Source organism: Aeromicrobium sp. MLTX1 (assembly GCF_046452335.1).
Lineage (GTDB): Bacteria > Actinomycetota > Actinomycetes > Propionibacteriales > Nocardioidaceae > Aeromicrobium.
Window position 1 is genome coordinate 961,374 of the sequence record NZ_JBKFDN010000001.1, and the last position, 53,763, is coordinate 1,015,136.

Annotated in this window: 60 protein-coding genes and 1 tRNA gene (2 of these 61 running past the window's edge); 34 read left to right on the top strand and 27 right to left on the bottom strand. The window is 71.4% G+C overall.

The window, feature by feature from the left end; genetic code table 11:
* Positions 1–234, top strand: partial view of a DUF3817 domain-containing protein gene (locus tag ACK99Q_RS04425; RefSeq protein ID WP_410185019.1) — the 3' portion only. It extends 108 nt beyond the left edge of the window; only the last 234 of its 342 coding nucleotides appear in the window; its start codon lies off the left edge, out of view; its stop codon occupies positions 232–234.
* A 1-nt stretch (position 235) separates the two neighbouring features.
* On the opposite strand, the gene ACK99Q_RS04430 is transcribed toward ACK99Q_RS04425, so the two are convergent.
* Together ACK99Q_RS04430 and ACK99Q_RS04435 are read right to left on the bottom strand one after the other, a co-directional pair.
* Positions 236–439 (bottom strand): helix-turn-helix transcriptional regulator, encoded by a 204-nt coding sequence (locus ACK99Q_RS04430; protein ID WP_410185020.1) that lies wholly within the window; start codon positions 437–439, stop codon positions 236–238.
* The gene (locus tag ACK99Q_RS04435) at positions 439–900 is read right to left on the bottom strand and encodes a hypothetical protein (protein ID WP_410185021.1); all 462 of its coding nucleotides are present in this window, start codon (positions 898–900) and stop codon (positions 439–441) included. Before ACK99Q_RS04435 ends, ACK99Q_RS04430 begins: the two co-directional genes overlap by 1 nt.
* 225 nt (positions 901–1,125) lie before the next feature.
* Between ACK99Q_RS04435 and ACK99Q_RS04440 the strand changes: the two genes are divergently transcribed.
* On the top strand, positions 1,126–2,103 hold the full coding sequence (locus ACK99Q_RS04440) for a type IV toxin-antitoxin system AbiEi family antitoxin domain-containing protein (RefSeq protein ID WP_179427438.1): 978 nt from the start codon (positions 1,126–1,128) through the stop codon (positions 2,101–2,103).
* A gap of 84 nt (positions 2,104–2,187) precedes the next feature.
* Here the strand turns inward: ACK99Q_RS04440 and ACK99Q_RS04445 are convergent, their stop codons facing one another.
* Entirely contained in the window at positions 2,188–2,961 is a 774-nt protein-coding gene (locus ACK99Q_RS04445) for an enoyl-CoA hydratase/isomerase family protein (RefSeq protein ID WP_410185022.1), read from the bottom strand.
* Positions 2,962–3,134: 173 nt separating this feature from the next.
* Here ACK99Q_RS04445 and ACK99Q_RS04450 point away from each other — a divergent pair, with 173 nt between their 5' ends.
* Positions 3,135–3,665, top strand: coding sequence for a peptidylprolyl isomerase (locus ACK99Q_RS04450; RefSeq protein WP_410185023.1), 531 nt, complete (start codon positions 3,135–3,137; stop codon positions 3,663–3,665).
* Positions 3,662–4,534, top strand: coding sequence for a rhomboid family intramembrane serine protease (locus ACK99Q_RS04455; protein WP_410185024.1), 873 nt, complete (start codon positions 3,662–3,664; stop codon positions 4,532–4,534). Before ACK99Q_RS04450 ends, ACK99Q_RS04455 begins: the two co-directional genes overlap by 4 nt.
* A 66-nt stretch (positions 4,535–4,600) precedes the next feature.
* Here the strand turns inward: ACK99Q_RS04455 and ACK99Q_RS04460 are convergent, their stop codons facing one another.
* Complete coding sequence (locus ACK99Q_RS04460; RefSeq protein WP_410185025.1) at positions 4,601–4,849, bottom strand: cell division protein CrgA; 249 nt, start codon at positions 4,847–4,849, stop codon at positions 4,601–4,603.
* 64 nt (positions 4,850–4,913) lie between these two features.
* Between ACK99Q_RS04460 and ACK99Q_RS04465 the strand changes: the two genes are divergently transcribed.
* A complete protein-coding gene (locus tag ACK99Q_RS04465; protein WP_410185026.1) occupies positions 4,914–5,657 on the top strand; it encodes a DUF881 domain-containing protein in 744 nt (247 codons plus the stop codon).
* Positions 5,658–5,663: 6 nt separating this feature from the next.
* Here the strand turns inward: ACK99Q_RS04465 and pknB are convergent, their stop codons facing one another.
* From pknB to ACK99Q_RS04495, 6 genes are read right to left on the bottom strand one after another with little or no spacing between them, the layout of a single operon-like run.
* Positions 5,664–7,406 (bottom strand): Stk1 family PASTA domain-containing Ser/Thr kinase, encoded by a 1,743-nt coding sequence (pknB, locus tag ACK99Q_RS04470; RefSeq protein ID WP_410185027.1) that lies wholly within the window; start codon positions 7,404–7,406, stop codon positions 5,664–5,666.
* Positions 7,407–7,437: 31 nt separating this feature from the next.
* Positions 7,438–8,904 carry a peptidoglycan D,D-transpeptidase FtsI family protein gene (locus ACK99Q_RS04475; protein WP_410185028.1) on the bottom strand — a complete coding sequence of 489 codons (1,467 nt, stop codon included), beginning with the start codon at positions 8,902–8,904 and terminating at the stop codon, positions 7,438–7,440.
* The gene (locus ACK99Q_RS04480; protein WP_410185029.1) at positions 8,901–10,286 is read right to left on the bottom strand and encodes an FtsW/RodA/SpoVE family cell cycle protein; all 1,386 of its coding nucleotides are present in this window, start codon (positions 10,284–10,286) and stop codon (positions 8,901–8,903) included. The genes ACK99Q_RS04475 and ACK99Q_RS04480 overlap by 4 nt, the downstream gene beginning before the upstream one ends.
* A complete protein-coding gene (locus ACK99Q_RS04485; protein ID WP_410185030.1) occupies positions 10,283–11,602 on the bottom strand; it encodes a protein phosphatase 2C domain-containing protein in 1,320 nt (439 codons plus the stop codon). Before ACK99Q_RS04485 ends, ACK99Q_RS04480 begins: the two co-directional genes overlap by 4 nt.
* Positions 11,603–12,088 (bottom strand): FHA domain-containing protein, encoded by a 486-nt coding sequence (locus ACK99Q_RS04490; RefSeq protein WP_410185031.1) that lies wholly within the window; start codon positions 12,086–12,088, stop codon positions 11,603–11,605.
* A complete protein-coding gene (locus ACK99Q_RS04495) occupies positions 12,085–12,795 on the bottom strand; it encodes an FhaA domain-containing protein (protein ID WP_179427456.1) in 711 nt (236 codons plus the stop codon). Before ACK99Q_RS04495 ends, ACK99Q_RS04490 begins: the two co-directional genes overlap by 4 nt.
* A 195-nt stretch (positions 12,796–12,990) precedes the next feature.
* On the opposite strand from ACK99Q_RS04495, the gene ACK99Q_RS04500 reads away from it, so the two are divergent.
* Positions 12,991–13,073, top strand: a tRNA-Leu gene (locus ACK99Q_RS04500).
* 57 nt (positions 13,074–13,130) lie between these two features.
* Here the strand turns inward: ACK99Q_RS04500 and ACK99Q_RS04505 are convergent.
* From ACK99Q_RS04505 to ACK99Q_RS04515, 3 genes are all read right to left on the bottom strand, one after another.
* Positions 13,131–14,174, bottom strand: a complete 1,044-nt coding sequence (locus tag ACK99Q_RS04505; RefSeq protein WP_410185032.1) for a zinc-dependent alcohol dehydrogenase — start codon at positions 14,172–14,174, stop codon at positions 13,131–13,133.
* A gap of 144 nt (positions 14,175–14,318) precedes the next feature.
* Positions 14,319–14,621: a DUF4235 domain-containing protein gene (locus tag ACK99Q_RS04510; protein WP_410185033.1), complete on the bottom strand. Its 303-nt coding sequence runs from the start codon at positions 14,619–14,621 to the stop codon at positions 14,319–14,321.
* The gene (locus ACK99Q_RS04515) at positions 14,621–14,911 is read right to left on the bottom strand and encodes a WhiB family transcriptional regulator (protein ID WP_410185034.1); all 291 of its coding nucleotides are present in this window, start codon (positions 14,909–14,911) and stop codon (positions 14,621–14,623) included. Before ACK99Q_RS04515 ends, ACK99Q_RS04510 begins: the two co-directional genes overlap by 1 nt.
* 127 nt (positions 14,912–15,038) lie before the next feature.
* On the opposite strand from ACK99Q_RS04515, the gene ACK99Q_RS04520 reads away from it, so the two are divergent.
* Genes ACK99Q_RS04520 through ACK99Q_RS04535 form a run of 4 tightly spaced genes read left to right on the top strand, consistent with a single transcriptional unit; the run spans position 15,039 to position 18,151 of the window.
* Positions 15,039–15,920, top strand: coding sequence for a MerR family transcriptional regulator (locus ACK99Q_RS04520; RefSeq protein WP_410185035.1), 882 nt, complete (start codon positions 15,039–15,041; stop codon positions 15,918–15,920).
* A gap of 5 nt (positions 15,921–15,925) precedes the next feature.
* On the top strand, positions 15,926–16,732 hold the full coding sequence (locus ACK99Q_RS04525) for a crotonase/enoyl-CoA hydratase family protein (RefSeq protein ID WP_410185036.1): 807 nt from the start codon (positions 15,926–15,928) through the stop codon (positions 16,730–16,732).
* Between the two features lie 50 nt (positions 16,733–16,782).
* Positions 16,783–17,550 (top strand): class I SAM-dependent methyltransferase, encoded by a 768-nt coding sequence (locus ACK99Q_RS04530; RefSeq protein ID WP_410185037.1) that lies wholly within the window; start codon positions 16,783–16,785, stop codon positions 17,548–17,550.
* Between the two features lies 1 nt (position 17,551).
* Positions 17,552–18,151 carry an IMPACT family protein gene (locus ACK99Q_RS04535; protein ID WP_410185038.1) on the top strand — a complete coding sequence of 200 codons (600 nt, stop codon included), beginning with the start codon at positions 17,552–17,554 and terminating at the stop codon, positions 18,149–18,151.
* An 82-nt stretch (positions 18,152–18,233) separates the two neighbouring features.
* On the opposite strand, the gene ACK99Q_RS04540 is transcribed toward ACK99Q_RS04535, so the two are convergent.
* Positions 18,234–18,755, bottom strand: a complete 522-nt coding sequence (locus ACK99Q_RS04540) for a TetR/AcrR family transcriptional regulator (protein ID WP_410185039.1) — start codon at positions 18,753–18,755, stop codon at positions 18,234–18,236.
* Between the two features lie 128 nt (positions 18,756–18,883).
* On the opposite strand from ACK99Q_RS04540, the gene ACK99Q_RS04545 reads away from it, so the two are divergent.
* The 4 genes from ACK99Q_RS04545 (at position 18,884) to ACK99Q_RS04560 (ending at position 22,714) form a co-directional block, all read left to right on the top strand.
* Positions 18,884–20,389 (top strand): MFS transporter, encoded by a 1,506-nt coding sequence (locus ACK99Q_RS04545; protein ID WP_410185040.1) that lies wholly within the window; start codon positions 18,884–18,886, stop codon positions 20,387–20,389.
* 19 nt (positions 20,390–20,408) lie between these two features.
* On the top strand, positions 20,409–21,215 hold the full coding sequence (locus ACK99Q_RS04550) for a hypothetical protein (protein ID WP_410185041.1): 807 nt from the start codon (positions 20,409–20,411) through the stop codon (positions 21,213–21,215).
* A gap of 16 nt (positions 21,216–21,231) precedes the next feature.
* Positions 21,232–21,717 (top strand): NUDIX domain-containing protein, encoded by a 486-nt coding sequence (locus tag ACK99Q_RS04555; protein WP_410185042.1) that lies wholly within the window; start codon positions 21,232–21,234, stop codon positions 21,715–21,717.
* Between the two features lie 85 nt (positions 21,718–21,802).
* Positions 21,803–22,714, top strand: a complete 912-nt coding sequence (locus ACK99Q_RS04560) for an EamA family transporter (protein WP_410185043.1) — start codon at positions 21,803–21,805, stop codon at positions 22,712–22,714.
* On the opposite strand, the gene ACK99Q_RS04565 is transcribed toward ACK99Q_RS04560, so the two are convergent.
* A complete protein-coding gene (locus ACK99Q_RS04565; RefSeq protein WP_410185044.1) occupies positions 22,644–23,198 on the bottom strand; it encodes a TetR/AcrR family transcriptional regulator in 555 nt (184 codons plus the stop codon). The genes ACK99Q_RS04560 and ACK99Q_RS04565 overlap by 71 nt on opposite strands.
* Before the next feature lie 52 nt (positions 23,199–23,250).
* Here ACK99Q_RS04565 and ACK99Q_RS04570 point away from each other — a divergent pair, with 52 nt between their 5' ends.
* The 3 genes from ACK99Q_RS04570 to ACK99Q_RS04580 are packed head-to-tail and all read left to right on the top strand — an operon-like array spanning position 23,251 to position 27,502.
* A complete protein-coding gene (locus ACK99Q_RS04570) occupies positions 23,251–24,783 on the top strand; it encodes a carboxyl transferase domain-containing protein (RefSeq protein ID WP_410186060.1) in 1,533 nt (510 codons plus the stop codon).
* A 5-nt stretch (positions 24,784–24,788) separates the two neighbouring features.
* Positions 24,789–26,579 (top strand): biotin carboxylase N-terminal domain-containing protein, encoded by a 1,791-nt coding sequence (locus ACK99Q_RS04575; protein WP_410185045.1) that lies wholly within the window; start codon positions 24,789–24,791, stop codon positions 26,577–26,579.
* Positions 26,579–27,502, top strand: a complete 924-nt coding sequence (locus tag ACK99Q_RS04580) for a hydroxymethylglutaryl-CoA lyase (protein WP_410185046.1) — start codon at positions 26,579–26,581, stop codon at positions 27,500–27,502. The genes ACK99Q_RS04575 and ACK99Q_RS04580 overlap by 1 nt, the downstream gene beginning before the upstream one ends.
* A gap of 89 nt (positions 27,503–27,591) precedes the next feature.
* Here the strand turns inward: ACK99Q_RS04580 and ACK99Q_RS04585 are convergent, their stop codons facing one another.
* A complete protein-coding gene (locus tag ACK99Q_RS04585) occupies positions 27,592–28,269 on the bottom strand; it encodes an EcsC family protein (RefSeq protein ID WP_410185047.1) in 678 nt (225 codons plus the stop codon).
* A gap of 78 nt (positions 28,270–28,347) precedes the next feature.
* Here ACK99Q_RS04585 and ACK99Q_RS04590 point away from each other — a divergent pair, with 78 nt between their 5' ends.
* The 4 genes from ACK99Q_RS04590 (at position 28,348) to ACK99Q_RS04605 (ending at position 31,500) form a co-directional block, all read left to right on the top strand.
* On the top strand, positions 28,348–29,313 hold the full coding sequence (locus tag ACK99Q_RS04590; protein WP_410185048.1) for a phosphotransferase: 966 nt from the start codon (positions 28,348–28,350) through the stop codon (positions 29,311–29,313).
* On the top strand, positions 29,310–29,966 hold the full coding sequence (gene aat / locus ACK99Q_RS04595; RefSeq protein ID WP_410185049.1) for a leucyl/phenylalanyl-tRNA--protein transferase: 657 nt from the start codon (positions 29,310–29,312) through the stop codon (positions 29,964–29,966). Before ACK99Q_RS04590 ends, aat begins: the two co-directional genes overlap by 4 nt.
* Positions 29,967–30,063: 97 nt before the next feature.
* The gene (locus tag ACK99Q_RS04600) at positions 30,064–30,351 is read left to right on the top strand and encodes an HU family DNA-binding protein (protein WP_179427488.1); all 288 of its coding nucleotides are present in this window, start codon (positions 30,064–30,066) and stop codon (positions 30,349–30,351) included.
* Between the two features lie 78 nt (positions 30,352–30,429).
* Complete coding sequence (locus ACK99Q_RS04605; protein WP_410185050.1) at positions 30,430–31,500, top strand: CPBP family intramembrane glutamic endopeptidase; 1,071 nt, start codon at positions 30,430–30,432, stop codon at positions 31,498–31,500.
* Positions 31,501–31,504: 4 nt separating this feature from the next.
* Here the strand turns inward: ACK99Q_RS04605 and ACK99Q_RS04610 are convergent, their stop codons facing one another.
* Entirely contained in the window at positions 31,505–31,822 is a 318-nt protein-coding gene (locus tag ACK99Q_RS04610; RefSeq protein ID WP_410185051.1) for a rhodanese-like domain-containing protein, read from the bottom strand.
* A 139-nt stretch (positions 31,823–31,961) separates the two neighbouring features.
* Between ACK99Q_RS04610 and ACK99Q_RS04615 the strand changes: the two genes are divergently transcribed.
* The 4 genes from ACK99Q_RS04615 (at position 31,962) to ACK99Q_RS04630 (ending at position 36,599) form a co-directional block, all read left to right on the top strand.
* On the top strand, positions 31,962–32,354 hold the full coding sequence (locus tag ACK99Q_RS04615) for an ATP-binding protein (RefSeq protein WP_410185052.1): 393 nt from the start codon (positions 31,962–31,964) through the stop codon (positions 32,352–32,354).
* Positions 32,355–32,392: 38 nt separating this feature from the next.
* A complete protein-coding gene (locus ACK99Q_RS04620) occupies positions 32,393–33,232 on the top strand; it encodes a DUF5926 family protein (protein ID WP_410185053.1) in 840 nt (279 codons plus the stop codon).
* Positions 33,233–33,304: 72 nt separating this feature from the next.
* Positions 33,305–34,018, top strand: coding sequence for an HAD family hydrolase (locus ACK99Q_RS04625; protein WP_410185054.1), 714 nt, complete (start codon positions 33,305–33,307; stop codon positions 34,016–34,018).
* Between the two features lie 76 nt (positions 34,019–34,094).
* Positions 34,095–36,599: a glycoside hydrolase family 65 protein gene (locus tag ACK99Q_RS04630; protein WP_410185055.1), complete on the top strand. Its 2,505-nt coding sequence runs from the start codon at positions 34,095–34,097 to the stop codon at positions 36,597–36,599.
* 3 nt (positions 36,600–36,602) lie between these two features.
* On the opposite strand, the gene ACK99Q_RS04635 is transcribed toward ACK99Q_RS04630, so the two are convergent.
* Positions 36,603–38,213 (bottom strand): YegS/Rv2252/BmrU family lipid kinase, encoded by a 1,611-nt coding sequence (locus ACK99Q_RS04635; protein WP_410185056.1) that lies wholly within the window; start codon positions 38,211–38,213, stop codon positions 36,603–36,605.
* An 85-nt stretch (positions 38,214–38,298) separates the two neighbouring features.
* Here ACK99Q_RS04635 and serS point away from each other — a divergent pair, with 85 nt between their 5' ends.
* The 4 genes from serS (at position 38,299) to ACK99Q_RS04655 (ending at position 43,053) form a co-directional block, all read left to right on the top strand.
* Positions 38,299–39,582, top strand: coding sequence for a serine--tRNA ligase (gene serS / locus ACK99Q_RS04640; protein ID WP_410185057.1), 1,284 nt, complete (start codon positions 38,299–38,301; stop codon positions 39,580–39,582).
* Positions 39,579–40,364: an HAD family hydrolase gene (locus ACK99Q_RS04645; RefSeq protein ID WP_410185058.1), complete on the top strand. Its 786-nt coding sequence runs from the start codon at positions 39,579–39,581 to the stop codon at positions 40,362–40,364. Before serS ends, ACK99Q_RS04645 begins: the two co-directional genes overlap by 4 nt.
* 228 nt (positions 40,365–40,592) lie before the next feature.
* Complete coding sequence (gene acs, locus ACK99Q_RS04650; protein ID WP_410185059.1) at positions 40,593–42,563, top strand: acetate--CoA ligase; 1,971 nt, start codon at positions 40,593–40,595, stop codon at positions 42,561–42,563.
* A 64-nt stretch (positions 42,564–42,627) separates the two neighbouring features.
* Positions 42,628–43,053, top strand: a complete 426-nt coding sequence (locus ACK99Q_RS04655; protein WP_410185060.1) for a phage holin family protein — start codon at positions 42,628–42,630, stop codon at positions 43,051–43,053.
* Here ACK99Q_RS04655 and ACK99Q_RS04660 read toward each other — a convergent pair.
* Genes ACK99Q_RS04660 through nth form a run of 4 tightly spaced genes read right to left on the bottom strand, consistent with a single transcriptional unit; the run spans position 43,031 to position 46,375 of the window.
* On the bottom strand, positions 43,031–43,837 hold the full coding sequence (locus tag ACK99Q_RS04660; protein ID WP_410185061.1) for a hypothetical protein: 807 nt from the start codon (positions 43,835–43,837) through the stop codon (positions 43,031–43,033). The two genes, ACK99Q_RS04655 and ACK99Q_RS04660, sit on opposite strands and share 23 nt — an antisense overlap.
* A complete protein-coding gene (locus tag ACK99Q_RS04665; RefSeq protein ID WP_410185062.1) occupies positions 43,837–45,003 on the bottom strand; it encodes a MarP family serine protease in 1,167 nt (388 codons plus the stop codon). Before ACK99Q_RS04665 ends, ACK99Q_RS04660 begins: the two co-directional genes overlap by 1 nt.
* A 2-nt stretch (positions 45,004–45,005) precedes the next feature.
* Complete coding sequence (locus tag ACK99Q_RS04670; RefSeq protein WP_410185063.1) at positions 45,006–45,647, bottom strand: NUDIX hydrolase; 642 nt, start codon at positions 45,645–45,647, stop codon at positions 45,006–45,008.
* Positions 45,644–46,375 (bottom strand): endonuclease III, encoded by a 732-nt coding sequence (gene nth / locus ACK99Q_RS04675; RefSeq protein WP_410185064.1) that lies wholly within the window; start codon positions 46,373–46,375, stop codon positions 45,644–45,646. The genes ACK99Q_RS04670 and nth overlap by 4 nt, the downstream gene beginning before the upstream one ends.
* A gap of 63 nt (positions 46,376–46,438) precedes the next feature.
* Here nth and ACK99Q_RS04680 point away from each other — a divergent pair, with 63 nt between their 5' ends.
* Together ACK99Q_RS04680 and ACK99Q_RS04685 are read left to right on the top strand one after the other, a co-directional pair.
* On the top strand, positions 46,439–47,134 hold the full coding sequence (locus ACK99Q_RS04680; protein ID WP_410185065.1) for a Crp/Fnr family transcriptional regulator: 696 nt from the start codon (positions 46,439–46,441) through the stop codon (positions 47,132–47,134).
* Between the two features lie 4 nt (positions 47,135–47,138).
* A complete protein-coding gene (locus tag ACK99Q_RS04685; RefSeq protein ID WP_410185066.1) occupies positions 47,139–47,774 on the top strand; it encodes a maleylpyruvate isomerase family mycothiol-dependent enzyme in 636 nt (211 codons plus the stop codon).
* 22 nt (positions 47,775–47,796) lie between these two features.
* Here ACK99Q_RS04685 and ACK99Q_RS04690 read toward each other — a convergent pair whose 3' ends face one another.
* Genes ACK99Q_RS04690 through ACK99Q_RS04705 form a run of 4 tightly spaced genes read right to left on the bottom strand, consistent with a single transcriptional unit; the run spans position 47,797 to position 49,990 of the window.
* Entirely contained in the window at positions 47,797–48,564 is a 768-nt protein-coding gene (locus ACK99Q_RS04690; RefSeq protein ID WP_410185067.1) for an MBL fold metallo-hydrolase, read from the bottom strand.
* Positions 48,561–49,373: an NUDIX hydrolase gene (locus ACK99Q_RS04695; protein WP_410185068.1), complete on the bottom strand. Its 813-nt coding sequence runs from the start codon at positions 49,371–49,373 to the stop codon at positions 48,561–48,563. The genes ACK99Q_RS04690 and ACK99Q_RS04695 overlap by 4 nt, the downstream gene beginning before the upstream one ends.
* Position 49,374: 1 nt before the next feature.
* Positions 49,375–49,833: a RidA family protein gene (locus ACK99Q_RS04700; protein WP_410185069.1), complete on the bottom strand. Its 459-nt coding sequence runs from the start codon at positions 49,831–49,833 to the stop codon at positions 49,375–49,377.
* Position 49,834: 1 nt separating this feature from the next.
* Positions 49,835–49,990: a DUF4177 domain-containing protein gene (locus ACK99Q_RS04705; protein ID WP_410185070.1), complete on the bottom strand. Its 156-nt coding sequence runs from the start codon at positions 49,988–49,990 to the stop codon at positions 49,835–49,837.
* Positions 49,991–50,068: 78 nt separating this feature from the next.
* Between ACK99Q_RS04705 and ACK99Q_RS04710 the strand changes: the two genes are divergently transcribed.
* Together ACK99Q_RS04710 and ACK99Q_RS04715 are read left to right on the top strand one after the other, a co-directional pair.
* Positions 50,069–51,049 carry an ArsA-related P-loop ATPase gene (locus ACK99Q_RS04710; protein WP_410185071.1) on the top strand — a complete coding sequence of 327 codons (981 nt, stop codon included), beginning with the start codon at positions 50,069–50,071 and terminating at the stop codon, positions 51,047–51,049.
* A complete protein-coding gene (locus ACK99Q_RS04715) occupies positions 51,046–52,245 on the top strand; it encodes an ArsA family ATPase (RefSeq protein WP_410185072.1) in 1,200 nt (399 codons plus the stop codon). Before ACK99Q_RS04710 ends, ACK99Q_RS04715 begins: the two co-directional genes overlap by 4 nt.
* 7 nt (positions 52,246–52,252) lie before the next feature.
* Here the strand turns inward: ACK99Q_RS04715 and ACK99Q_RS04720 are convergent, their stop codons facing one another.
* Positions 52,253–52,510, bottom strand: a complete 258-nt coding sequence (locus tag ACK99Q_RS04720; protein ID WP_410185073.1) for a WhiB family transcriptional regulator — start codon at positions 52,508–52,510, stop codon at positions 52,253–52,255.
* Positions 52,511–52,718: 208 nt separating this feature from the next.
* Between ACK99Q_RS04720 and ACK99Q_RS04725 the strand changes: the two genes are divergently transcribed.
* Positions 52,719–53,763, top strand: the beginning of a protein-coding gene (locus ACK99Q_RS04725) for a transglycosylase domain-containing protein (protein ID WP_410185074.1). Its footprint extends 1,139 nt past the window's final position; the window shows 1,045 of its 2,184 coding nt (coding positions 1–1,045); it begins with the start codon at positions 52,719–52,721; the stop codon falls past the right edge of the window.

A 53,763-nucleotide genomic window follows, 5' to 3' on the forward strand; every position in this document is an offset into this window, starting at 1 on the left:
TCGTGGTGGAACCGCAACCAGGACACCTTCCTGGTCATCGACCAGCTGCACGGCTTCCTCTTCATGGTGCTGATCGTCCTGGTCGCCCGCCTGACCCTGCGCGAGAAGTGGTCCTGGGGCTACATGCTCAGCGTCATCGTGCTGGCGTGCATCCCGCTCGTGTCGTTCTGGTCCGAGCGCCGCACCACCCACCGCGTCCACGCCTCGCAGGCCTCGGCGCCCGCGACCGCCTGAGTCAGTCGTCGGCCGGGTCGGGCTCGAACAGGTCCTCGATCCGGCAGTCGAACGCCGCCGCGAGCCGGAACGCCAACGGCAGCGACGGGTCGTAGCGACCCTTCTCGATCGAGATCACGGTCTGCCGTGACACGCCCAGCTCGTCGGCCAGCCGGCGCTGCGACCAGCCGCGCTCCTCGCGGAGCCGCGGGACGTGGTTCCGCATCAGCCGTCCCGCCGCTTGAGCCACAGCATCCGCACGACGACGTCGCCCATCGCGAACGCGGTGAGCGCGATGAGGCCGACCCGCAGGGACACCTCCAGGTCGACGATGACACCCGCGAGGAGCGTCAGTCCGAGAACCAGCAGCAGGTCGGTGAACGCGCCGCTCTGCGCACGCTGGAGCCACTGGGCCTCGATCGTGTCGTCGGGCCGGTCCACCGCGTCGCGCAGGCTGCTCCGGTCGACGAGGGCCACCCACGCCAGCGCGAAGATCCACGGCAGCGCGACGACCGCGACCACGAGGATCTCCTCGCGCCGGCTGCCGTCCAGCGCCGCCAGCGCCCACGCCGCGACGCCTCCCGACACCACCAGCGCGATGGCCGCGCACGACCCGAGCAGGGCGACCGGTCCCCCACCGAACCGCGCCCGCCCCCAGTACCCCCGCGTCTCCACCCGTTCGCTCATGCCCCCACCATAAGGTCAAGGTCGCTTGACAGTCAAGCACCCTTGACTTCGGGTGATTGACGGTTTCCCCGGTTAAGCGGGGAAACCGTCACTTAGCGAGGTTCGCAAACCTCACTAAGTGACAGGAAACCTCGCGAAGTCGGGGCTCGTGGACGACGTGCCGCGTTGTCCACAGGGTCCGAAGTCAGGACCGTTCTCGTGTCTGGGATCCGCGAGAGTTCACGAATGGAGCCCTTCTTCGAGACCTTGGCCGATCGCCGGGGTGGTTACATCCTGCGTCCCGATCTGCTCGACCTGGGCGTGTCCGACCGCCAGATCAAGGACGCGCTCCGGCAGGAGCTCATCGTGCGAATCCGCCCGGGGACGTACGCGCCGCGCGGACACGCCGACCTCTCGCCGGAGGAGAGGCACCGGCTGTTGGCCTTCGCGGTGCAGGACAAGCTGCCCTCGGGAGTCGTGCTCAGCCACCAGTCCGCCTCGGTGATCCACAGCGGCGTCTCGTACGGCCTCGACCTGAGCCAGGTCCATGTGACGCGTCTTGGTCGGACGACCGCCCGTGCCGAGGCGAAGGTGACCCATCACGGGGGAACCCTGCCGGACGAGGACATCGTCGAAGTCGACGGGCACCTCCTCGTAGTCCCTGGGCGCGCTGCGCTCGAGACGGCGGTGGTCGCCGGCACGGAGGCCGGCCTCATCCAGACGTCCCTCGCGCTACGGCATGGTGTGACGCCGGAAGAGCTGCACGAGCGCCTCGGCGCGATGGCGCGATGGCCCGGCGTCGCCAAAGTTCGTCTGTCCGTCATCTGGGCCACCCCGGAGTGCGAGACCGTTGGGGAGCTCCGCTCCCTCTACATGTTTCGTATGGGCGGTGTTCCCGTTCCCCGGATGCAGGTGGAGTACTTCGACGCGAACGGAGTCTCGCTCGGTCGGGTCGACTTCGACTGGGAGGACTTCTGGCACTGCGGCGAGTTCGACGGCCTACTCAAGTACGGCCGTCTGAACCCGTACGGCGGCGGCAACCTCGGTCAGGTGATCGTCGACGAGAAGCGCCGCGAGGACCGCATTCGCGAGACGGGCCGTGGGATGAGCCGGTGGGTGTGGTCCGACCTGCACTCGCCTCGGGCTACCTGCCAGCGGATCCTGGCAGCCCTCGAGCAGTCGCGTCGCCTTCACGGCCGCCGCTCGCCCACCGTCCTCGCCTGACTTCACGAGGTTTCCTGTCACTTCACGAGGTTCGCGAACCTCCGTCAGTGACAGTTTCCCCGCTTAACCGGGGAAACTGTCACGTCACCGCCCGACGAACGTGGCGTTCCCGGGGCCGTCGGCGAGGAAGGAGGCCATGCCGTGCTGGAGGTCCTCGGTGTCGAAGAGCTCGGCGGCGATCGCGGTGGTGCGGGCGATGGAGCCGGGGACGCCGGAGGTCTCGAACTCGCGCAGGATCTGCTTCGCGGCGCCGAACGCGCGGGTGGGACCCGCGGCCAGGTCGGCGGCGAACGCCGCGACGCCGGCGTCGAGCTCCTCCGGCGCGAAGACGCGGTTCACGACGTTCCAGCGCTCGAGCGTGACGGCGTCGAACGGCGCGCCCGTGAACACGAACTCCTTGGCGCGCGCGACGCCCGCGCGCCCCGCGAGCCGCTGCGTGCCGCCCATCGTCGGCGTCAGGCCGATGACCCGCTCGACCAGACCGAACTTCGCCTTCTCCGAGGCCAGCAGCACGTCACAGGCCAGCGCGACCTCGAACGCCCACGTCAGCGTCAGGCCGTGCGCGACGAAGATCGTGGGGACGTCCAGCGCCGCGAACCGCTCGGGCAGCTCGATCATCCGGTCGTAGAGCTCGCGCGTGGCCTCCTTGGTCGTGCGGGCGTGGAACTGCGCCACGTCGACGCCACCGGACACGATCTTCCCCTCGGCGCGCACCACCAAGACGCGCGGCGGCTCGGCCTCGACGCGATCGAGGGCCGCGTCGAACTCGTCGTGGAACTCCAGCGAGTAGAGGTTCACGGGCGGGGCCGAGAAGGTGAGCGTTGTCACACCACCCTCGGAGTGCGGGTCGACGGTCACCGATCGATCCTCGGATCGTAGGACCCACCGCGCTCGGCGGTGGCCTTGCGGACGACCACGACGGCCGCGGCGGCAGCGATCAGGAGCAACACCAGTCTCGACATGCCCCCACGCTAGCGGGAGACGTTCGGCGTCTCGTGCAAGGATGGAACCAACCCCTGAAAGGACGTGAAGTGCCCACCATCGCCACGCTCCACACCAACCGTGGAGACATCAAGATCGAGCTGTTCGACCACCAGGCACCCAAGACGGTGGCGAACTTCGTCGGCTTGGCCGAGGGCACCAAGGAATGGGTCGATCCCGCCACCGGCTCGGTGTCGACGAAGCCCTTCTACGACGGCCTCACGTTCCACCGGGTGATCTCCAACTTCATGCTGCAGGGCGGCGACCCGCTCGGCGACGGCCGCGGCGGCCCGGGCTACGAGTTCGACGACGAGTTCCACCCCGAGCTCCAGTTCGACCGCCCCTACCTGCTCGCCATGGCCAACGCGGGCACCAAGCCCAACGGCGCCGGCACCAACGGCTCGCAGTTCTTCATCACGGTCGCCAAGACCGACTGGCTCAACCGGAAGCACTCGATCTTCGGTGAGGTCAAGGACGCCGACAGCCGCGCCGTGGTCGACGCGATCGCCGCGGTCGAGACCGATCGCTTCGATCGTCCGGCGCAGCCCGTCGTGATCGAGTCCGTCACCCTCGAGAAGTGACCGACGAGAACGCCGGCCAGACCTGCTACCGCCATCCGGGTCGGCCTGCGTTCATCCAGTGCCAGCGCTGCTCGCGCTACATCTGTCCTGAGGACATGCGCGAGGCCAGCGTCGGCTTCCAATGCCCCGAGTGCGTGAAGCAGGGCCAGGCCGCGGTGCGCCAGCCGCGCACGCTCGCCGGCGGCGCCATCTCCACCAACGCCGGCGCGGTCACGATGGTGATCATCGGGCTCAACGTGCTGGCCCAGCTGATCGTCATGGTCACGGGCGGCACCCGGGGCTGGTTCTTCCAGGACGGCGCGATGCTCGGGCTGGGCGTCTACGACGGCGAGGTCCACGGCGTCGCCCACGGCGAGTACTGGCGCCTCGTGACCGCGGCCTTCCTGCACGGCGGCCTGCTGCACCTCGCGTTCAACATGTACGCCCTGTACCTGTTCGGTCCGTTCGTCGAGCAGACGCTCGGGCGCGTCCGGTTCGTCCTCACGTACCTGACGCTCGCGGTCGGCTCGTCGGTGCTGGTCTACCTGCTCACCGACTTCCGCACGCTGACTATCGGCGCCTCCGGTGCAGTCTTCGGCCTGTTCGGGCTCGCGCTGGTGTTCCTCGTGCGCACGCGCCAGAACATCACCGGCATGCTCATCCTGCTGGCGATCAACGGCCTGATCAGCCTGCAGTCGGGCATCAGCTGGCAGGGCCACCTCGGCGGCTTCCTCACCGGCCTCGTGCTCGGCCTGATGTTCGCCTACGCACCGCGTGAGCGCCGCACGCTCGCGCAGGTCGCCACGTTCGTCGTGCTGTGGGCGGCCTTCGTGGCCGCCGTGGCCTGGCGCACGAACGACCTCGCCGGGCGCTTCATGATCCTCAGCTGAAACGCCCGCGTCCACACCTTGTCCACAGCTGTGTGCACAGCCTGTGGGGAATCACAGGAGTGTGATTCACTCCCACTTCATCGCGAAGCCGAAGGCGGCGAGGATGAAGCCCATGCCGATCATGAGGTTCCAGCCACCGAGGTCGCTGTACCAGGGGATCGTCACGTCGGTGTTGGAGATCGTGTAGAAGACGACGATCCAGGCCAGGCCGATGACCGCGCACGCGACCATCAGGGGAGCCGCCCAGCGGTTGCCGATGCGCACCGGCTTGGGGCCGTTGTCGGCGACGGACTTGCGCTTGAACCTGTTGAACACGAGCATCTCCCGGTCGGGCGGCTGGGACGGCCGCTGTGTGTCGTACCCCGCTAGCCTAGTCGTCGTGCCGGAAACTCCACGCGAGGAGGGGAAGATCAAGGTCGTCAGCAGGTGGAGCCTGCTCGGCCTCGTCCTCGCCTGCGTGTGCGGCATCGTCCTGGTCGCGGCCGCGGTGACCTCCAACGGGTCCGACCTGAGGCCCGCCGGCGGCGACCTGAACTCGGTGGTGCGCGACCGCGCCCACGAGGTCGAGAACCGTCGCGGCGAGGCCGCCCGCCTGCAGCGCGAGGTCGACGAACTCACGGGTCGCGCCGACGACGCCGACCTGCGCCGGGAGGCGCGTCGCGTCACGAAGCTCTCCGACCCGGCCGGCCTGACGCCCGTCGAGGGTCCGGGTCTGCGCATCGCCCTGGAGGACGCCCCACGCTCGGTCGAGGTCCCCGGACTCGACCCGAACCTGCTCGTCGTGCACCAGCAGGACATCCAGGCGTTCGTGAACGCCCTGTGGGCAGGCGGCGCCGAGGCGATCACGCTGCAGGGCCAGCGACTGATCTCCACCACGGGCATCAAGTGCGTCGGCAACACCGTGGTGCTCGACGGCGTGCCGTACTCCCCGCCCTACGTCATCGAGGCGATCGGCGACCGCAGCCGTCTGCGCGGCGCCATGACCGAGTCGCCCGAGGTCACCACCTACACGCAGTACGCGCAGAAGTACGGCCTCGGCCTCGACCAGCGTGAAGTGGACGTCGTGAAGGCGCCCGCCCACGGCGGCAGCGTGTCGCTGAGCCACGCCACCGTCGTGGACTGACTCCCGTCAGGGCGTCGGCAGCGTGGTCGGCGGCGCGTTCGGGTCCGGCGTCGGCTCGGTCTCGGGCTCCGGCGGGCGCGACACCGTGAGAGTGATGGTCGTGGCGGGCGCCACCATCGAGCCCGGCTCGCGGCTCTGCGCGGTGACCGTGCCGTCGGGCGCGGTGCCGTTCGGATCGTCCTGGACCGAGACCTTCAGGCCGGCGTCCTCGAGCGTCTTCGTGGCCGCCTCGACCGACTGACCGACGACGTTGGGCACGTCGACCTGGCCGCGGGACACGATGAGCGTGACGGTGCTGCCGCGCTCGACCTGGGTGCCCGGGGGCGGGTTGCTGTTGAGGACCCGGCCCTTGGGCTGGTCGCTGTCGGTGTTCTGGCGTTCGACCTTGAGGCCGTACCGGTCGCCCTCGAGCAGGTCCTTGGCCTCGTCGAACGAGTAGCTCGTGAGGTTCGGGATGTCGACGAGCTCGGGTCCGGCGCTGACGACCAGGTCGACCGTCGTGCCCTCATCGACCGTGGTGCCGGCCTCCGGGTCGGTGGACATGACCTGGCCCTCGGGGATGTCGGCACTGGTCTGCTCGCTGGTGTCGCCCACCACGAGGTTCTTCGACTCGAGCCGGTTCGTGGCGGTCTCGACGTCGAGTCCCTCGACGCGCGGCACGTCCACCTGGGGCGTGTTGACCTCGGGGTCCTTGTCGTTGAGCATCAGCGCGATGCCCACCGCGGCGGCGATCGCCAGCAGCACGAGCGCGAGCGCCCACCACTTGCCGGCGCCCTTCTTCTTCTCCTCCTCCTCGGAGGCGGGCGGCAGCACGGGCGCGGCGACGGCGGGCGTGACCTGGGTGGCTCCGGCGGCGCCGACGGCCGTGACGGCCTGCGTCGGAGCGTCGACCGAGCCGCCGGCCAGCACGCGCTCGATGTCCTTGCGCATGTCGCCGGCGCTGGAGTAGCGGTCGTCGACGCGCTTGGCGAGCGCCTTCGCGACGACGTGGTCGACCTCGACCGAGACGTCAGGGTTCAGCTGCGACGGCGGGCGGGCCTCCTCGCGCACGTGCTGGTAGGCCACCGAGACGGGGCTGTCGCCCACGAACGGCGGACGACCCGTGAGCAGCTCGTAGAGCACGCAGCCCGTGGAGTAGATGTCGCTGCGGGCGTCGACGGTCTCGCCGCGGGCCTGCTCGGGCGAGAGGTACTGCGCCGTGCCGATGACGGCCGCGGTCTGGGTCATGGCGCTGGAGGTGTCGGCGATCGCCCGGGCGATGCCGAAGTCCATCACCTTGACCTTGCCCTCGGGCGTCAGCATGACGTTGGCGGGCTTGATGTCGCGGTGGATGATGCCGGCGCGGTGGCTGTAGTCGAGCGCGCTGAGGATGTCGGCGGTGATCGACAGGGCGCGCTCGGGCAGGATCTTGCGGCCGTCGCGCAGGACGTCGCGCAGCGTGCGACCCTCGACGAGCTCCATCACGATGTACGGCACGTGGGCGCCCGACGCGTCGGTGGCCTCGCCGGTGTCGTAGACGGCGACGATCGACGGGTGGTTCAGCGAGGCCGCGGACTGCGCCTCGCGGCGGAAGCGCTCCTGGAACGTCTCGTCGGCGGCCAGGTCGGCGCGCAGCAGCTTGATGGCGACCGGGCGGCCCAGGCGCATGTCGTGTCCGGCCCTGACATCGGCCATGCCTCCACGGCCGACCAGCTCGCCGACCTGGTAGCGGTCGCCGAGCGGGCTCATGTACGCGTCAGTCTCGGTCATGGTGTCCAGTCTCCCAAAGGGTGGATGGTGGTCATCGCAGCACCGCCTCCATCACGGAGCGGGCGATCGGGCCGCCGAGGCGGCCTCCGCCGATGTCGCTGGTGTTCTGTGCGGACTCGACCAGCACCGCCACGGCGACCTGTGGGTCGTCCGCCGGGGCGAAGCTGATGAACCAGGCGTAGGGCGGGCGGTCGGGCGCCGACTCGGCGGTGCCGGTCTTGCCGCCGACCTTCACGCCGGGGATGGCCGCGGGCGAGCCGGTGCCGTCGTCGACGACCGCGACCATCATGTCGTTCAGCTCGCGGGCGTCGCCGGCGGACATGGCCCGCTCCAGCTCCTGCGGCTCGGGCTGCTCGAGGATCGAGAGGTTGGGCGCGCGCACGGTGCGCACGACGCGCGGCTTCATCAGCACGCCGTCGTTGGCGACCGTGCCGGCGACCATGGCCATCTGCAGCGGCGTGGCGGCGACCTCGTACTGGCCGATGCCTGACTGGGCCAGCTGCGGCGCCTCGAGCTCGACGTCGGGGTCGGCGGTGAAGCGGCTGGCGGCCGAGGCGAGGTCGTCCAGCGGGCGCGAGCCGAAGCCGAACTTCGTGGCCTGCTCGGCGAGCTTGTCCTGGCCGACCTTGCCGGCCATCCAGCCGAACGAGACGTTGCACGAGACCTCGAGCGCGCGCTCGAACGTGATCGGGTTGCCGCCGCAGTCGCTGCCGCCCTGGTTGGTGAGCTTGTAGTCGATGCCGGGGAAGCCGAGGGTGGCGCCGCCGCGGACGTCGTCGTCGGACTTCAGCCCGAGGTCCTCGATGCCGGCGGCCGCCGTGACGGCCTTGAAGGTCGAGCCCGGGGGCAGCGTGGTCTGCGTGCCGCGGTTGATGAGCGGTTGGTTCTCGTCGTTCTCCAGGCGCCGCATCGCCGTGGTGACCTTGTCGAGGTCGTGGCTGGCGAGCGCGTTGGGGTTGTACGTGGGCTGGCTGACCATCGCGAGGATGTCGCCGTTCTGCGGGTTGAGCGCCACGACGGCGCCACGCGTCTTCTCGCCGAGATCGGCCAGGCCGTCGAACGCGGCCTTCTGGGCGGCCGGGTCGAGGGTGAGCTCGACGCTGCCGCCCTGCGGCTGGTCGTTGGAGATGACGTCGATGACCCGGTTGACGAACAGGCGGTCGTCGCTGCCGGACAGGATGTCGTTGTACGACTGCTCGATGCCCTCGCGGCCGTAGATGTAGGAGAAGTAGCCGGTGACCGGCGCGTACAGCTTCGGGTCGGTGTACTTGCGCTGGAACTGCCACTTGTCCTTCACGGGCACGGACTGCGCGATGGGCTCGCCGTCGACGATGATCGCGCCGCGCTCGCGGCTGAACTGCTCGTCGATGACGCGGCGGTTGCCCTCCTTGGCGTTCAGGTCGTCGGCCTGGACGAACTGCACCACGTTGGCGTTGAGCAGCAGGGCCAGGAACATCAGGAGGCACACGATGGCCATGGCGCGCACGGGCTTGTTCACGAGAGCTTCACCACCTGCGTCTGGTCGTCCCCGCTGATCGTGGAGACCTCGGGGGCGGGACGACGGGTCTGGTCGCTGATGCGCAGCAGCAGCGCCACGATGATCCAGTTCATGATGATCGAGGAGCCGCCGGCGGCCAGGAACGGCGCCGTGAGGCCGGTCAGCGGGATGAGGCGCATGACGCCGCCGGCGACGACGAACACCTGCAGCGCGAACGAGACCGACAGGCCCACCGCGAGCAGCTTGCCGAACGCGTCACGGCAGGTCAGCGCGATGCGCAGGCCCCGCTCGACGATGAGGCCGTAGGCCACGAGCACCGCCATGAGGCCGGTGAGGCCGAGCTCCTCGCCGATCGAGGACAGGATGAAGTCGGAGAAGCCGAAGGGCGTCATCTCGGGGCTGCCCTGCCCCCAGCCGCGACCCAGCAGCCCGCCGTGCGCGAGCCCGTAGAGCGCCGTGATGATCTGGTAGTTCTTGTCCGGGTCGGCCCACGGGTCGAGCCAGGCGTCGAAGCGGTCGCGCACGTGCCCGAAGGCCGCGTACCCGAACCACGCGCCCGCCGCGAACAGCACGCCGCCGACGACGAGCCAGCCCGGCCGCTCGGTGGCGACGTAGAGCATCACGACGAAGAGGCCGAAGAACAGCAGCGACGAGCCGAGGTCGCGCTGGAAGACGAGGATGCCGACGCTGACGAGCCAGCCCAGCAGGATCGGGCCGAGGTCGCGCCCGCGCGGCAGGTCGACGCCCAGCACCCGGCGGCCGGCCAGGGCGAGTGCGTCGCGCTTGGCCACGAGGTAGCCGGCGAAGAAGATCGCCAGCGCGATCTTGGCGGCCTCGGCGGGCTGGAAGCTGAAGGGTCCGAGCTGGATCCAGATCTGCGCGCCACGCTTCGCGTTGCCGATGACGGGCAGGATCGGCAGGACCAGCAGCACGATCGCGCCGAGGCCGAAGGTGTAGGTGTACTGCTGGAGGCGGCGGTGGTCGCGGATGAGCGCGAGCACCGCGACGAACATGAGGACGCCCAGGATCGTCCAGCGCAGCTGGCCCTGCGCGAACGGGCCGAAGCCCGATCCGTTGGCCTCGAGGCCGAGGTCGATCCGGTAGATCATCGTCAGGCCGATGCCGTTGAGCGCCACCACGACGGGCAGCAGCACGGGGTCGGCGTAGCCGGCGAAGCGGCGCACGGCCAGGTGGGCGCCGAGCGCGACGACGGCGTAGACCGCTCCGACCGTGTAGATGCCCGCGGGGACGGTGCCGTCGATGCCCAGGCCGACGGCGGCGTAGGACCCGATGCCGATCGCGATCGCCAGCAGCAGCAGTCCGAGCTCGGCGGTGCGGCGCTTGCGGGGGATCCAGGCGGGGGTGGCGCCCGGGGCACTCATGGCGCCTCCGTCGGCGCGGACGTGGCCGGGGTGCGACGCGGCGAGGCCGTCGCGGTGGGCGTCGGCGTCGGCGTGGGGGTCGGCTCGGTGACCTGGATGCTGAGGTTGGTGACGATCCGCTTGGCCTCGGCGTGGTCGGCGGCGGCGATGCCGGCGGCGACGCGGTCGCGCTGGTAGGGCGGCAGCGTGTCGATCTGGATGCGGGTGACCTCGTCGACCGTCTTGAGCGTCAGGCCGGGGATGTCGACGTCGACGCCGCGGTAGATCGCGACCTGGTCGCCGGACGGCGCGACGAAGTACTGGCGCTGCGACCAGTCGTAGGCGTACGCGCCGGCACCGCCGACGAGGCCCAGGACGACGAGGATCGCGAGCAGCCACGTGAGGCCGCGGCGGCGGGGCGCGGCACGCGGCGCGTAGCGGAGCTCCTCGGGGTCGGGCTCGACGGCGTCGTCGGCCCCGGCCGGGAGCGTGGTCGGCGCGGTGGCCGCCCGGACCGAGCCGGTGCGCGGGCGGGGCTGGGTGGTGGCCGCGCCCACGATCTGGGGCTGGCCGTCGGCGCAGACGAGGCTCTCGTCGACCGGCTCGTCGCCGTCGACGAACTCGGCCAGGACCACGGTCACGTTGTCGTAGCCGCCGCCCTCGAGCGCCAGCCGGACGAGCTCGGTGGCGGCCGCGTCGATCGTCTCGAGCTTCATCGTCCGCTCGATCGTCTCGTCGTCGACCATGTCGGTGAGGCCGTCGCTGCACAGCAGGTAGCGGTCGCCGGGGGCGGGCTGGAGCCACGTGAAGTCGGGCTCGAAGTCGTCGCGGCCCAGGATCGCCTTGAGCAGCAGCGAGCGGTGCGGGTGGACGCGCGCCTCCTCGGGCGTGATGCGCCCCTCGTCGACGAGACTCTGCACGAAGGTGTGGTCGATGCTCAGCTGGCTGAGACGGCCCTGGCGCAGGCGGTAGGCGCGCGAGTCGCCGATGTGGGCGACGGCCAGCTTCTCGCCGTCCCACAGCATCGCCTCGAGCGTGGTGCCCATGCCCTCGACCGCAGGATCGTCGGCGATCAGCTGGGCCAGGCGGTGGTTGGCCGTGGCCACGGCGGTGCGCAGGGCCTCGAGCGCGTCGCCGTCGTCCTCGGGGTCGAGGTCGCGGTCGAGCTCGCGGATCTCGGCGAGCGTGGCGGAGGAGGCCAGGTCGCCGGCGGCGGCGCCGCCCATGCCGTCGGCGATGACCAGCAGGCGCGGGCTGGCGTAGCCCGAGTCCTGGTTGTTCGAACGTCGCAGACCGACGTCGGTCAGCGCCACGTAGCGATAGGTCAGCGGCGCCATCTACTTGCGCAACTCCACGATCGTCTTGCCCAGTCGCACGGACGTGCCCAGTGCGACCGGCACCGGCGAGGTGACGCGCTGGCTGCCGATGTAGGTGCCGTTCGTGGAGCCGAGGTCCTCGACGAACCACTGCTCGCCGTTCGTGGCGAAGCGGGCGTGACGGGTGGACACGTAGTCGTCGTCGAGGCGGATCGCGGCGTCGGTGCCGCGGCCGAGCAGGATCGGATCGGTGCCCAACGGGACGCTCTGCCCGGCGTTGGGACCGTCGACGACCTGCAGCATGCTCGGCGCGCCGCGCATCTTGCGGTTGCGGCGGGCCTTCTCGGGCTTCGGCTGCTTCTGGGGCTTCTGGCCCTTGGGCGTCTTCGCGGTCTGGACCTTCGTGCCGAAGATGTCGGTGCGGATGACCGAGACGGCCGAGAGCACGAACAGCCACAGCACGGCCAGGAAGCCGAGCTTGATCAGGGTGAGGGTCAGCTCACTCACACGACCTCCTCGCTGATCTGCACGGAGATCGTGGTGTTGCCGAGACGGATCGAGGAGCCGTTGCGCAGGAATGCGGCGTCGACCCGGCGGCCGTCGACGATGACGCCGTTGGTGGAGCCGAGGTCGCGGATCTCCACGCCCGTGCCCAGGAACGAGATCTCGGCGTGGTTGCGGCTGATGCCCGGGTCGTCGATCTTGAGGTCCACCGAGGAGCCGCGGCCGATCGTGATGCCGGGCGGGTTCACGGGGTGGCGCAGGCCGCCGATGTCGAGCACGACCTTGGCGCGGCGGACGGCGGTGTCGGTGATCGGCTCGCCGCGCACCGGCGTGACGGACGCGTTCGAGGCGCTGACGATCGTGAAGCGACCGGTGTGCAGGGCCTCGTCGAGGGCGAACTCGATGTGCAGCGGGCCGGCGGCGGTGTAGTGCTGCTCGGCGAGGTGCTCCTTGAGCAGCGTGGCGAGCTCGGTGGCCAGCGTGGCTCCGTAGGGGGCCAGACGGTCGTGGTCGGCCGGCGAGAGCTCCACGGTGAAGTCGTTGGGCACGAGCGTGCGCTCGCGGCTGAGGACCGACGCGTTCTGGTCGACCTCGCGCTGGAGGGCCGCCGCGATCTCGACGGGCTGCACCGCGCTGCGGAAGGCGCGCGCGAACGCCCCGGTGACGGCACCCTCGAGGCGCTTCTCGAAGCGCTGCAGGACTCCGGCCACAGGTGCTCACCTCCTCGGGCATGCCACATCGACGACGGTCGGTCCTGTCGATCGTATCGACACGGGGCCAGAACGGCGTCCTCCGCGGCTGCGACCCGCCGCACACCGGCGCGATCGCGGGAGGGGGACCCGCCGAGTTCGCGTCCCCGACGCTGCCTGTTAGACTCTGACGTCGGTCCGGTTCACCGGATCAACGCGCGAGTGGCGGAATGGTAGACGCGCTGGCTTCAGGTGCCAGTGTCCGCAAGGGCGTGGGGGTTCAAATCCCCCCTCGCGCACAGCAGAAGGGCCGGATCCCACGGGATCCGGCCCTTTCTCGTGCCCGCCCGACCGACTCAGGCGGTCGGGTCGACGAGCACCTTCGCGTGTCGGGACTGGCCCGAGTCGAGCTCGTCCATGAGCTGCGGCAGGTCGGCCAGGCCGATGGTGCCGGTGTGCAGGGAGGCGACGTCGACCGAGCCGTCGGCGATCGCGCGCATGGCTCCGAGGAAGTCCTCGTGGTTGTAGGCGAGCGAGCCGATTATCGTGAGCTCGCGCACCTGCCAGTCGCCGTAGCTGACGGTCGAGTCGGTCATCGGGAAGCCGAGGAGCGCCAGGGTGCCGCCACGACGGACGAGCTCGCCGGACGGCTTGAGGAGCGCGGCGACGCCGGAGCACTCGTAGAGGACGTCGGCGCCGAGGCCGTCCGTCGCGTCGAGCAGCACTTGGGTGAACTCCTCGCCGGGCGCGTGCACGTCGGTGAACCCGAGCGCGGTCGCGGCGGCGCGACGATCCGCGTTCGGCTCGACGACGAAGATCCGTCCGGCGCCGGCGTGGCGCGCGTGCTGCGCGGCGAGGAGGCCGATGGGTCCCGCGCCCTGGACGACGACGATCGCGCCGAGGGTCTGCCGCGCGCGCTTGACCGCGTGGAAGGTCACGGCCGTCGGCTCGACGAGGGCGGCCTCGACGTCGCTGAGACCGTCGAGCACCGGCATGACCCGACGCTCCGAGACGACGAGCGAGGTGGCGAAGCCGCCGTGGTCGGGGGAGTCGGGCGTGACGCCGTTCGCCTCGGCGAACGCGGTGTCGCAGTGCTGGGGGTGGCCCGCCGTGCACTGCGCACAGGTGCCGCACGCAGGTCCGACCGAGGCGACCACCCGGGTTCCGGGCTCCACCGTCGACACGCCCGCGCCGACACGTCGCACCGTGCCGGTCCACTCGTGACCGAACGTCGCGGGCGGGATCTGGCCGCCCGACGTGTAGTTGTGGGTGTCGGTCGCGCAGATGCCGCACAGCGTCACGTCGACCTCCACCATGCCGGGGTCGATCTCGTCCGGCCGGCCCCGCTCCCGCAGCTCGAGGGCGGACGGGGCGGTGATGGCGGCGTACGTAGTAGTCACATGTTCAACTATTCCACGGCCCGCGCAACCGGCCACTTCGCTCGTGCCCCGGACACGACGATGGCCGCGGGGTGGAGTCCCGCGGCCATCATCGGTGTGCGCAGACCGGCAGGAGGAGGGGCCGGTCTTCGCGGAGTCGTGCGCTCAGTCGCCGGGCCACTCGCCCGTCGCCTTGGCGAACGCGCGGGCGCCCTGTCGCTGGACGATCGCGCGGACGCCGGAGAAGATCGCGCCCTGGATGACGGCGGCGAGCAGGATCTCCTTGAGTGGGAACTCCGACTGCGTCGGGTTGGGCGGATCGCCCTCGCTGTTCGGGCTGGCCCGCTTCCAGACCTGCTTGAACACGGCCGATGCGATGAGTCCGGCGATGATCGACGAGATGAGCCCGACCGGCTGGTACAGGATCTTCGCCGACGTGCTGGACTTCGCGGGCTTGGACGCGGGCATCAGCCGACGGCCACCTGACGACCGGCGAGGATCTCGGCTCGCTCGGACTCGGTGAGGCCGCCCCAGACGCCGTACGGCTCCTGGACCGCGAGCGCGTGCTCACGGCACCGGTCGATGACCGGGCACGTGGCGCAGACGGCCTTGGCGTTCTCCTCACGACGGTGACGCTTCATCCCGCGCTCTGCTTCGGGCGAGAAGAAGACGGAGGAGTCGACGCCCATGCAGGCGCCCTCCCACTGCCATTCGTAGGACTCGATGATGGGTGACGGAAGTCGCTTGATGTTGACCATGAAACCTGCCCCTTCCCCAAGGGTGCGGACTGACACGAGCTGGTGTGCACAACTCGGTGAGTAGTCCGACCGTACTACTCAACCTATTCACTAGGCAAGCGACTTGAATAGGTTTTATGATTTCCCCATGCACCGCCGCTGGACCGTGGGGACTCTCTCGGAGATGTTGGGCATCGCCGCCCCCACCCTTCGCACGTGGGAGCGCCGTTACGGCGTGGGTCCCACGTTCCGCACCGCCGGCGGTCACCGCCGCTACACGATCGTCGACGCGGACCGTGTCGCCACGATGGCACGCTTCATCGAATCGGGCGTTCCCGCGCACGACGCGGCCGAACGGGTCAAGCGCCTCTCGCCCCACGAGCTCGCCGCGATCGTCGGCGCCGGGCCGGCCGGCCTGCGGGCCTCGGCGCACGAGCAGGCGGTCTTCGACATCATCGAGGGCGCCAAGGAGCTCGACGCCGCGCGCGTCCAGGAGGCCGCCGAGAAGGCCATCGACCGCTTCGGCATCGAGGAGGCCTGGGACGCGGCCATCGCGCCCGCGATGATCGAGGTCGGCCTGCACTGGGAGGACGGCCGGATCGGCGTCGCGGCCGAGCACCTCGTCACCGCGTGCATCCTCAGCGCCCTGCGCGCGGCGGCGCACCAGTACCCGACGAAGGGCCCGGCGCGCGTCGTGCTGGCCAGCGTCGAGGACGAGCAGCACAAGCTCCCCGTCGTCGCGCTCGGCGCGGCCCTCGCCCGTCACGGTCACGCCTGGACCGAGCTCGGCGCGCGGCTGCCCATGGAGTCGCTGGAGCAGTTCGTCGAGAGCAGCGAGCCCGAGGCCGTCTTCCTGTGGTCGTCGGTCATCGTCCCCGGCGAGGAGGAGCTGGAGCGATTCGCCGCCCTGGGCAAGCGCACGCACCTCTTCCTCGGCGGCACGGGCTGGCCGCACGGCGTCGCCACGTCGCACTCGCTGACCGAGACGGTGCAGCAGTTGCGGCGCGCGCTCGGCGACGCCCTACCCTGATCCCCATGAGCGAACAGCACGTCATCACCGAGATCGAGGGGCCCATCGCCCGCGTCTGGCTCAACCGCCCCGACAAGCTGAACGGCATCACCTTCGGCGTGCTGGACGGACTCCTCGAGGCGGCCGACCGCATCGAGGCCGACCCGAACGTGCGCGCCGTGCTGCTCGAGGGCCGCGGCCCGTCCTTCTGCGCGGGCCTGGACTTCGGTCAGGTCATGACCGACAAGAAGCGCGTCGCCAAGTACTTCCTGCCCAACCCGCTCAAGGGCACGAACAAGTTCCAGCAGCCGCTGTGGGCCTGGCGCGAGCTCTCGGTGCCGGTCATCGCCGTCACCCGCGGCCACGTCTTCGGCGGCGGCATCCAGCTGGCGCTCGCGGCCGACTTCCGCTTCACCACGCCCGACTGCCAGTGGTCGATCCTCGAGGCCAAGTGGGGCCTGGTCCCCGACATGAGCGGCACGGTCGCCCTGGCCGAGCTGGTCAACGCCGACCTAGCCAAGCGCCTCGTGATGACCGGTGAGGTCTTCTCCGGCGAGCAGGCCGTCGAGTACGGCATCGCCTCGGGCGTGGCCGACGACCCGACCAAGCCCGCGCTCGAGCTGATCGACCAGCTGCTGACGCGCTCGCCCGACTCCGTCGCGGCCTCCAAGAGGCTGCTGAACGACACGCGCCGCGCGACCCCGCGCCGCGCGTTCGCCCTCGAGCGCAAGCTGCAGAAGGCCATGTTCAAGGCGCCCAACACGGCCATCGCCCGCAAGGCCGGCATGGAGAAGTCCGACCCCGAGTTCGGTCCGCGCACCTTCGGTCGCTGAGCCGTCCGCGCGATTCGGGGCGTGGGGTCCGGATTGCTAGGATTTGCCCGGTGAGCGAGGACAACAAGCCCAGCAAGAAGGTCGCCGACCAGTACGACCGGGGGTACGACTACACCCAGTACTGGAACAACCGCGACTACGAGAACGCCGCCGAGCAGGTCGCGATCCGCCGTCTTCTCCAGGGCCGCCGGTTCGCCAAGGCCGCCGACGTCGGCGGTGGCTTCGGTCGTCTCGCCCTGCTGCTGCGCGAGTACGCCGATCGCGTGACGCTCGCCGAGCCCAGCCAGACCCAGCTCGACGCCGCCGAGAAGTTTCTCGAGGGCACCGACGTCATCAAGGCGCGCCAGCAGGCCGACGCCCTGCAGTTCGAGGACGGCGAGCTCGACCTCATCACGATGGTGCGCGTCATGCACCACATCCCCGAGCCCACCGAGGAGTTCGCGGAGATCGCGCGCGTCCTCGCGCCGGGCGGCACCGCGATCATCGAGGTCGCGAACTACGGGCACTTCAAGAACCGTCGCGCCTTCAAGAAGGCCGGCAAGGCGCTGCCGAAGGAGCCGGTCAGCATCCGCACCGTCGCGGCCGACCAGCCCGACGCGATCGCCTTCGTGAACCACAACATCGACACCGTGGTGAGCCAGCTGGCCGCGGCGGGCCTCGTGCTGGAGCGCAAGCTCTCGGTCTCGAACCTGCGCAGCCAGAAGCTCAAGCGCCTCGTGCCCACGAAGGCCCTCGTCGCGGTCGAGCGCGTGCTGCAGAAGCCGCTCGCGGCCAGCGACTTCGGTCCCTCGATCTTCCTGGAACTGCGCAAGCGCTGAGGTGTCGTACCGCACGATCGACCGGCCCGTCGGTGGCTCCGCCGAGGCCGAGGTCGTCGTGCTGCGGTCGCGGTTCCTGGCGCGGGTCGGCCGGGTCGAGGACGAGGTGTCGGCGCGGGCGCTGATCGCCGAGGTCCGCTCGACGCACCACGACGCCCGGCACCACTGCACGGCGTTCGTGATCGGCCCCAACGGTGCGCTGCGGCGCAGCAACGACGACGGCGAGCCCTCCGGGACCGCCGGACGGCCGATGCTCGAGGTCCTCGCCGGGCGTGAGGTGAGCGACGTTGTCGCGGTCGTCACGCGGTGGTTCGGCGGCACCCTGCTCGGCACCGGGGGCCTCGCGCGCGCCTACGCCGACGCGACGGCGGCCGCTCTCGAGGTGGCCGGCACCCGCGAGCGTGTCCTGTGGCAGCGGGCGCGCGTGACCGTGCCGATCACCGAGGTCGGCGCGATGGAGAGTCGGCTGCGTCGCGACACCGACGTCGTCGACGTCGCCTACGGAGCGGCCGAGGTCTCCTACGAGGTCGCCGCCAGCGACCTCGCCGTCCTCGACCGGCTGCCCTTCGAGACCCTCGAGCCCGTCTGGCGCGACGCGTAGGGACAGTTTCCCCGGTTAACCGGGGAAACTGTCACTTCACGAGGTTTGCGAACCACGGGAAGTGACAGGAAACCTCGTTCAGTCACTGGCCGAGGCGACCGAGGACCTCGCGGACGTGGCCGAGGGCGTCGGGGCTGCCCAGGCCGGTGGTGTCGTCGAAGTAGAGCCCGTCGCCGATCAGCTGGATCGTGCGGGCGAGGGCCTCGTCGGCGAGGTGGTCGTTCAGCACGCCGAACCAGGCGTCGCGGATGTCGGCGAGGGCGGTGCGGGCGCCGTGGTCGTGCTCCTGGGCGATCCGGGAGGCCGCGATGAGCGCGCGGTCGAAGTCGCTGCCGGTGTCCACCGAGGTCTCGAGGTAGAACGCGACCGGACCCTGCGGTGCGGCGCGCATCTGCTCGACGTCGCGGGCCGCCTGGTCGCGCAGCCGCTCGACCATGCCGTCGACGAGGGCCTCGCGGCTGTGGAAGTGGTACAGCAGGCCGCCCTTGGAGACGCCGGCCTCGGCGGCGACGGCGTCGAGCGTGGCCGCGCGGCTGCCCGCGCCGACCAGCAGTCGCTCGAAGGCGTCGAGGACGCGGTCACGGGTGCTGCGTTCCTCGGCCATGCGGCCCAGCCTAGTGAAGGCGGAGCCGGCGAGGGCGAAACGCGACGATCGCGTGACCCCGATCACCGGAAAGCACTGTGATCAGAGTCATTTTGGAACTGTACCGTCTGGACGGTACAGTCGAGGTCATGACGACCTACACGCCTGCGACGCACCGTGCCGGCCGACGCGAGTGGTTCGCGTTGGCGGTGCTGATGCTGCCCGTGCTGCTCGTGTCGGTCGACAACACGGTGCTCTCGTTCGCGCTGCCGGAGATCAGCCGTGAGCTGCGCCCCAGCGGCAACCAGCTCATGTGGATCGTCGACGTCTACGCGCTCATGCTGGCCGGCCTGCTCATCGCGATGGGCAGCCTCGGCGACCGTGTGGGCCGGCGTCGCCTGCTCGTCGTCGGCGCGGTCGGCTTTGGCGTGGCCTCGGCGATCGCCGCGTTCAGCACGACCCCCGAGATGCTGATCGCCGGACGCGCGCTGCTCGGCTTCTTCGGTGCGACGCTCATGCCGTCGACGCTGTCGCTGATCCGCAACATCTTCGAGGACGCCCGCGACCGCCGTACCGCGATCGCCGCCTGGGCCGCGATGTTCTCCGGCGGCGCCGTCCTCGGTCCCGTCGTCGGCGGCTACCTCCTCGAGCACTTCTGGTGGGGCTCGGTCTTCCTGCTGAACGTCCCGCTGATCATCGTGTTCGTGCCGCTGGCGCTCGCCGTGATCCCCGAGTCGCGCGACCCGCAGCCGGGCCCGTTCGACCCGATCTCGGTGCTGCTGTCGCTCCTGGCGATGGTGCCGCTGGTCTACGCGATCAAGCACGGCGCCAGCGCGGGTCTCGACGACGTCACGCTCGCGGCGCTCGCCCTCGGCCTGTCCTCGGGCTGGCTGTTCGTCCGCCGTCAGCAGCGCAGTGCGAACCCGATGCTCGACCTCTCACTGTTCAGGAACCCGGTCTTCAGCGGCGCCCTCGCGGCGAACGCGCTGAGCCTCATGGCGCTCGCGGGCTTCCTGTACTTCGGCGCGCAGCTGCTGCAGCTCGTGCTCGGCCTGTCGCCGTTGGAGTCCGCGCTCGTCCTGGTGCCGGGCTCGGTCGCGACGATGGTGGCCGGCTTCGCCGCCGTGCGCCTCGTCGAGCGGGTGCCGGTGCGCACGCTCGTGCCGCTGAGCTTCGTGCTCTCGTCGAGCGGCTACGCGATCGCCGCGTTCACGGGTCACCCCACGGTGCTGTCGGTCGCCGTGGCGTTCACGGTGCTCGGGATCGGCATCGGCCTGGCCGAGACGATCACGAACGACCTCATCCTGTCGAGCGTCCCGCCGCAGAAGGCCGGCGCCGCCTCGGCGATCTCCGAGACCGCCTACGAGATCGGCGCCGTGCTGGGCACGGCCGTCCTCGGCAGTGTGCTGACGGCGACCTTCCGCTCGCACCTCACGGTGCCCGCCGTCGCGAAGTTCGGCGAGCAGGAGAACGCGTTCGAGACCCTCGGCAGCACCCTGCAGTTCGCCGAGCAGTTCGGTGCGCCGGTCGAGGGCTGGATCCACGCGTCGGCGGCGTCGGCGTTCGACCTCGGCGTCCAGTTCACGGCCGGTGCCGCGATCTTCGTCGCGCTGGCCGCGGCGCTGATCTCGCGACGCACCCTGCGGCACGGCTGAGCGGACCTACACTCGGCCCATGCGGGGTCGGATCGCGCTCGTCGCAGCCCTCCTGGTGGCGGCCGGGTGCTCCGGCGCGCCCGAGCCGAGCGATCCGCCGGACGGCTTCACCGCCCAGGTGATGCAGTACCGCGGCAAGCGGCTGACGCGTGACATCGCGGTCGCGATCCGCAACGACACGCGGCGCGAGATCACGATCTCGGCGATGCGACTGGAGTCGAACCGCTGGTCCGAGGCCGTCGACTGGGACGGCGAGGAGGAGATCGGGCCCGGGTTCGGCACCGGCATCGACGTCGATCCGCCGTCCGGCACGTGCCCCGACGGGGAGGAGCTGGAGGCGGTCGCGGACTTCACCTACCGGTACGGCGACGAGGAGCGGCGCTCGGAGATCCCCGTGGCCGATCCGTACGGCGTGCTGCGCGACCTCGTCGACGGGGACTGCGGCGAGCAGGCGTTCGCCGACGCCACGACGGTCACGGTCGGCTCGCCCGAGGTCACCGGCGACACGTGGTCGGCGCCGCTGGACCTCGAGCCGCGCGGACCGAACGACGTCGTGCTGCTCGGCTTCGCGCCGACCCTGCGCTTCGCGTTCGGTCCCGCCACGCCCACCGAGGTCGAGCTGCCGCTCGACCGTCCCCAGCGGCTGCGGCTCGACGTCGTCATGGGGCGCTGCGACCCGCACGTGGTGGCCGAGGACAAGGTCGGCTCGCGCTTCGGCGTGCGCGTGAGGACCGCCGAGATCGAGCACGCCTACTTCACCTTGGACCTCGCGGACGACGTGCGCGCCTCCCTCGAGGACTTCTACCGCGAGCGGTGTCGGCCGTGAGTGACACACTGGCGCGATGACCGAGCACTACCCGCTGGACGACCACGCCGACTCCCGCTCGCTGCTCGTCGCGGCCGCCTACGTGGTGCTGCGCCGCGGCGACGAGGTGTTCGTGCAGCGGCGGCACGGGACGGGCTACCGCGACGGCTACTGGGCCGTCATCGCGGGCCACGTCGACCCCGGTGAGTCCGTGCACGAGGCCGCCGTCCGCGAGGCCGAGGAGGAGGCCGGCGTCTCGATCGCGCCCGACGACCTCCGTCCGCTCACCTCGATCCACCGCTTCGAGCGCGGCGGTCCGCAGGTGGAGCAGCGGATCGACGTCTTCTTCGAGGTCACGCAGTGGGGCGGCGATGCCGAGCTGCGCGAGGCCGACAAGGCCTCCGACATGGGCTGGTACCCGCTGTCGGCGCTGCCCGAGCCGTTCGTCCCGCACGAGCGCGACGTGCTCGACCTCCTCGCTGCGGGCACCCCGGTGCCGGCGGTGATCTCGCTGCCGCTCTGACGGAGGCGCCCCCGTGGCGCGATCTCGACGGAATGTGGCGGGCCCTTCCGCTGTGCGGCGCAGGGGGCCCTGCGAGCATGGTCCGGTGACCCGACGCGACAGTCTTCTCGCGGTGCTCGTCGCGGTGCTGTGGGGCTGCAACTTCGTGGCCATCCACGTCGGCCTGCAGGACGTGCCGCCCTTCCTCTTCCTCGCGATCCGGTTCACCCTCGTCGCGTTCCCGCTCGTGTTCTTCGTCGCCCGGCCGCAGGCGCCGCTGCGCTCGGTCCTCGGCGTCGGCCTGTTCATGAGCCTGGGCCAGTTCGGCCTGCTGTACCTGGCGATGGCGATCGGGATGCCCGCCGGCCTGGCGGCCCTCGTACTGCAGGCCCAGGTCATCTTCACGATCCTCATCGCCGCTGCCGTGCTGGGCGAGCGCGCGTCGCACCGCCAGGCGATCGGTGCCACCATCGGCACCGCCGGCCTCGCGATCGTCGCGTGGGGCTTCCACCAGGACGCGCCGCTCGTGCCGCTGCTCGTCACCGTCGGCGCGGCGCTCTCGTGGGCGATCGGCAACGTCATCGCCCGAGCGGCCAAGGTGCCGTCGGGCCTGTCGCTCGTGGTCTGGTCGGCGCTCGTCGTGCCGCTGCCCTGCCTGGCGATGTCGCTGCTGTTCGAGGGGCCCGCCGAGATCGGCGACGCCCTCGCCGGCTTCGGGATCGCCGCCTGGGCCAGCACGCTCTACACGGTCGTGCTGGCGTCACTGGTGGGCTACACGATCTTCAACCGCCTCATGGCGACCTACCCGGCGGCCAGCGTGGTGCCCTACATCCTGCTGGTGCCGCCGGTGGGCGTCGCGTCGGCGTGGGCGGCGCTGGGCGAGGTGCCCAGCACGCTCGAGTGGGTGGGCGGCGTCGTGATGATGGTGGGCGTCGCGGTCGCGACGGTCACGCTCCGGAGGCCAGGAGCGCGTCCCGCGCCATCGTCGCCAGCAGTCGTGCCATCGAGTCCGAGCTGATCCGCGCCGAGTGCGGCGTGGAGTTGATCAGGCCGAACACGGCCTGGGTCGCGGCGCGCGCCGTGCCGCGGTCGAGGTCGGGCCGCAGCTCGCGCAGGGTCTCGACCCACGCGTCGATGTAGGCCAGCTGCAGCTCGCGCACCGCGACCTGCGCCTGCTCGGGCAGGTTCGACCACTCGCGGTCCTGGATCACGATGAGCGCCGGGTGCGTCAGGGCGAACTCGACGTGCCAGGCGACGAGGGCGTCGAGCGCGGCGGAGGCATCGGGTGCCTCGGCCCGGCGGCGACGGCCCTCCGACAGCAGGCGCTCGCTGATCGAGGTCAGCGACTGCGCCAGCAGGTCCTCCTTGCCGGCGAAGTGCTTGTAGAGCGCCGGACCGGAGATGCCGCAGGCCTCGCCGATGTCGTTGACCGAGACGCCGTGGTAGCCGCGCTCGGCGAACAGGCCGGCCGCGGTCTCGAGGATCTGCTCGCGCCGGCTCACGGTAGGAGCATAGCAGCGCAGGTTAATGAGTGTTAACCTTCGAGCCGTGAACATGCGAGAGCTCGTCGCCGAGCTGCGGGAGCGCACCGCGACCGCACGCCTGGGCGGCTCGGAGAAGGCCCGCGACCGCCACGTCGGCCGCGGCAAGCTGCTGCCGCGCGACCGGGTCGACCGGCTGCTCGACCCCGGATCGCCCTTCCTCGAGGTCGGCGCGCTGGCCGCCTACGGGATGTACGGCGACGACCCGTACGCCGTCCCGAGCGCCGGCATCATCACCGGCATCGGCCGCGTCTCGGGTCGCGACTGCGTGATCGTGGCGAACGACGCCACCGTCAAGGGCGGCACGTACTACCCGCTCACGGTGAAGAAGCACCTGCGCGCGCAGACGATCGCGGCTGACAACCACCTGCCGTGCCTCTACCTCGTCGACTCCGGCGGCGCGTTCCTGCCGATGCAGGACGAGGTCTTCCCCGACCGCGACCACTTCGGCCGGATCTTCTTCCACCAGGCGCAGATGTCGTCGCGCGGCATCCCGCAGGTCGCGGCAGTCCTCGGCTCGTGCACCGCCGGCGGCGCCTATGTGCCCGCCATGAGCGACGAGACCGTGATCGTGCGCGACCAGGGCACGATCTTCCTCGGCGGCCCGCCGCTGGTGAAGGCCGCGACGGGCGAGGTCGTCACGGCCGAGGAGCTCGGCGGTGGTGAGGTCCACGCCAAGGTCTCGGGCGTCGTCGACCACCTGGCCGACGACGACGACCACGCGCTGCAGCTGGTCCGCTCGATCGTCGACACCTTCGCGCGTCCGCAGGAGCCCACGATCACCCGGCGCGAGGCGCTCCCGCCGCGCGAAGACCCCGACGGCCTCTACGACGTCGTCCCCGTCGACTCGCGCACGCCGTACGACGTCCGCGAGGTCATCAGCCGCATCGTCGACGACTCGCGACTGCACGAGTTCAAGCCCCTCTACGGCGACACGCTGGTCTGCGGGTTCGCGCACATCGACGGCTGGCCCGTCGCGATCATCGCCAACAACGGCATCCTGTTCAGCGAGTCGGCGCTCAAGGGCGCGCACTTCATCGAGCTGGCCAACCAGCGCGGCATCCCGCTGGTGTTCCTGCAGAACATCACCGGGTTCATGGTCGGCAAGGAGTACGAGAACGGCGGCATCGCCAAGGACGGCGCCAAGCTCGTCACGGCCGTCGCCTCGAGCGTCGTCCCGAAGTTCACGGTCGTCATCGGCGGCTCGTTCGGCGCCGGCAACTACGGCATGTGCGGCCGCGCCTACGACCCGCGCTTCCTGTGGATGTGGCCGAACGCTCGGATCTCGGTGATGGGCGGCGAGCAGGCCGCGTCGGTGCTGGCCACCGTGCGCGGCGACTTCGAGTCGCCCGAGGCCGAGGAGGCGTTCAAGGCGCCGATCCGCGACCAGTACGAGACGCAGGGCTCGCCCTACTACTCGACCGCGCGGCTGTGGGACGACGGGATCATCGACCCCGTCGACACCCGCCGCGTCCTCGCGCTCGGCCTCGCCGCCGCGGCGCACGCCCCCGTTCCCTCGCCGAATTTCGGCGTCTTCCGGATGTGAGTGACATGGCCCTGGACTCCGTGCTCGTCGCCAACCGCGGCGAGATCGCCGCCCGCGTGCTGCGGGCCTGCCGTGAGCTCGGCATTCGCGGGATCGCGGTGCACGTCCCCGGCGACACCGCGCACCTCGCGCTCGCCGACGAGGCGGTCGAGGTGCCGGCGTACCTCGACGTCGCCGCGATCGTCGAGGCCGCGCGCAAGGCCGGCGCGACCGCCGTGCACGCCGGCTACGGCTTCCTGTCCGAGAACGCCGCGTTCGCGCGGGCCGTCGTCGAGGCCGGCCTGGTGTTCGTCGGCCCCGACGCCGACGTCATCGAGCTCATGGGCCGCAAGGACCGCGCCCGCGAGGTCGCGGAGCGCGCCGGGGTGCCGGTCATGCCGCGCTACGAGCCCGACGCGGTGCCCGCCGACGCCTACCCGGTCCTGGTGAAGGCGGCTGCCGGGGGCGGCGGCAAGGGCATGCACGTCGTCCGGCGTCCCGAGCAGCTCGCCGACGCGCTCGCCACCGCGGCCCGCGAGGCGCGCGCCGCGTTCGGTGACGACACGCTGCTGATCGAGCGGTTCGTCGAGGGCGGTCGTCACGTGGAGGTGCAGGTCTTCGGCGACCGGCACGGCCACGTGGTGCACCTGCTCGACCGCGACTGCTCGGTCCAGCGCCGGCACCAGAAGGTCGTCGAGGAGGCCCCCGCGCCGGGCCTCGACCCGGACGTGCGCGAGCGGATCCGCTCCGCCGCCGTGGCCCTGTGCCGCGAGGTCGGCTACGTCAACGCGGGCACGGTGGAGTACCTCGTGCACGGCGACGAGGCCTACTTCCTGGAGATGAACACGCGCCTGCAGGTGGAGCACCCCGTCACGGAGGAGGTCACCGGCACCGACCTCGTCCACTGGCAGCTGGCGGTCGCCGCGGGCGAGCCGCTGCCGCTGGAGCAGGAGGACGTCGTCGAGGTCGGCCACGCCGTCGAGGTGCGCGTCTACGCCGAGGATCCCTACGCCGGCTTCCTCCCGCAGGCCGGGCGGATCCGCGAGGTCTGGTGGCCCGGTGCCCGCATCGAGTCGGTCATCGAGGACTTCGACGGCGCCGACGTCAGCTCGTCGTTCGACCCGATGATCGCGAAGATCGTCACGGTCGGCGACGACCGCGACGAGGCCGTCGACGCGATGGTCGAGGCGCTCGACGCGACCGCGGTCTTCGGCATCCGCTCGAACGTCGGCTTCCTGCGCCGGATCGTCGACTCCGTCACGTTCCGCGCCGCCGCGATGGACACGGGCTGGCTCGACGCCGAGCCCGAGGACCTGCTCGCGCCGCCCGAGGTGCCCGAGCGGGCGGCCGCCGCGGCGGCCCGCCTGCTGTGGCCCACGCCCGACGACGGCTGGCGTGTCGCCGGTCCCGCCGCGCCGCTCGTGCTGCCCGTCGTCGACGAGGAGGGCGTCCGCCACGAGGTCCGCACCCCGTCCGACCAGGTCGTCCCGACCACCACCGACGGCACCCGCGTGTGGGTGGCGATCGAGGGCGAGACCCACGTCTTCGAGCGGCCCGACGGCACCCGTCGCCCGCGCACCCTGCACGCCGGCGACGCCGAGGTGACCGCGCCGATGCCCGGCACCGTGATCGCCGTCGAGGTCGAGACGGGCCAGCGCGTCAAGGCCGGCCAGCGACTCGGAGCGGTCGAGGCCATGAAGATGGAGCTGGCGCTCACCGCCGCACACGCGGGCGTCGTCACCGAGGTGGCCGCCACGGTCGGGCGCCAGGTGAAGATGGGCGACCTGCTGTTCCACGTCGAGGCGCAGGAGGACTGATGGCACTGCCGATGGTCGAGCGCGACCCCAGCCTGCCCGCGCGCGTCACGATCTACGAGGTCGGACCGCGCGACGGCCTGCAGAACGAGTCCGGGATCGTCCCGGTCGACGCCAAGGTCGCGTTCATCGAGGACCTCGTGGCCGCGGGACTGCCGGTCGTCGAGGCCACCAGCTTCGTGCACCCGAGGTGGGTTCCCCAGCTCGCCGACGCCGCCGAGGTCGTCGCGCGACTCCCCCTGGCAGGCCGCGTGCCGCTGCCCGTCCTCGTGCCGAACGAGCGCGGGCTCGACCGCGCCCTGGAGTCCGGGGTGCGGCACATCGCGATCTTCGCCAGCGCCACCGAGACCTTCGCCGCAAAGAACCTCAACAGCTCGGTCGAGGGCCAGTTCGCGATGTTCGAGCCGGTGGTCCGCCGCGCGCTCGACGCCGGCGTCGACGTGCGCGCCTACGTCTCGATGTGCTTCGGCGACCCGTGGGAGGGCGCCGTCGACCCCGCCCAGGTCGTGGGGGTGGGACGACGTCTGCTCGACCTCGGGGCCACCCAGCTCTCGATCGGCGACACCATCGGCGTCGGCACCGCAGCCCACGTGGCCCGGCTCGTCGGCGACTTCGCCGACGCGGGCGTGCCGGCCGACCGGCTCGCGATGCACTTCCACGACACCTACGGGCAGGCGCTCGCGAACGCCCTCGCCGCGCTGCGCTGCGGGATCACCACGTTCGACGCGTCCGCCGGCGGCCTGGGTGGCTGCCCCTACGCCGAGAGCGCGACGGGCAACCTCGCCACGGAGGACCTCGTCTGGATGCTCACCGGCCTGGGCATCGAGCACGGCGTCGACCTGCCGGCCCTCGTCCGCGCCAGCGTGCGGATGGCCGAGGTCCTCGGCCGCGAGAGCCCCTCGGCCGTCGTCCGCGCCCTCGCCTGATCTCGATACGCGGGCTCGTTCCTCGCCCTGCTACTCGATCGCCGGTCGAGTAGCACGCGAGCGGAGCGAGCGGCGTATCGAGACCCGCGTCAGCGGCGACGGAGGCGGCGGTCCTTGAGCTCGGACTGCGCGTAGCGGCCGACCTGCCAGGTGCCGAATCCGTCGGCACCGGCGCCGACGGCGCCGCCGAGCAGCGGGATCTTCTTGCCGGCGAGCATCAGCGCGCGGCGGCCGATCGTGCGGCCGACCAGCTCGCCGGTGACCTCCTTGGCGATGCGGTCGTCGAGCACCGGGTCGTGCACCGGGGAGGTCGCGAGCGCCATCGGGGACGACGGCAGCGTGCGCTTCTTGATCATCTCCTTGACGGTGTCCTCGCCGAGCATCACCGCGAGCACGGCGTTGCGCACGCGCGGGTCCTCGATGTCGTAGCCGCGCAGGTGCGCGATGCTCGCGACGAGGTGGCACTGCACGATCGTGACGCCGACGACGTTGGCCGGGACGGTGGCGGGCGCCAGCGCGACGCCGCCGAGGTTCGTGACGAACCCCTGGAGGCCCGCGAGGCTCGTGTGGGAGCGGACGAGCGCGGCGACGGCCTTCTCGACGTCACCGGCGTTCGCGGCCAGCTTGGCCCCGGCCGTCTCGACGACGGGGCGCAGCGGCCCGATGCCGTCGATGGCCTTGTCGAGGACCGTGCGGACGTAGCCCGAGGCCACGGAGGGCACCACCCGGGTGCCCGCCTCCTTCGCGATCCGGTCCTTCATTCCCATGCCGCAAGCATAGGAAGACGGCGCGAATGCGCTCGTTCGCCGCACGCGCAGCGGCCTCGGGCCCCCTAGGGTGGGCCCATGGCGCAGGAGCCGTTCTCGACGCTGGTGGCGACGCCGCAGTGGCGCGCCCTCGCCGAGGAGTGGACGGCGGAGGCGCTCGGGCGTCACGGCATCGAGGTGACAGGCCCGATCGAGCAGCCCCGCATCCGCGCCTGGTCGACGCAGCTCACCGTGCCGACCGACGCCGGCCTCGTCTGGTTCAAGGCCACGTGCCCGGCCATGGCGTTCGAGCCGGCGCTGCAGCAGGAGATGGCCAGGCTCGTGCCCGGCGCCGTCCAGGAACCACTCGCGATCGACGCCGAGCAGGGCTGGATGCTCACCCGCGACCACGGCCCCACGGTCGGCGACCGGCGCACGCCCACCGTGCAGGACTGGCGGCTCGCCGTCGCCGAGGCCGCGCGGGTCCAGCGCGCGCTCGTCGACCACCGCGAGGAGCTGCTGGCCACCGGCCTGCCCGACGCCGCTCCGGAGACCGTCGTCGACCGCTTCGACCGCATGCTCGAGATCCACGAGCAGGTGCCGGCCGAGGAGGGCCCGCACGTCGCGCCCGGCACGATCGAGGCGCTGCGCTCGCGGCGGTCCGAGCTCGTGGACGCGTGTGCCGAGCTCGCGGAGTCCGCCGTGCCGTCCACGTGGCAGCACGGCGACCTGCACCCGTGGAACCTCTACGGCACTGACGGCCACGTGAGCCTGTTCGACCTCGGCGACGGCATGTGGGCCCACGCGGTCGAGCTGCTCTGCGTCCCGTACGGCGTGGTCACGTCGTCCGACGACGTGGCCTGGGCCGACGTCGTCCCCGCGTGGCGCGAGGTCTGGGAGGTCGAGCCCGAGGAGTTCGACCGCCTCTGGCGCGCCACCGGCTTCACGCACGCGGTGAACCGGGCCGTCACGTGGCACCGGGCCCTGCTCACCGCGACCGCCGCCGAGGTCGCCGAGTGGGGCAGCGCGGTCGAGCACCACCTGGCCTCCATGCTGGACGCATGACGCCGGTCCCCCTGCCGCCCTCGCCCTGGGCGTTCGAGCCCGCGGAGTGGCCCGACGACGACTGCATCGCCTCCGGCGCCGACCTCGAACCCTCCACCCTTTACGAGGCGTACCGCCGCGGCGCGTTCCCGATGCCCGACCGCCGCCGGCTGCTGTGGTGGTCGCCGACGGAGCGCGGCGTGCTCGGCCCGGGCGACCTGAAGGTCTCACGGTCGCTGCGGCGGTCGCTGCGATCGTTCGCGATCACCGTCGACACCGACTTCGAGGCCGTCATCGACGCGTGCGCCGACCCGCGCCGCCCGGGAGCCTGGATCGACGCCTCGATCCGCCACGCCTACGTGCGGCTCTTCGAGCTCGGCCACGCGCACAGCATCGAGACCCGCGACGAGCAGGGACGTCTGGTCGGCGGGCTCTACGGAGTCGGGATCGGCGCTCTGTTCGCAGGCGAATCCATGTTCCACCGCCGCACCGACGCCTCGAAGGCCGCGCTGGTCGGGCTGGTCGAGCAGATGTCGGTCCTGCCGGACTGGCTGATCGACACCCAGTGGCAGACCCCGCACCTGGCGACGCTGGGCGTCCGCGAGGTCCCGCGGGCGACCTACCTCGCCGCGATCGAGGCCCTCGTGGACCTCCCTGCACCCGATTGGCCCTGAAATCTCGCGACACGCCGGGGGCCCCCGGGAGGCGGACCCCTTCGCGTGATCCCTAGACTGCACGCGTACCCATTTCATCCATTTCAGGAGCAGAATCGTGGCACTTTCCCGCAACGATCTCGTGGCCGAGCTGGCCAACAAGACCGGCAGCACCAAGAAGGACGTCGACGAGTTCGTCACCGCCTTCGCCGAGCTCGTCATCGACTCGGTCGCCAAGGGCGAGAAGATCTCGATCCCGGGTGTTCTCTCGGTCGAGCTCGTCGAGCGCGCCGCCCGCACGGGTCGCAACCCCGCCACTGGTGAGACCATCGACATCCCCGCCGGCAAGGGCGTGAAGGTCAGCGCCGGCTCGCGCCTCAAGGCTGCCGCCAAGTCCGCGAAGTAAATTCCTTGCGCGTTCCGACGCCCCCGCCCCTGTGGACACAGGGCCGGGGGCGTCGTGCGTGTGTGTGAGGATGCGGCGATGACGACCTCGACGCCGTACCACCGGCTCGCCCGCGAGTCCCCCGACTTCGCCCACTGGCGCCTTCCGGTCGCGGCCGTCGCCGGCACCGGGGTCTACGCCGCCCTCACGGTCGTCCTGGTCATCGTCACCGCGCTGGTCGTGGTGGGCAGCGGCGCCAGCTTCGACGCGTGGCTCGACTCGATGAGCGACGACATCTCCACCGACGACCCGGGCGCCCTGCTGTTCCAGCTGGTCTCGATCGTCCTGATGCTGCCGTGCGTCCTGCTGTCCGTCGCGGTCGTCTGGCGCCGCCACGTCGGCTACCTGCACTCCGTGGCGGGGCACCTGCGCTGGGGCTGGCTGGGCCGGTGCACGGTCCTGGCCTTCGCCGTCGTCGGCACCGCGCTGGGGCTCTCGATCGTCCTCGCCGCCGCGTCGGGCGAGTCGCTCGGCTTCGACGCCCCCGGCGGGCGGGCGCTGCTCGTGCTGCTGGTCGTCCTGCTCGTGGTGCCGTTCCAGGCCGCGGCCGAGGAGTACGTGTTCCGCGGCGCGCTGCTCCAGCTGATCGGCTCGTGGACGCGCTTCGCGGCCGTCCCGGTGATCGCCACCAGCCTGCTGTTCGCGGCCGGGCACCTCTACAACTTCTGGGGCCTGGTCTCGGTCTTCCTCTTCGGCGTCGTGGCGGCCCTCATCACCATCCGCACCGGCGGCCTCGAGGCCGCGGTCGCACTGCACGTCGCGAACAACATGGTGCTGCTGACCCTCGACGTGCTCGGCCTCATCGACTCCAGCGGCGAGGGCGCGGGCATGTGGAACGAGGTCGTCCCGTCCACGGTCATGTGCCTGGTCTTCTGGGGCCTCGTCGAGCTCTCGGCGCGGCGCCGCGGACTCCAGCGTCGCCGGCCGCCCCTCCCGGCGCCGGCTCCCGCCTACGTCGTCGTGCCCCCGCCGCCCTACGTCCCCGGCCCGGCCGACCACGCACCGGCTCCCGCCGCCCCGGTCCAGCCCGCCGCCCCGGTGCCACCGCAGGCGCTCGTGCCGCCGAACGCGCCGTCCTACCCGGGCGATCCGGGCGTCTGGGGACGCTGAGCCGCTACGACACCACCGGCCGCCCGGCGGCCTCCCACGCGTCCATCCCGCCCTCGAGGTTCACCGCGTGATGGCCCAGCGAGGTCAGCCAGGCCGTCGCGTGCGCCGAGCGCTGCCCGAGGTGGCAGACCACCAGCACCGGGCGCTGCGGGTCCAGCCGCTCCACCTCGAGCGGCAGCTGCCCCAGCGGGATGTGCACGGCGCCGGCGATGTGCCCCGCCTCCCACTCGAAGGGCTCGCGGACGTCCAGCACCACCCAGTCCTCGGGCAGGGGCTCGGGCACCTCGGACACGGACACCTGGGGCAGGCCGGAGTCACTCATGGGACGGGGGACCTCCTGTGGGGTCTTGAAACCGCGAGAGTTGAATGGTTAATTGTTACTAGTCATCGCCGCGTGGCGCCCATCGGCGCGCCCCGTGGCAGGTGCGGATCGACCGACCCGCTGCCGGAGAGGAGGACACATGGTGCAGAGCCGCGACGTCGTGCGACTGCCCTTCGAGTCCTCCACCCCGGGCATCGCCAGGACGAAGCTCGCGGCCTTCCTCACCCGGAACCGCACCGATCTCGCCGCCATCGACAACGCGCTGATCGTGCTGAGCGAGATGATCGCCAACGCCGTCGCACACGGCACCCCCGACCAGGACGGCACGATGGAGATCGGCTGGGCCATCGAGGAGGGGCACCTGCTGCTCAGCGTCCGCGACTCGGGCCACGGCGTCGACATGGTGCCGCGCCCGTTCGACGAGGACTCCCTCGGCGGCCGCGGCCTCTCGATCATCAGCCGGGTCGCCGACAAGTGGTCGGTCGACCTCAGCGAAGGCACGTGCGTGCGTGCCGAGCTCACGCTGGCCTGAGCGACCGCCGTCGGAGCCCGACGGATACCGTGTCGGCCATGGGCAAGAAGTCGAGGCGTACCAAGCCGGCCAAGCAGCGCATGCCGTTCGTGGCGCGCACCTTCGAAGGACTCCCCGCCGAGGGCGACTGGGTCGCGATGCGCGAGTTCGTCCCGTCGGCCACCGCCGTGGTGGGCCTGCGCGACGGCGGCAGCGTCCGCGTCTGCTCGCTGCTCCCCGGCGCCGGCGCGGGCCTCGTCCGTCCTGACGGCGAGATCTGGGTGGCCCTCCAGGTGCTGCACAACCACGGCGACATCAGCCGCGATCTCGCGCACGTCATCGAGGTGGCGCGGGACACCGAGCCCGGCACCCCGATCCGCATGACCCCTCCCGGCGTCGGCGACCGCCTGCAGGACCTCATCGCGCCCGACGCCTCGTTCGAGCTGGAGCTGCACGACGGCTTCGACTGGTGGCTCGTCGAGGAGGACCGCGGCTCGTCCGCCGCCGCGGCCGCGCTCGAGGAGGCCAACGCCACCGTCGCGCCCACCACGCGTCTGACCGCCACCGACTCGGCCTACGTCACCGACATGGGCGACCACGCGTACCTGCGCTGGATCATGCTCGACGAGGAGGGCCCGCTGCTCGACGCGTTCGCGCGGCTGCGCGCCGCCGACACCGACGCGATCACGGAGGGCACGACCCTCATCGGCATCTTCCGCGCGCACGGCCTGCTGGTCCCGGTCTGGGAGCTCGAGGGCGTCGGCGCCGACGAGCTCGACGCCGCCCTGCCGGCGTTCGTCGCGACGCTCGACGAGGCGAAGGCGCAGACCGCCGAGCTGTCCGCCGCCGAGCGCACCGCCCGCCGCGACCTGGTCAGCCGTCAGGTCACCATTCGCTGAGACGACGTCGGATCGACGTGCCGTCCGTCACGGGGTTCGGTGTCACCGGCACCGAGCCCCTAGGCTGATTGCGTGGACTGGAACGACTACGACGCCGCGTTGTTCGACCTCGACGGAGTGATCACGCCCACCGCCGAGGTCCACGAGATGGCCTGGGGCCGGATGTTCACGGACTTCCTGGCCGGCCACCCCGACGCCGACCCCTACACCGACGCCGACTACTTCGCGTACGTCGACGGCAAGCCGCGCTACGAGGGCGTCCGGTCGTTCCTGGAGTCCCGCGGCATCGACCTGCCGTACGGCGACCCGTCGGACGATCCCGCCGCCGAGACCGTCTGCGCGCTGGGCAACCGCAAGAACGACTACTTCTCCGAGGTGCTGCGCACCGAGGGTGTCGAGGCGTACCCCGGCTCGGTGCGGCTGCTCGACGCGCTGGAGGAGCGCGGCGTGAAGGCCGCGCTGGTCTCCAGTTCGCGCAACGCGAAGCTCGTGCTCGAGGCCGCGGGGCTGACCGAGCGCTTCGAGGTGATCATCGACGGCGAGGTCGCCGCGACCGAGCAGATCGCGGGCAAGCCGAAGCCCGACACGTACGCCGCCGCGGCCGAGCGCCTCGGCGTGCCGACGCAGCGCTCCGTCGTGCTGGAGGACGCCGTCTCGGGCGTCCAGGCCGGCGCGGCGGGCGACTTCGGCCTCGTGGTCGGCGTCGACCGCGGTGCGGGCGCCGACGTCCTGCGCGAGAACGGCGCGGACGTCGTCGTCTCCGACCTCGCGGAGCTGGTCCCGTGAGCGAGCGACAGCGAGCGAGCCATGAGGCACTCATGCCGGCGTCCCCGTACCTTCGCCTTCACACGGGGGTGACGGCGTGAGCTCGCACGAGGCGCCCCTGGCGGAGGACTTCCTCGACCGGGACCGCTGGCCCGCGGATCCCTGGCGGCTGGTGGAGACGCATCCCGACCAGACGGACCTCGGCGTCACCGAGACGCTGTTCGCGGTCGGCAACGGCTATCTGGGCATGCGCGGCAACGTCACCGAGGGCCGCGACTCCCACACCCACGGCACGTTCATCAACGGCTTCCACGAGACGTGGCGGATCCACCACGCCGAGGAGGCCTACGGCTTCGCCCGCGTGGGCCAGACGATCGTCAACGCGCCCGACGCGAAGGTGATCCGCCTCTACGTCGACGACGAGCCGCTGCTGCTGAGCGTGGCCGACCTGCTCGAGTACGAGCGCTCGCTCGACTTCCGCGACGGCGTCCTGCGCCGCGAGATCCTGTGGCGCACGCCCTCGAACAAGCTCGTGCGCGTGCTGGCCACCCGCATGGTCTCGTTCGCCGAGCGCCACCTCGCGGTGCTCGAGTTCGAGGTCACGATGGTCGACGACCACGCGCCGATCGCGATCTCGTCGCAGATCCTCAACCGTCAGGACGGCGAGGACGAGTACCACGTCCGTTCCAAGGCGATGGGCGAGGGACACGACCCCCGCAAGTCCGACGGCTTCGACCGCCGCGTGCTCGAGCCCAAGCACCAGTGGGGCGACGCCGAGCAGGGCCGCGTCGAGCTGGGCTTCCGCTGCGCCGACAGCGGCATGACCCTGGCCGTGGCGGCCGAGCACATCCTGGAGACCGACAACGAGTACACGACCCGCGTGCAGGTCGAGGACGACCTCGCGAAGGTGACCTACCGCGTCAACGCCGAGCCCGGCCAGAAGGTCCGCCTGACGAAGCTGGTCTCGTACCACACGTCGCGCGGCGTCCCGGTGCGCGAGCTCGTCGACCGCTGCCGCCGCACGCTCGACCGGGCGTGCGTCGAGGGCGTCGCCCACCAGCGCGAGGCGCAGGCCGCATGGCTGACCGAGTTCTGGAAGCGCTCCGACGTCGAGGTGCCCGGGCACACCAGCATCCAGCAGGCGATCCGCTGGAACCTGTTCCAGGTCGCGCAGGCCAGCGCGCGCGCCGAGGGCGCCGGCATCCCCGCCAAGGGTGTCACCGGCTCGGGCTACAGCGGGCACTACTTTTGGGACACCGAGGTCTACGTCCTCCCGTTCCTGACGTACACGAACCCCGACCACGCCCGGAACGCCCTGCGGTTCCGACACAGCCTGCTCGAGGCCGGCCGCAAGCGCGCCCGCGAGATGTCGCAGTCGGGGGCGCTGTTCCCGTGGCGCACGATCAACGGCGAGGAGGCCTCGGCCTTCTACGCCGCGGGCACCGCGCAGTACCACATCGACGCGGACATCGCGTATGCCGTGACCCAGTACTACCTCGCCACGGACGACGAGGACTTCATGATCCGCCAGGGCATCGACATCCTCGTCGAGACCGCACGGATGTGGGTCGACCTGGGCTTCTGGCGTGACGAGGAGGTGGGCACGTTCCACATCCACGGCGTCACCGGACCCGACGAGTACACGACCGTCGTGAACGACAACCTGTTCACGAACGTCATGGCGCGGTTCAACCTCGGCGCCGCCGCGCTCGCGGTGAAGCGCCTCGAGAAGCGCGCCCCGGACGCCCACCGCCGGATGGTCACGCGTCTCGCGCTCCAGGAGCACGAGATCACCGACTGGGAGCGCGCCGCCCGCAACATGGCGATCCCCTACGACGAGGCGCTCGGCGTGCACCCGCAGGACCAGCACTTCCTCGAGCGCGAGGTCTGGGACCTCGACCACACGCCGCTGGACAAGCGACCGCTGCTGCTGAACTACCACCCGCTGGTGATCTACCGCTTCCAGGTGATCAAGCAGGCCGACGTCGTGCTGGCGCTCTACCTGCAGGGCAACCACTTCACGGCGGAGCAGAAGCGCGCGAACTTCGAGTACTACGACCCGATCACGACGGGCGACTCCACGCTCTCGGCCGTGGTGCAGTCGATCATCGCGGCCGAGGTGGGCTACCGCGACCTCGCGTACCGCTACTTCCTCGGCGCGCTGTTCGTCGACCTCGCCGACCGGCACAAGAACGCCACCGACGGCGTCCACGTGGCGTCCACCGGCGGTGTCTGGAGCGTGCTGGCCGGAGGCTTCGGCGGGTTCCGCGACCACCAGGGCGACTTCTCGATCGACCCGCGCCTGCCCGACGACTGGCACGAGCTGGTCTACCGCGTCACGGTGCACGGCACGCGCGTCCGCGTCACGGTGCGCCGCGACCAGCTCGAGCTCGTCGTCGAGGACCAGCAGCCCGATGCGCGCGGCCGGGTGGTCAACCCGCAGTTCTTCGTGCGCAAGCGCACGGTGACCGTGAAGCCGGGCGAGCCCGTCGTGGTGCCGCTCGAGGGTCAGGGTCCGCAGATCGACGGCACGCCGCCGCCGGTCTCGGGTCGTCGCCGTGCCGACGGCACGGTCATCACCGCCATCGTCCCCGGCAGCTGAGCGCTACTCGACCGGCGCCAGCGTCGCCGGCACGCGCACGAGCACCACGCCGGGGTGCACCTCAGCGGTGATCTCGCGGCCCTCGCCGGCGGGGTCGCCGTCGAGCTGCATCGGCACGGGCTTCTCGGCCTTCACGTGCACGCGCTGGGCGCACAGCCGGGTGAGGCGTGCGTCGTTGGTCTTGCGACGCGTGATGACGCGGGCCACGATCGACAGCCAGCCGATGAAGCGCTTCGGCGCGACGATGACCACGTCGAGCAGGCCGTCGTCGATCTGCGCGTCGGGCAGCAGGGGGATGCCGCCCTGCAGGAAGCCCACGTTGCCGATCACGACGGTGCGCGCGCGGAAGTGGCGCGGCTCCTCGTCGTCGAGCGTGATCTCGACCTTGGTGCGCGGGAAGGTGATGGCCTTGACGCCCGAGACGAAGTACGCGAGGTAGCCGACGCGCTTCTTCAGGTCCTCGTTGACGCCGGTCATGATCATCGCGTCCATGCCCAGCCCCGCCATGACGAGGAACGAGGTCTCGGTGCCGCCGTCGGTGGTGAAGGTGGCGAGGTCGATCGCGCGGTCCTGGCCGCCGAAGACCACGTCGAGCGCGTCGCGGGTGTTCACCGGGATGTCGAGGTTGCGCGCCAGCAGGTTGCCGGTGCCGTGGGGCAGCACGCCGACGGCGACGCCCGAGCGGGTGGCCTCCTCGCACACCGCGCGCACCGTGCCGTCGCCGCCCGCGGCGATCACGAGGTCGACGTCGGCGTCCAGCGCGGCGCGGGTCTGGCCGTGACCCGGGTCCTCGATCGTGGTCTCGAACCACTGCGGCTCGTCCCAGCCGTGCGCGGCGCCGACCTGGCGGACCTTGGCCTTGAAGTCCTCGATGTCGCCGACCTTGACGGGGTTGAGCACCACGGCGGCGCGGCGCCGGCCCGAGCCCGTGACGACGGCGAGGTCGGACGGCAGGCGCCCGCTGCCGCGCACCATGACGTGCCACAGGATCAGCGTCACGGCACTGCCGAAGCACGCGCCCGCGGTGACGTCGCTGAGGAAGTGCACGCCGAGGAACACGCGGTCGGCTGCGACGGCCAGCGTGAGCAGGACCCACAGCGTCAGCAGCAGCCGGCGTCGCAGGCCGCGCCCGGTGGCCACGATCGTCAGCAGGGCCATGACGGTGAAGAACAGTCCCGCGCCGGCCGAGTGACCGCTCGGGAACGAGTAGCCGCCGATCTCGTGCAGCGGCAGGTCCCACACCGGCCGCTCGCGGCGGACCGCCAGCTTGATGAGGGCGTTGCCGCCCAGCACGGCCACGCCGGACGCGACGACCCACAGTGCGAGGATGCGCTCCTGACGCCACCAGAGCAGGCCCGCGAGGACGGCGAGCAGGATACCGACGGTCCAGTTGCTGGTCGCGATCGCGATGATGTCGAGGAGGCTGACGAGCCAGGCCCGCGGCTCGGACACGTCGTACGCCCACTGCGCGACCGACTGGTCGAGGTCCATCAGGGGCTGCCAGCGCATCGACACCAGCACGGCCAACGTGAGGAACAGGACGCACTCGACCGCCAGGAGGGCGTTCGGGATGAGCGGCCGGTCACCGTCGGCACGGCGCAGGTCGATCGTCACAACAGTCCTCTCGTCCGGGATGGGGCTGCCCCAGCGTAACCGCGCCGCGACACGTCGGCCGGTCACGCCTCGCTAGGCTGGCGGGGTGATCGATCCTCGACTGTTGCGTGACGAACCCGACCTGCTGCGTGCCGCTCAGGAGCGTCGCGGCGAGTCCCCCGAGGTGATCGACGAGCTGATCGCGGCCGACGAGGCCCGCCGCGCCGCCATCGTGCGCTTCGAGGCGGTGCGCTCGGAGCAGAAGCAGCTCGGCAAGCAGATCCCGAAGGCGCAGGGCGAGGAGAAGCAGGCGCTGCTCGCCCGGACGAAGGAGCTCAGCGCCGAGGTCAAGACCTCCGAGGCCGCGCAGGGCGCCACCGCCCAGGCGTTCGAGGAGCTGCTCAAGACCCTCCCGAACCCCACGGTCGACGCCCCTCCCGGCGGCGAGGACGACTTCGTCGTGCTCGAGGAGGTCGGCACGCCGCGCGACTTCGCGGCCGAGGGCTTCGAGCCGCGCGACCACCTCGAGCTCGGCGAGATGCTGGGCGCGATCGACATGGAGCGGGGGGCGAAGGTCAGCGGCTCGCGCTTCTACTACCTCACCGGCGTGGGCGCCCAGCTCGAGCTCGCGCTGGTCCAGTTGGCGATGTCGACGGCCGCCGAGTGGGGCTTCACGCCGATGATCCCGCCCGCGCTGGTCAAGCCGCAGGCGATGGACGGCACCGGGTTCCTGGGCCAGGCGGCCGACGACGTCTACCACCTGGAGAAGGACGACCTGTACCTCGTGGGCACGTCCGAGGTGCCGCTCGCGGCCTACCACGGCGGCGAGATCCTCCCCACCGAGTCGCTGCCGCGCCGCTACGCCGCCTTCAGCCCGTGCTTCCGCCGCGAGGCCGGCTCGTACGGCAAGGACACCCGCGGCATCTTCCGCGTGCACTGGTTCGACAAGGTCGAGATGTTCGTCTACACGACGCTCGACCAGGCCGCCGCCGAGCACGAGCGCCTGCTGGGCTGGGAGAAGGCCTGGCTGCAGAAGCTCGAGCTGCCGTTCCGCGTCATCGACGTGGCCGCGGGCGACCTCGGCCTGTCGGCGGTGCGCAAGTTCGACTGCGAGGCGTGGATCCCCACCCAGGGCAAGTACCGCGAGCTCTCCTCGGCCTCGAACTGCACCGAGTTCCAGGCCCGCCGCCTCGACGTCCGCACCCGCGGCACCGCGGACGAGGGCACGAGCCACGTGGCCACCCTCAACGGCACGCTGTGCGCCATGACGCGCACGATCGTCGCGCTGCTCGAGAACGGCCAGCAGGAGGACGGCTCGGTCCGCCTCCCGGCCGCGCTGCACCCGTACCTCGGCGAAGTGCTGCGACCCCTCGGTCAGGCCTCGGCGTGAGCTGGCGTCCCCGGCTCGTCGCGCTCGACGTCGACGGCACGATCGTCGACCACCGCAACACGCTGAGCCCCGCCGTGCGCGACGCGGTGCTGGGCCTGCGCGAGCAGGGGATCCCCGTCGTCATCGCCACCGGCCGCGCCGTGCCGGGCGTGTACGACGTGCTGGAGAAGCTCGGCTTCCGCGAGGGCCTCGGCGTGGCCAGCAACGGCTCGGTCGTCTTCAACGTCGACCCGTTCGAGGTCGTCCACACCACCACGTTCGACGCCAGCGAGGCGGTCAAGCGCGTGCTCGAGCGGGTGCCCGAGGCGCTCGTCGCGGTGGAGGAGGTTGGCGTCGGCTACCGCGTGAACCGCGCGTTCCCGAAGGGCGAGATCACCGGCGAGATCATCCTCGACGAGGTCAACCGGATGGTCTCGCAGCCCGTCACCCGTGTCGTGGTCCGCGCGCCCGACCACGACCGCGACGAGTTCTCCTCGCTCGTGGAGGACCTCGGCCTCGACGGCACCAACTACTACATCGGCTACACCGCGTGGCTCGACCTCGCGCCCGAGGGCGTCTCGAAGGCCTCGGGCCTCGAGGTCGTCTGCGCGTCGATGGGCCTCACGGCGGCCGACGTGCTCGCCGTGGGCGACGGCAGCAACGACGTCGAGATGGTCCGCTGGGCCGGCCGCGGCGTCGCGATGGGCCAGGCGCCCGACGAGCTCAAGCAGGTCGCCGACGACGTCACCGGCACCGTCGAGGACGACGGCCTCGCGGCCGAGCTGAGCCGCTGGCTCGACTGACGGTTTCCCCGGTTACGTGGGTTCCTGGTCACTTCCCGGGGTGTGCGATCCCCGGTCGGTGACAGCGAACCCAGGTAACCGGGGAATCGGTCACCCGCGCGCCGTTCGTCGCAGCGCAGCCGCCGCTCGTCGGTGTGCGCTGGCGCACACCCGAGTCGATGGGGCACCGTAAAGTCGTCACCAGTTGTGACCTGCGACACCCCCGAACCTGCGCCAGGAGGCCCACCCGTGACTCAGACCGGCATCGACAACCTCGCGAACGAGGACCGCACCTTCGAGCCGCCGTCCGACCTGGCGGCGAACGCCAACGTCACCGCCGAGGCCTACGACCGCGCCGCCTCCGACCGGCTCGGCTTCTGGGCCGAGCAGGCCGAGCGCCTGACCTGGGACACCCCGTTCACCGAGGTGCTCGACTGGTCCAACCCGCCGTTCGCGAAGTGGTTCGTCGGCGGCAAGCTGAACGTCGCCTACAACTGCGTCGACCGCCACGTGGAGGAGGGCCGCGGCGACAAGGTGGCCTTCCACTTCGTCGGCGAGCCCGGCGACACCCGCGACATCACGTACTCCCAGCTCAAGGACGAGGTCAGCAAGGCCGCCAACGCGATCACCGAGCTCGGCATCGAGGCCGGCGACCGCGTCGCGATCTACCTGCCGATGATCCCCGAGGCCGTCATCGCGATGCTGGCCTGCGCGCGCCTGGGCGCCCCGCACACCGTCGTCTTCGGCGGCTTCAGCTCCGACGCCCTCGCCAGCCGCGTGGAGGACTGCGAGGCCAAGCTCGTCATCACCGCCGACGGCGGCTACCGCCGCGGCAACCCCTCGGCGCTCAAGCCCGCCGTCGACGAGGCCATCGCCAAGCTCGGCGACAGGAGCCCGGTCGAGAACGTGCTGGTCGTGCGCCGCACGGGCCAGGAGGTCGCCTTCGACCAGGACATCGACGTCTGGTGGGACGAGCTGGTCGACGAGTCCTCGACCGACCACACGCCCGAGGCGTTCGACGCCGAGCACCCGCTCTACGTCATGTACACGTCGGGCACCACCGGCAAGCCGAAGGGCATCCTGCACACCAGCGGCGGCTACCTCACGCAATGCGCCTACACGTTCAACGCGGTCTTCGACCACAAGCGAGACACCGACGTGTTCTGGTGCACCGCCGACGTCGGCTGGGTCACCGGCCACTCGTACATCGTCTACGGCCCCACGGCCGAGGGCGCCACGCAGGTGCTCTACGAGGGCACGCCCGACAGCCCGCACAAGGGCCGCTGGTGGGAGATCATCCAGGACAAGAAGGTCACGCTCTTCTACACCGCGCCCACCGCGATCCGCACGTTCATGAAGTGGGGCGACGACATCCCCGCGCAGTACGACCTGTCGACGCTGCGCATCCTGGGATCGGTCGGCGAGTCCATCAACCCCGAGGCCTACGTCTGGTACCGCACGACCATCGGCGGCGACCGCACCCCGATCGTCGACACGTGGTGGCAGACCGAGACGGGCGCGCACATGCTCAGCCCGCTGCCGGGCGTCACCACCGCGAAGCCGGGCTCGGCCATGGGCCCGCTGCCGGGCATCAGCGCCGAGGTCGTCAACGACGAGGGCCAGCCGGTGGGCAACGGCGAGGGCGGCTACCTCGTGCTGACCGAGCCATGGCCGTCGATGCTGCGCACGATCTGGGGCGACGACCAGCGCTTCAAGGACACCTACTGGTCGCGCTTCAAGGACATGTACTTCGCCGGCGACGGCGCCAAGAAGGACTCCGACGGCGCGATCTGGCTGCTGGGCCGTGTGGACGACGTCATGAACGTCTCGGGCCACCGCCTGTCCACCACCGAGATCGAGTCCGCGCTGGTCTCGCACCCCACCGTCGCCGAGGCGGCCGTGGTCGGCGCCACCGACGACACCACGGGCCAGGCGGTCGTGGCGTTCGTGATCCTGCGCGAGTCGGCCGCCGAGTCCACCGAGGAGCACATCACCACGCTGCGCAACCACGTGGCGAAGGAGATCGGCCCGATCGCCAAGCCGCGCCAGATCATGGTCGTGCCCGAGCTGCCCAAGACGCGCTCCGGGAAGATCATGCGTCGCCTGCTGCGCGACGTGGCCGAGAACCGCGAGGTCGGCGACGCGACCACGCTCGCCGACTCGTCGGTGATGGACCTCATCACGGCGGGCCTGAAGAAGCCGGCGGCCGACCAGGAGTGACCCCGGGTCGGGGGTGCGGCGGTCACGACGGGCTGCCGCGCCCCGACTTGGGTACGCTCGCTCCATGACGAAGCCCACGGACGACCCCACGATCGGACGACTCGTCGCAGATGTGACCCGCGATCTCTCCTCGATCGTCCAGCACGAGATCGCGCTGGCGAAGTCGGAGCTGCGTGTCAGCGTGAAGGCGGGTGGCCTGGGCATCGCGCTCGTGGCCGTCGCCGCGTTCCTGTTGCTGATGGTGCTCATCCTCGGGTCGGTCACCATCGCGTACTTCCTGACGATGACCGGGCTGCACCCCGCGTGGGCGTTCCTGATCGTGACGGGCTTCTACCTGCTGCTCGCCGTGGTGCTCGTCCTGATCGCGTGGAGCCGCTTCAAGAAGGTGCGCGTCCCCGAGAAGTCGATCGGCACCGCGCGCCAGATCCCCTCGGCGCTCAAGCCCGGCGGTCCGGCCGGCACCCGCGTCAAGACCGTCGCGCGGAGCTGACCAGCCCCACCGCGGCGATCACCGCTCCGCCGACCGCCACCCACAGCAGGGTGGTGTCGAGGGACTCCACGATGCGTGCGGTCAGCACGTGACCCAGCTCGCGCGCGGAGTCCGTCCCGGTGGACTGCTGCTCCACGAGGCGCGGCACGCCCTCGCGGCCGATCACCCACCAGGCGGCGGCCGCGAGCATGACGCCGATGCCCAGCGTGGCGAGCGTGGTGGAGCGGCGACGCGACACGACGAGCGCCAGCAGCGCGGCGACCACCGCGACGGCCACGGCGACCACCGCGAGGCCACGCGACCGCTCGACCGCGGCCACGAGATCGCCCGGGTCCTCCTCGCTGAGGGTCACCATCAACTCGTCCGGACCGGTCAGGGGGATCGGCAGGTCGACCTCGCCCAGGGCGAGCCCGACGAGGGGCGCGACGTCGGCGCGGATCGACGTGGGGGTCGGCTCGCCGAAGAGCTCGCGGTGAGCGCTGCGCGTGGTCTCGCGCCACGCCTCGCTCCAGTCGGCCGACTCGGTCAGGCGGAGGATGGCATCGCCGACGGCCGCGGCGACGCGGTCGTGCAGGGCGATGGGCAGGCCCGTCTGGTCGGCGAACGCCTCGCCCGCGAGGTCCGCCGCTCTCTCCTGCACCTCGCGGTCGTCGCCGACGTGTGAGGTGAGGTCGACGAACCCGTCCTCGCTCTGCAGGTGGGTGGTGCTCCAGCCCGCGCCGATCGCGACGAACGTGGCCACGGTCGTGACGCACCACAGCAGCGCGGCGGCCAGCGTGCGCATCAGGCGCAGCTCCCCGTGGACACGGTGCGGTTCGCGCGCAGCGCCGCGGTGGCGACGGGCACGGTCTCGGCGGCCGTGACCGCGTACCCGGTCTCGGCGTCGGACACCGAGGCCGCGAAGATCACGCCGATGACGTCGCCGTCGGCCGAGATCAGCGGGCCACCGGAGTTGCCCGAGCGCACCAGCGAGCGGATCGAGAAGACGTCGCGCGAGACGCGGCCCTGGCCGTAGATGTCGGGGCCGCGCAGGTCGAGGCGGCCCCGCACGCGGGCGGCGCGGGCGTCGAAGGGGCCGTTCTCGGGGAAGCCGAGGACGGCGGCGGGGTCGCCCTGCTGCGCGCCGGTGTCGAAGCGCAGCGGGTCGCCGTCGAGGCCCGGCACGTCGACGACCGCCAGGTCGAGCTCGGTGTCGAACCACACGGGACGCGCGTCGAGGCGTCGGTCGCCGAGCGTGACGGTGGGTCGCGAGACGCCGGCGATCACGTGGGCGTTCGTCATGACCCGCTCGGGCGCGATGACGAAGCCCGAGCCCTCGATCGTGCGACGGCACTCGGCCTCGCCGAGGATCCGCACGACGCTCCCGCGCGCGTCGCGGACCGACTCCAGGGCGAGCGTGGCCTGGTCCGGCGGATCCGTCTGCGGGATGATCTCGGTCTCGAACGGGTCGAGGTACCGCGGGAACACGTCGCCGGTGAGCGTGTCGGTGAACGACCGCAGCGCCGCGCCGGCCCGTTCGGGCATGAGGGTGTCGACCCGCGCCAGCACGGTGGAGTCGCGCACGGCCGAGCTGACGTAGGGCAGCGTGGACGCGCTCACCGCGTAGCCCAGCGCCCACGAGGCCGCCATCACGACCACGGTGCCGAAGGCGGCGCCGAACACGGCGTCGATCGCGCGCCCGGGACCGCGGCCGATCCGCAGCGACCGCCCGATCAGGGTCCCGAGGAAGTTGCCGAGGCCCGCGATGACGAAGACGAAGACGATCGACATGACGGCCTTCAGCGGGTCGCCCTCGTCCTGGGCGAAGAACTGGGGTGCGAGCGCGATGCCGAGCAGGAAGCCCAGCAGCAGACCGCCGCCGGAGAACACGTTGGACACGAAGCCGTGCACCCACCCCGCGTAGGCGTAGACGATGAACGTCACGACCAGGACGATGTCGAGCCAGTTCATGCTCACTCCGGGATGGGTCGGGTCCGGGAGGCGTCCCACGGGCGTTCCCACCCGAGGCGCTCGAACAGGCGGGCGATGATGCCGGCGGTGAAGCCCCACAGCGGGACGTTCGTGCCGATGTCGAAGGCGGGCCCCGTCCAGCCCGAGGGGTGCACGACGCTGAAGCGGCGCTCGGGGTCGAGCAGCAGCTCGAGCGGGGTGGGCAGCACGCGCTCGACCTCGTCGGGGCTGTGCGCGTGCAGGGTGCGCGGGCTGGTCCAGTAGCCCAGCACGGGCGTCACGGCGTGGTTGCTCGGCGGCAGCCACAGCGTGGGCAGGCTGCCGAAGACGATCACCTCGCGGGGGTCGAGCCCGACCTCCTCCTCGGCCTCGCGCAGCGCGGTGTGGACCGCGTCGCGGTCGGTCGCGTCCTGGCGGCCGCCGGGGAACGAGATCTGCCGCGCGTGGCTGCGCAGCGTGGCGGCGCGCTCGGTGAGCAGCAGCTCGCGGCCGTGCTCGCCGTCGGAGAAGAGCATCAGCACGGCCGCCGGGCGAGCCTCGGCCGGCGGGTGCGGGAAGCGGGGCGCGAGGTGCTCGGCCTCCACCGAGTCCAGCATCTCGGCCAGCGGGTGCAGCCACTCGGGCAGCGCGGCGGTCTCCTTCATGCCGGCCCCTGAGTGGTGACGAGGGCCTGAGCGACCTCGGGATCGGTGGGCCCGAGGCCGTACGAGGGGCACCACTGCGCCACGGGGCACGCACCGCACGCGGGCGTGCGCGCGTGGCAGCGACGGCGGCCGTGCCAGATCACGTGGTGGCACAGCATCGTCCAGTCCTTCTTCGGGAACAGGTCGCCGACGGCGTGCTCGGTCTTGACGGGATCCTTGGCGGTGGCCTCGTCCACCCACTCCCAGCGCTTCACGAGGCGCGCGAAGTGGGTGTCCACGGTGATGCCGGGGACGTCGAACGCGTTGCCCAGGACGACGTTGGCCGTCTTGCGACCGACGCCGGGCAGGCTCACGAGGTCCTTCAACCGGCCCGGCACCTCGCCGCCGAAGTCCTCGACGAGGGCGGCCGACAGGCGCAGGACGCTGTCGGTCTTGGCGCGGAAGAAGCCGGTGGGCCGGATGATCTCCTCGACAGCGGTGCGGTCGGCCGCGGCCAGGGCGGCGGCGTCGGGATAGGCGGCGAAGAGGGTGGGCGTGATCGCGTTGACGCGGCGGTCGGTGGTCTGCGCCGAGAGCACCGTGGCGACGAGCAGCTGGAACGGATCGGCGAAGTCGAGCTCGCACCGGGCGTCGGGATAGGTCTGCGCGAGCACCCGGTTGATCTTGCGTGCGCGCCGCACGAGGGACGTCGCCGGACGTGTTGTCGGGGGCGTCGAATCGGCTGGCACGTTAACACCGTATCCGGACTCTTCACACACGCACGGGCCCAAGGTGGGTGTGATCTGGGTTGCATGTGGGAAACTAGCGCTGTGACCGATGAAGTTCTGCGCCAAGCCCCTCTGTTCAACGGCCTCGACGACGACGCCTCCGGCGCGCTCGAGTCCTCCATGTCCACGGTGACCCTGCGCCGTGGCGAGGTCCTGTTCGCCGAGGGCGACGAGGGCGATCAGCTCTACGTCGTCATCGAGGGCAAGATCAAGCTCGGTCGTCGCTCGGTCGACGGCCGCGAGAACCTCATCGCGATCCTGGGCCCGGGCCAGATGTTCGGCGAGCTGTCGTTCTTCGATCCCGGCCCGCGCTCGGCCACGGCCACCGCCGTCACCGACACCGAGCTGCGCAGCCTCGGCCACGGCGCGCTCAACCCGGTGCTCCAGTCGCACCCCGACGTGGCCTACGCGCTGCTCAACCAGCTCGCCGGCCGCCTGCGCCGCACCAACGAGGTCGTCGGCGACCTCGTCTTCTCCGACGTCCCCGGCCGCGTCTCCAAGGCGCTGCTCGACCTCGCCGCGCGCTTCGGCCGCGAGGCCGACGACGGCATCCACGTCAACCACGACCTCACGCAGGAGGAGCTGGCGCAGCTCGTCGGCGCCTCGCGCGAGACCGTCAACAAGGCGCTCGCCGACTTCGCGTCGCGCGGCTGGCTGCGCCTCGAGCCGCGCTCGGTCATCATCCTCGACCTCGAGCGACTCAAGCGCCGCTCGCGCTGAGTTGGTGGACGCCGCCGCGGTCCAGGAGCTCACCCACGGGGAACGCCGCCGGCTGGTCGAGATCCTCGACCGGCTGACCCCCGAGCAGTGGGAGGCGACATCGGCGTGCCCGCGCTGGTCCGTCGAGGACGTTGTCGCCCACCTGAACGCCGCCGCCAGCACCACCACGCGGCAGTGGATCGTCAGCATCGTCCGCTCGCGGTTCGATCCGGACCGGCACAACGACCGTCTCATCGCCCGTCATCGCGGCGCCACGCCGGGCGAGACGCTGGAGACCTTCCGCGGACTCGTCGTCAGCCGCACCGCCGCCGCCGGCGCCCACGTCGCCATGCTCGGCGAGGTCGTGGTGCACGCGCAGGACATCGTGCGGCCCCTCGGCATCGAGCTCGTGCCGGATCAGACCGCGGTTCTCGAGGTCGCCCGCTTCTTCGCCACGAAGGACTTCGCGGTCAACAGCCGCACGCTCGTGCGCGGCCTGTCGCTCAAGGCGGACGACGCGCCCTTCGACGTGGGCTCGGGTCCCCTCGTCACCGGCGAGCTCTTGACGCTCACCCTGGCGATGGCCGGGCGCGCGGACGCCGCCGCAGAGCTGGCCGGCCCCGGTGCGGAGGAGCTGCTCCACCGCATCGAGATCGCCTGACCCGCGTCGCGCCGTCCGCGGGTCAGGTCGTCTCGAGGTACTCCAGCTGGGCGCGCACCGAGAGTTCGGCGGCGTCCCACAGGACCGGGTCGACGTCGGCGTAGACCAGCTCGACGACCTCGCGGGCCGTGGTGGCGCCGCGCTCGACGGCGCCGCGCACCTGCTCGAGTCGCTCCTCGCGGTGGGCGAGGTAGTAGTCCAGGACGGCCGCCGGGTCCGCCACGACCGGACCGTGGGCGGGCAGGATCGTGGTGGCCCGGCCCTCCGCGACGATCGCCCGGAACTTCCGGATGGAGTCCAGGTAGGGCCCGAGTGCGCCGTCGGGGTGCGCCACCACGGTGGTGCCGCGGCCCAGCACCATGTCGCCGCTGAGCAGCGCCCGGTCCTGGGGCAGCAGGAACGCCACCGAGTCGCGGGTGTGACCCGGTGCGGCCACGACGTCGATCTGGAGGCCGTCGACCTCGATGCGCTCGCCGTCGACCAGCGGGTCGGCCTCGCGGGTGTAGTCCGCCGAGATCGCGCGCGTGGGCGCACCCGTGGCCTTCACGAACGACGCCAGCGCGTCGGTGTGGTCCCAGTGGTGGTGCGTGAACAGCACGAGCGCCACCTCGCCGGCCGCCGCGGCGACCGCCTCCACGTGCTCGGCGATGTCGGGGCCGGGATCGACCACGACCGAGCGCGAGGCGCCCGGCTCACGCAGGATCCACGTGTTGGTGCCGTCGAGCGTCATGATCCCGGGGTTGTCGGCCAGGATGAACGACGCCCGGTCGGTGACCTTCTGCTCGCTCACAGGTGCTCCTCACGCTCGGTCTCGAGCCACCACTGGCCGTCCTTGCGGACGAAGTGCGGCTCGATGGCACGGATGTCTCGCTGCGCCGCGGCGTCCAGCACGTCGGTGGCCGCCAGCGTCGAGAGCTCACGGCACGTGACGGCGGTGGGCGGCATCATCGCGGCCTGCTTCGCGTCGACGAGCGCGAGCACCTCCGACAACGGCGCCCACAGCGACTTGTCGGCCTCGGTGCTCACGGTGCCGATGCGCTGGCCCTCGGGGAGGGCGGCGACGAAGAACCGCGTGTCGTAGCGGCGCGGCTCGAGCGCCGGGGTGATCCAGTGCGCCCACGCGCCGAGCAGGTCGGCACGCAGGACGAGGCCCTGGTCGGACAGGAAGCGCGCGAACGACAGCTTCTTGGCCTCGAGGTCCTCGCGCGCCCACGCCAGGTCGGTGGTGTCGCCGACCACGGAGTGCTCGTCGGGCCCGGCCAGCAGCACGCCGGTCTCCTCGAACGTCTCGCGCACGGCGGCCACGACGAGCCGGGCCGCGAGGTCGGGCTCGCAGTGGAATCGCTCGGCCCAGACCTCGGGGGCGGGGCCCACCCAGGTCATCGGCTCGCCGTCGTCGTCCTGCACGCCGCCGCCGGGGAACACGTACATGCCCGCGGCGAACGCCATGCCCGAGTGACGACGCATGAGGAAGGCCTCGATGCCGTCCTCCCCGTCGCGGACGACGGCGATCGTGGCCGCGTCCTTCGGGGCGACGGCGTTCTCGGGCTCGAAGTCCTTCAGCCGCTCCTGCATCCGGGCAGGGACCGGGACCAGCACGTCAGCGGACCTCGACGACCGCGTCGATCTCGACGGGCGTGTCGAGGGGCAGCACGGCGACGCCGACGGCACTGCGGGCGTGCGAGCCGGCCGCGCCGAACGCGGCGGCCATGAGGTCGCTCGCGCCGTTGGCCACGGCGGGCTGGCCCGTGAACGACGGGTCGCTCGCGACGAACACGGTCAGCTTCACGACGCGCACGACCGAGTCGAGGTCGACCACCGAGCTGATCGCCGCGATGACGTTGAGCGCGCACAGCCGCGCGTACTCCTGCGCGTCCTCGGGCGTGACCTCGGCGCCGACCTTGCCGGTGCCGGGCAGGACGCCGTCGACGAACGGCAGCTGACCGGACGTGTACACGTGCGAGCCGCTGCGCAGCGCCGGGACGTAGGACGCGACGGGTGCCGCGACCTCGGGGACCGTGAGCCCCAGCGAGGCCAGACGGTCGACGACGGCGCCCATGTCAGGCCACCGGGCGCTTGAAGTAGGCCACGAGGTTCTCGGGGTTCATGCCGGGCACGATCTGGACCAGCTCCCAGCCGTCGCCCCCGAAGTTGTCGAGGATCTGCTTGGTCGCGTGGACGAGCACGGGTGCCGTCAGGTATTCCCACTTGGTCATGGCCCCGACTGTATCCCCGCTCGGGCGGGTGCGGTTCTCGCCCGACGCTCCGGCCCGACCCTCGGTAGTCTCGACGGCGTGGCCAACTCGACTCCACTGCACGTCGTGACGGGCAAGGGCGGCACCGGCAAGACGACGGTCGCGGCCGCGCTCGCCCTGGCGCTCGCAGGCAAGGGACTGAAGGTCCTGCTGTGCGAGGTCGAGGGCCGTCAGGGCATCGCCCAGCTCTTCGACGTCCCGCCGCTGCCCTACGAGGAGCGCCGGATCGCCACGAGCGACGCCGGCGGCCACGTGCACGCGCTCGCGATCGATCCCGAGGCCGCGCTGCTGGAGTACCTGCAGATGTACTACCGCCTCGGGCGCGCCGGGCGGGCCCTCGACAAGTTCGGCGTCATCGACTTCGCCACGACGATCGCGCCGGGCGTGCGCGACGTGCTGCTCACCGGCAAGGTCTACGAGGCCGCGCGGCGCCGCACGGGCGACAAGTCCTCGCGCTTCGTCTACGACGCCGTCGTGGTGGACGCGCCGCCCACGGGCCGCATCGCGCGGTTCCTGGGCGTCAACGACGACGTCGCGGGCCTGGCCAAGGTCGGCCCGATCAAGACGCAGTCCGAGTCGATCATGAGCATGATGCGCAGCCCGCAGACGGCGGTGCACCTGGTCACCGTGCTGGAGGAGATGCCCGTGCAGGAGACCCTCGACGGCATCGACGAGCTCAGCCGGGCGGGGCTGCCGGTGGGGCACGTCGTGGTGAACCTCGTGCGCCCGTCCCTGCTGTCCGACGACACCGTCGAGGCGCTCGAGGCCGGGCGGCTCGACGCGAAGGCGGTCGCGCCCGTGCTGGAGAAGGCCGGGCTGCCCCGGGACGCCGCCGCCACCCTCGTCGCCGACGGGTTCGGCCACATCGAGCGCCAGCAGCTGCAGAACGAGCAGCGCACGATCATCGAGGACTGCGGCCGCCCGCACGTCACGCTCCCGCTGCTGACGGGTGGGATCGACCTGGGCGCGCTGCAGGACCTCGCCGCCGAGCTCGCGCCGCTCGTGGAGGACGCCCGATGACCCCCGGCGCGACCACGACCCCGCGCGAGCGCAGGCCCCGCACCGAGCGTCGGCTCTCCGCCACCGAGCAGCCGGCGCGCATCGACGTCGACGGCCTGATCGCCGACCCGGCCACCCGCATCGTCGTGTGCTGCGGCTCCGGAGGCGTCGGCAAGACCACCACCGCCGCGGCGCTCGCCCTGCGCGCGGCCGAGCAGGGCCGCACGGTGTGCGTGCTGACGATCGACCCGGCGCGACGCCTCGCCCAGTCGCTCGGACTGCTCGAGCTCGACAACACGCCGCGCCCCGTGAAGGGCATCGACACCGAGCTCGGCGGCTCGCTCGACGCGATGATGCTCGACATGAAGACGACCTTCGACGAGGTCGTCGAGGCGCACGCCTCGCCCGAGAAGGCCGCCGAGATCCTCGCCAACCCGTTCTACGTCGCGCTCTCGAGCTCGTTCGCGGGCACGCAGGAGTACATGGCGATGGAGAAGCTGGGCCAGCTGCACGCCGAGGACCGGTGGGACCTCATCGTGGTGGACACCCCGCCGTCACGGTCGGCGCTGGACTTCCTCGACGCCCCCGAGCGGCTCTCGTCGCTGCTCGACGGCCGGTTCATCCGGCTCATGCTGGCGCCGGCACGCGGGCCGGCCAAGCTGCTCTCCGCGGGCCTGGGCATCGTGACCGGCGCCCTCAACAAGGTGCTGGGCGCGCAGGTCCTCACCGACATGCAGACGTTCATCGCGGCGTTCGACACGCTCTTCGGCGGATTCCGCCAGCGGGCCGAGGCGACGTTCTCGCTGCTGCAGGCCGACGGCACGGCGTTCCTGGTGATCGCGGCGCCCGAGGCGGCGGCGATGCGCGAGGCGGCCTACTTCGTGGAGCGGCTGGCGGCCGACGACATGCCGCTGGCGGGACTCGTGGTCAACCGCGTCCACGACGAGTCCGCGGCCGGGGTCACGGCGGCCGACGCCGAGTCGGCCTCGCCACGCCTGGCGGGGGGACGGGCGGCGGAGCGCCGGACCGCGGAGCTGCTCGACGTCCATGCCGAGCGGATGCGGCTGGCGGAGCGGGAGAACCGTCTGCGCGAGCGGTTCAGTGCGGCACACCGCAACGTGGAGGTGGTGCCCGTGCCCGCACTGGACACGGACGTCCACGACCTGGGTGGCCTGAGAGTGATCGGTGACCACCTCGGCGCCCCGCAGGGCGCCTGAGGTCAGGTCAGCTGGCGGGAACGAGCAGCTCGCGCCACTTGCGGACGTTGGGCTTGCGACGCAGCAGGGCGCGACGCTCGCGCTCGGTCATGCCGCCCCACACGCCCCACTCGATGCGGTTGTCGAGCGCCTCGGCGAGGCACTCGGCGCGGACGCCGCAGCCGTTGCAGACGAGCTTGGCGCGGTTCTGCTCGGCGCCCTTGACGAAGAGATCATCCGACTTGCCGAGGCAAGCCGCGTTCTGAGACCAGTTGTTGTTCCACATGCGCAGAGACCCTTTCCCGAGATCCTCCGGGTCCCCGTGACCGAGAGGAGAACTTGTTTCTGCTGAGAAAAAGCCTAAGGATTCGCGCGGTAACCGGACAGATTCCTCCGGGTAGTTGATACATAGTCCCAAATAGTCATGTCGCTCCGGGCCGCGCTGGGCTCGCCGCTGCCGGGGCGGGTTGCCGATCTCCCGTATCCTCGTGCCCATGGCGTGGCAGGACATGGGTGACTCGATCAAGAAGGTCGCCGAGAGCGAACCGCGGCCGACGTCGAAGCTGGGGGCGATCGGCTCGATCGCGTGGCTCTCGGTGCTGGCCGGAGTGATCGTCGCGGCGATCTTCGTGCCCGGCACGGCCTTCCTGGCCAGCACCTCGAACAAGGTCAGCAAGGACGTCGTCGACCTGCCGCTCGCGCTGCAGGACCTGCCGAACCCGCAGACCACCCGCCTCATCGCCTCCAACGGCAAGCGCGTCGCGTACTTCTACCAGGAGAACCGCCAGGACGTGCCGCTGGCGAAGATCGCGCCGGTCATGCAGACCGCGATCATCTCGATCGAGGACTACCGCTTCTACGAGCACGGCGCCCTCGACCTCAAGGGCACGCTGCGCGCCCTGATGAACAACGCCTCCGACGGCAACACCCAGGGTGGCTCGTCGATCACCCAGCAGCTCGTGAAGCTGACGCTGGTGCAGCAGGCCGCCACGAAGGAGCAGCGCGCCGCCGCCACCGAGGTGTCCACGGCCCGCAAGATCCGCGAGCTCAAGCTGGCGATCAACTACGAGAAGAAGTACTCCAAGGACGAGATCCTGGAGCACTACCTCAACATCGCGTACTTCGGCGACGGCGCCTACGGCATCCGCGCCGCGGCCTACCACTACTTCTCGGTCAGCCCCGACAAGCTCTCCACCGCCCAGGCCGCCACGCTGGCCGGTCTCGTGCAGAACCCCGAGCAGTTCAACCCGCGCATCTACCCCGAGCGCGCGCTCCAGCGCCGCAACACGGTGCTCGGCGTCATGGCCCGCCTCGGCAAGATCCCCGAGGCTGAGGCCGAGGAGCTCAGTGCCACGCCGATCGGCCTGAAGATCACGTCGTTCCCGAACGGCTGCGTCGACTCCGAGGCCGCGTTCTCGTGCGACTACATCCGCCGCTACCTGCTGCAGGAGCCGGCGCTGGGCGAGACCGTCAAGGAGCGTCAGGCGATGCTCGAGCGCGGCGGCCTGACCATCAAGACCAACATCGACCTGTCGATGC

What these genes read in the sequence shown, in the direction of transcription:
- ACK99Q_RS04655 (WP_410185060.1), top strand. Translation starts at nt 42,628, where the DNA reads ATGACGAAGCCCACGGACGACCCCACGATCGGACGACTCGTCGCAGAT.
- ACK99Q_RS04665 (WP_410185062.1), bottom strand. Translation starts at nt 45,003, where the DNA reads ATGAACTGGCTCGACATCGTCCTGGTCGTGACGTTCATCGTCTACGCC.
- ACK99Q_RS04555 (WP_410185042.1), top strand. Translation starts at nt 21,232, where the DNA reads ATGACCGAGCACTACCCGCTGGACGACCACGCCGACTCCCGCTCGCTG.
- ACK99Q_RS04720 (WP_410185073.1), bottom strand. Translation starts at nt 52,510, where the DNA reads ATGTGGAACAACAACTGGTCTCAGAACGCGGCTTGCCTCGGCAAGTCG.
- ACK99Q_RS04570 (WP_410186060.1), top strand. Translation starts at nt 23,251, where the DNA reads ATGCGAGAGCTCGTCGCCGAGCTGCGGGAGCGCACCGCGACCGCACGC.
- ACK99Q_RS04545 (WP_410185040.1), top strand. Translation starts at nt 18,884, where the DNA reads ATGACGACCTACACGCCTGCGACGCACCGTGCCGGCCGACGCGAGTGG.
- ACK99Q_RS04510 (WP_410185033.1), bottom strand. Translation starts at nt 14,621, where the DNA reads ATGCCCGCGTCCAAGCCCGCGAAGTCCAGCACGTCGGCGAAGATCCTG.
- ACK99Q_RS04525 (WP_410185036.1), top strand. Translation starts at nt 15,926, where the DNA reads ATGAGCGAACAGCACGTCATCACCGAGATCGAGGGGCCCATCGCCCGC.
- ACK99Q_RS04610 (WP_410185051.1), bottom strand. Translation starts at nt 31,822, where the DNA reads ATGAGTGACTCCGGCCTGCCCCAGGTGTCCGTGTCCGAGGTGCCCGAG.
- ACK99Q_RS04585 (WP_410185047.1), bottom strand. Translation starts at nt 28,269, where the DNA reads ATGGGAATGAAGGACCGGATCGCGAAGGAGGCGGGCACCCGGGTGGTG.
- pknB (WP_410185027.1), bottom strand. Translation starts at nt 7,406, where the DNA reads ATGACCGAGACTGACGCGTACATGAGCCCGCTCGGCGACCGCTACCAG.
- ACK99Q_RS04590 (WP_410185048.1), top strand. Translation starts at nt 28,348, where the DNA reads ATGGCGCAGGAGCCGTTCTCGACGCTGGTGGCGACGCCGCAGTGGCGC.
- ACK99Q_RS04715 (WP_410185072.1), top strand. Translation starts at nt 51,046, where the DNA reads ATGACCCCCGGCGCGACCACGACCCCGCGCGAGCGCAGGCCCCGCACC.
- ACK99Q_RS04705 (WP_410185070.1), bottom strand. Translation starts at nt 49,990, where the DNA reads ATGACCAAGTGGGAATACCTGACGGCACCCGTGCTCGTCCACGCGACC.
- ACK99Q_RS04660 (WP_410185061.1), bottom strand. Translation starts at nt 43,837, where the DNA reads ATGCGCACGCTGGCCGCCGCGCTGCTGTGGTGCGTCACGACCGTGGCC.
- ACK99Q_RS04575 (WP_410185045.1), top strand. Translation starts at nt 24,789, where the DNA reads ATGGCCCTGGACTCCGTGCTCGTCGCCAACCGCGGCGAGATCGCCGCC.
- ACK99Q_RS04435 (WP_410185021.1), bottom strand. Translation starts at nt 900, where the DNA reads ATGAGCGAACGGGTGGAGACGCGGGGGTACTGGGGGCGGGCGCGGTTC.
- ACK99Q_RS04680 (WP_410185065.1), top strand. Translation starts at nt 46,439, where the DNA reads ATGTGGGAAACTAGCGCTGTGACCGATGAAGTTCTGCGCCAAGCCCCT.
- ACK99Q_RS04520 (WP_410185035.1), top strand. Translation starts at nt 15,039, where the DNA reads ATGCACCGCCGCTGGACCGTGGGGACTCTCTCGGAGATGTTGGGCATC.
- ACK99Q_RS04480 (WP_410185029.1), bottom strand. Translation starts at nt 10,286, where the DNA reads ATGAGTGCCCCGGGCGCCACCCCCGCCTGGATCCCCCGCAAGCGCCGC.
- ACK99Q_RS04670 (WP_410185063.1), bottom strand. Translation starts at nt 45,647, where the DNA reads ATGAAGGAGACCGCCGCGCTGCCCGAGTGGCTGCACCCGCTGGCCGAG.
- ACK99Q_RS04485 (WP_410185030.1), bottom strand. Translation starts at nt 11,602, where the DNA reads ATGGCGCCGCTGACCTATCGCTACGTGGCGCTGACCGACGTCGGTCTG.
- ACK99Q_RS04620 (WP_410185053.1), top strand. Translation starts at nt 32,393, where the DNA reads ATGGGCAAGAAGTCGAGGCGTACCAAGCCGGCCAAGCAGCGCATGCCG.
- ACK99Q_RS04430 (WP_410185020.1), bottom strand. Translation starts at nt 439, where the DNA reads ATGCGGAACCACGTCCCGCGGCTCCGCGAGGAGCGCGGCTGGTCGCAG.
- aat (WP_410185049.1), top strand. Translation starts at nt 29,310, where the DNA reads ATGACGCCGGTCCCCCTGCCGCCCTCGCCCTGGGCGTTCGAGCCCGCG.
- ACK99Q_RS04540 (WP_410185039.1), bottom strand. Translation starts at nt 18,755, where the DNA reads ATGGCCGAGGAACGCAGCACCCGTGACCGCGTCCTCGACGCCTTCGAG.
- ACK99Q_RS04580 (WP_410185046.1), top strand. Translation starts at nt 26,579, where the DNA reads ATGGCACTGCCGATGGTCGAGCGCGACCCCAGCCTGCCCGCGCGCGTC.
- ACK99Q_RS04515 (WP_410185034.1), bottom strand. Translation starts at nt 14,911, where the DNA reads ATGGTCAACATCAAGCGACTTCCGTCACCCATCATCGAGTCCTACGAA.
- ACK99Q_RS04700 (WP_410185069.1), bottom strand. Translation starts at nt 49,833, where the DNA reads ATGGGCGCCGTCGTCGACCGTCTGGCCTCGCTGGGGCTCACGGTCCCC.
- ACK99Q_RS04440 (WP_179427438.1), top strand. Translation starts at nt 1,126, where the DNA reads ATGGAGCCCTTCTTCGAGACCTTGGCCGATCGCCGGGGTGGTTACATC.
- ACK99Q_RS04550 (WP_410185041.1), top strand. Translation starts at nt 20,409, where the DNA reads ATGCGGGGTCGGATCGCGCTCGTCGCAGCCCTCCTGGTGGCGGCCGGG.
- ACK99Q_RS04615 (WP_410185052.1), top strand. Translation starts at nt 31,962, where the DNA reads ATGGTGCAGAGCCGCGACGTCGTGCGACTGCCCTTCGAGTCCTCCACC.
- ACK99Q_RS04605 (WP_410185050.1), top strand. Translation starts at nt 30,430, where the DNA reads ATGACGACCTCGACGCCGTACCACCGGCTCGCCCGCGAGTCCCCCGAC.